At 39.6% G+C, this 57,671-nt stretch carries 54 protein-coding genes (1 of these 54 only partly in view); 36 read left to right on the top strand and 18 right to left on the bottom strand.

The features are described from left to right. Positions 1 to 12 precede the first annotated feature (12 nt). The 3 genes from INP95_RS04455 to pssA all read right to left on the bottom strand — a co-directional run bounded on the left by INP95_RS04455 (position 13) and on the right by pssA (position 3,027). Positions 13 to 645 carry an FKBP-type peptidyl-prolyl cis-trans isomerase gene (locus INP95_RS04455; RefSeq protein ID WP_197560988.1) on the bottom strand — a complete coding sequence of 211 codons (633 nt, stop codon included), beginning with the start codon at positions 643 to 645 and terminating at the stop codon, positions 13 to 15. Positions 646 to 666: 21 nt separating this feature from the next. Continuing rightward, entirely contained in the window at positions 667 to 1,536 is an 870-nt protein-coding gene (asd, locus tag INP95_RS04460; RefSeq protein ID WP_049373146.1) for an archaetidylserine decarboxylase, read from the bottom strand. A gap of 123 nt (positions 1,537 to 1,659) precedes the next feature. After that, positions 1,660 to 3,027, bottom strand: coding sequence for a CDP-diacylglycerol--serine O-phosphatidyltransferase (pssA, locus tag INP95_RS04465; RefSeq protein WP_197560989.1), 1,368 nt, complete (start codon positions 3,025 to 3,027; stop codon positions 1,660 to 1,662). A gap of 149 nt (positions 3,028 to 3,176) precedes the next feature. Here pssA and INP95_RS04470 point away from each other — a divergent pair, with 149 nt between their 5' ends. Both INP95_RS04470 and gss read left to right on the top strand, forming a co-directional pair. Beyond that, positions 3,177 to 4,250, top strand: coding sequence for a tRNA/rRNA methyltransferase (locus INP95_RS04470; protein ID WP_197560990.1), 1,074 nt, complete (start codon positions 3,177 to 3,179; stop codon positions 4,248 to 4,250). 170 nt (positions 4,251 to 4,420) lie between these two features. Further along, positions 4,421 to 6,310: a bifunctional glutathionylspermidine amidase/synthase gene (gss, locus tag INP95_RS04475; protein WP_197560991.1), complete on the top strand. Its 1,890-nt coding sequence runs from the start codon at positions 4,421 to 4,423 to the stop codon at positions 6,308 to 6,310. Positions 6,311 to 6,362: 52 nt separating this feature from the next. Here gss and INP95_RS04480 read toward each other — a convergent pair whose 3' ends face one another. The 9 genes from INP95_RS04480 to trmB all read right to left on the bottom strand — a co-directional run bounded on the left by INP95_RS04480 (position 6,363) and on the right by trmB (position 14,079). Continuing rightward, positions 6,363 to 7,001 carry a NapC/NirT family cytochrome c gene (locus INP95_RS04480; RefSeq protein ID WP_049373150.1) on the bottom strand — a complete coding sequence of 213 codons (639 nt, stop codon included), beginning with the start codon at positions 6,999 to 7,001 and terminating at the stop codon, positions 6,363 to 6,365. Between the two features lie 11 nt (positions 7,002 to 7,012). Continuing rightward, positions 7,013 to 7,441 carry a nitrate reductase cytochrome c-type subunit gene (locus tag INP95_RS04485; RefSeq protein ID WP_197560992.1) on the bottom strand — a complete coding sequence of 143 codons (429 nt, stop codon included), beginning with the start codon at positions 7,439 to 7,441 and terminating at the stop codon, positions 7,013 to 7,015. Positions 7,442 to 7,462: 21 nt separating this feature from the next. Continuing rightward, complete coding sequence (gene napH, locus INP95_RS04490) at positions 7,463 to 8,353, bottom strand: quinol dehydrogenase ferredoxin subunit NapH (protein ID WP_197560993.1); 891 nt, start codon at positions 8,351 to 8,353, stop codon at positions 7,463 to 7,465. Further along, a complete protein-coding gene (napG, locus tag INP95_RS04495; RefSeq protein ID WP_049365641.1) occupies positions 8,353 to 9,258 on the bottom strand; it encodes a ferredoxin-type protein NapG in 906 nt (301 codons plus the stop codon). Before napG ends, napH begins: the two co-directional genes overlap by 1 nt. A gap of 116 nt (positions 9,259 to 9,374) precedes the next feature. Continuing rightward, a complete protein-coding gene (gene napA / locus INP95_RS04500; protein ID WP_197560994.1) occupies positions 9,375 to 11,861 on the bottom strand; it encodes a nitrate reductase catalytic subunit NapA in 2,487 nt (828 codons plus the stop codon). Positions 11,862 to 11,924: 63 nt separating this feature from the next. After that, positions 11,925 to 12,188 (bottom strand): chaperone NapD, encoded by a 264-nt coding sequence (locus INP95_RS04505; protein WP_102703633.1) that lies wholly within the window; start codon positions 12,186 to 12,188, stop codon positions 11,925 to 11,927. Beyond that, positions 12,175 to 12,717 carry a ferredoxin-type protein NapF gene (gene napF, locus INP95_RS04510; protein ID WP_197560995.1) on the bottom strand — a complete coding sequence of 181 codons (543 nt, stop codon included), beginning with the start codon at positions 12,715 to 12,717 and terminating at the stop codon, positions 12,175 to 12,177. Before napF ends, INP95_RS04505 begins: the two co-directional genes overlap by 14 nt. 222 nt (positions 12,718 to 12,939) lie before the next feature. Next, positions 12,940 to 13,281 carry a YggL family protein gene (locus tag INP95_RS04515; protein ID WP_080351316.1) on the bottom strand — a complete coding sequence of 114 codons (342 nt, stop codon included), beginning with the start codon at positions 13,279 to 13,281 and terminating at the stop codon, positions 12,940 to 12,942. A gap of 51 nt (positions 13,282 to 13,332) precedes the next feature. Then, positions 13,333 to 14,079 (bottom strand): tRNA (guanosine(46)-N7)-methyltransferase TrmB, encoded by a 747-nt coding sequence (trmB, locus tag INP95_RS04520; RefSeq protein ID WP_014064823.1) that lies wholly within the window; start codon positions 14,077 to 14,079, stop codon positions 13,333 to 13,335. A 113-nt stretch (positions 14,080 to 14,192) separates the two neighbouring features. On the opposite strand from trmB, the gene priA reads away from it, so the two are divergent. From priA to acrB, 5 genes are all read left to right on the top strand, one after another. Then, positions 14,193 to 16,382 carry a primosomal protein N' gene (gene priA, locus INP95_RS04525; protein ID WP_197560996.1) on the top strand — a complete coding sequence of 730 codons (2,190 nt, stop codon included), beginning with the start codon at positions 14,193 to 14,195 and terminating at the stop codon, positions 16,380 to 16,382. Positions 16,383 to 16,475: 93 nt separating this feature from the next. Further along, positions 16,476 to 17,342 carry a cell division protein FtsN gene (gene ftsN / locus INP95_RS04530; RefSeq protein ID WP_197560997.1) on the top strand — a complete coding sequence of 289 codons (867 nt, stop codon included), beginning with the start codon at positions 16,476 to 16,478 and terminating at the stop codon, positions 17,340 to 17,342. 156 nt (positions 17,343 to 17,498) lie between these two features. After that, entirely contained in the window at positions 17,499 to 18,077 is a 579-nt protein-coding gene (locus INP95_RS04535) for a TetR/AcrR family transcriptional regulator (protein WP_197560998.1), read from the top strand. 30 nt (positions 18,078 to 18,107) lie between these two features. Continuing rightward, positions 18,108 to 19,304 (top strand): multidrug efflux RND transporter periplasmic adaptor subunit AcrA, encoded by a 1,197-nt coding sequence (gene acrA / locus INP95_RS04540; RefSeq protein ID WP_049363237.1) that lies wholly within the window; start codon positions 18,108 to 18,110, stop codon positions 19,302 to 19,304. Positions 19,305 to 19,317: 13 nt separating this feature from the next. Then, positions 19,318 to 22,422: a multidrug efflux RND transporter permease subunit AcrB gene (gene acrB / locus INP95_RS04545; RefSeq protein WP_197560999.1), complete on the top strand. Its 3,105-nt coding sequence runs from the start codon at positions 19,318 to 19,320 to the stop codon at positions 22,420 to 22,422. A gap of 129 nt (positions 22,423 to 22,551) precedes the next feature. On the opposite strand, the gene INP95_RS04550 is transcribed toward acrB, so the two are convergent. Further along, positions 22,552 to 23,334: a M48 family metallopeptidase gene (locus INP95_RS04550; protein ID WP_197561000.1), complete on the bottom strand. Its 783-nt coding sequence runs from the start codon at positions 23,332 to 23,334 to the stop codon at positions 22,552 to 22,554. 121 nt (positions 23,335 to 23,455) lie between these two features. On the opposite strand from INP95_RS04550, the gene mtr reads away from it, so the two are divergent. The 4 genes from mtr (at position 23,456) to tsf (ending at position 27,428) form a co-directional block, all read left to right on the top strand. Continuing rightward, a complete protein-coding gene (gene mtr / locus INP95_RS04555) occupies positions 23,456 to 24,712 on the top strand; it encodes a tryptophan permease (protein ID WP_197561001.1) in 1,257 nt (418 codons plus the stop codon). 65 nt (positions 24,713 to 24,777) lie between these two features. Next, positions 24,778 to 25,551, top strand: a complete 774-nt coding sequence (locus INP95_RS04560; RefSeq protein WP_197561002.1) for a class I SAM-dependent methyltransferase — start codon at positions 24,778 to 24,780, stop codon at positions 25,549 to 25,551. Between the two features lie 169 nt (positions 25,552 to 25,720). Beyond that, positions 25,721 to 26,443, top strand: a complete 723-nt coding sequence (rpsB, locus tag INP95_RS04565) for a 30S ribosomal protein S2 (protein WP_046949980.1) — start codon at positions 25,721 to 25,723, stop codon at positions 26,441 to 26,443. A 133-nt stretch (positions 26,444 to 26,576) separates the two neighbouring features. Continuing rightward, on the top strand, positions 26,577 to 27,428 hold the full coding sequence (gene tsf, locus INP95_RS04570; RefSeq protein WP_115911352.1) for a translation elongation factor Ts: 852 nt from the start codon (positions 26,577 to 26,579) through the stop codon (positions 27,426 to 27,428). Between the two features lie 74 nt (positions 27,429 to 27,502). Here the strand turns inward: tsf and INP95_RS04575 are convergent, their stop codons facing one another. Continuing rightward, positions 27,503 to 29,062 carry a phosphoethanolamine transferase gene (locus INP95_RS04575; protein WP_197561003.1) on the bottom strand — a complete coding sequence of 520 codons (1,560 nt, stop codon included), beginning with the start codon at positions 29,060 to 29,062 and terminating at the stop codon, positions 27,503 to 27,505. 125 nt (positions 29,063 to 29,187) lie between these two features. Between INP95_RS04575 and pyrH the strand changes: the two genes are divergently transcribed. The 14 genes from pyrH (at position 29,188) to INP95_RS04645 (ending at position 42,855) form a co-directional block, all read left to right on the top strand. Beyond that, positions 29,188 to 29,901 carry a UMP kinase gene (gene pyrH / locus INP95_RS04580; protein ID WP_005698626.1) on the top strand — a complete coding sequence of 238 codons (714 nt, stop codon included), beginning with the start codon at positions 29,188 to 29,190 and terminating at the stop codon, positions 29,899 to 29,901. A gap of 124 nt (positions 29,902 to 30,025) precedes the next feature. Beyond that, positions 30,026 to 30,583, top strand: coding sequence for a ribosome recycling factor (gene frr / locus INP95_RS04585; RefSeq protein WP_005696784.1), 558 nt, complete (start codon positions 30,026 to 30,028; stop codon positions 30,581 to 30,583). 89 nt (positions 30,584 to 30,672) lie between these two features. Next, on the top strand, positions 30,673 to 31,872 hold the full coding sequence (gene ispC / locus INP95_RS04590) for a 1-deoxy-D-xylulose-5-phosphate reductoisomerase (RefSeq protein WP_197561004.1): 1,200 nt from the start codon (positions 30,673 to 30,675) through the stop codon (positions 31,870 to 31,872). 39 nt (positions 31,873 to 31,911) lie between these two features. Next, positions 31,912 to 32,631 carry a polyprenyl diphosphate synthase gene (gene uppS, locus INP95_RS04595; RefSeq protein ID WP_197561005.1) on the top strand — a complete coding sequence of 240 codons (720 nt, stop codon included), beginning with the start codon at positions 31,912 to 31,914 and terminating at the stop codon, positions 32,629 to 32,631. Between the two features lie 11 nt (positions 32,632 to 32,642). After that, positions 32,643 to 33,509 (top strand): phosphatidate cytidylyltransferase, encoded by an 867-nt coding sequence (locus INP95_RS04600; RefSeq protein WP_054419254.1) that lies wholly within the window; start codon positions 32,643 to 32,645, stop codon positions 33,507 to 33,509. A gap of 8 nt (positions 33,510 to 33,517) precedes the next feature. Next, complete coding sequence (rseP, locus tag INP95_RS04605; RefSeq protein WP_197561006.1) at positions 33,518 to 34,849, top strand: sigma E protease regulator RseP; 1,332 nt, start codon at positions 33,518 to 33,520, stop codon at positions 34,847 to 34,849. A 26-nt stretch (positions 34,850 to 34,875) separates the two neighbouring features. Beyond that, positions 34,876 to 37,254 carry an outer membrane protein assembly factor BamA gene (gene bamA / locus INP95_RS04610; protein WP_070715169.1) on the top strand — a complete coding sequence of 793 codons (2,379 nt, stop codon included), beginning with the start codon at positions 34,876 to 34,878 and terminating at the stop codon, positions 37,252 to 37,254. A 103-nt stretch (positions 37,255 to 37,357) separates the two neighbouring features. Then, positions 37,358 to 37,966, top strand: coding sequence for an OmpH/Skp family outer membrane protein (locus INP95_RS04615; RefSeq protein WP_049368923.1), 609 nt, complete (start codon positions 37,358 to 37,360; stop codon positions 37,964 to 37,966). 12 nt (positions 37,967 to 37,978) lie between these two features. Continuing rightward, a complete protein-coding gene (gene lpxD, locus INP95_RS04620; RefSeq protein ID WP_070591616.1) occupies positions 37,979 to 39,004 on the top strand; it encodes a UDP-3-O-(3-hydroxymyristoyl)glucosamine N-acyltransferase in 1,026 nt (341 codons plus the stop codon). A gap of 95 nt (positions 39,005 to 39,099) precedes the next feature. After that, on the top strand, positions 39,100 to 39,549 hold the full coding sequence (fabZ, locus tag INP95_RS04625) for a 3-hydroxyacyl-ACP dehydratase FabZ (protein WP_014064844.1): 450 nt from the start codon (positions 39,100 to 39,102) through the stop codon (positions 39,547 to 39,549). A 23-nt stretch (positions 39,550 to 39,572) separates the two neighbouring features. Next, positions 39,573 to 40,361 carry an acyl-ACP--UDP-N-acetylglucosamine O-acyltransferase gene (gene lpxA / locus INP95_RS04630; protein WP_049368925.1) on the top strand — a complete coding sequence of 263 codons (789 nt, stop codon included), beginning with the start codon at positions 39,573 to 39,575 and terminating at the stop codon, positions 40,359 to 40,361. Between the two features lie 95 nt (positions 40,362 to 40,456). Then, complete coding sequence (gene lpxB, locus INP95_RS04635; RefSeq protein WP_197561007.1) at positions 40,457 to 41,626, top strand: lipid-A-disaccharide synthase; 1,170 nt, start codon at positions 40,457 to 40,459, stop codon at positions 41,624 to 41,626. After that, positions 41,619 to 42,221 (top strand): ribonuclease HII, encoded by a 603-nt coding sequence (gene rnhB / locus INP95_RS04640; protein ID WP_197561008.1) that lies wholly within the window; start codon positions 41,619 to 41,621, stop codon positions 42,219 to 42,221. Before lpxB ends, rnhB begins: the two co-directional genes overlap by 8 nt. Positions 42,222 to 42,255: 34 nt before the next feature. Beyond that, entirely contained in the window at positions 42,256 to 42,855 is a 600-nt protein-coding gene (locus INP95_RS04645; RefSeq protein WP_049368928.1) for a DJ-1/PfpI family protein, read from the top strand. A 61-nt stretch (positions 42,856 to 42,916) separates the two neighbouring features. On the opposite strand, the gene aspA is transcribed toward INP95_RS04645, so the two are convergent. Beyond that, a complete protein-coding gene (gene aspA, locus INP95_RS04650; RefSeq protein ID WP_049368929.1) occupies positions 42,917 to 44,335 on the bottom strand; it encodes an aspartate ammonia-lyase in 1,419 nt (472 codons plus the stop codon). Between the two features lie 221 nt (positions 44,336 to 44,556). Here aspA and INP95_RS04655 point away from each other — a divergent pair, with 221 nt between their 5' ends. The 8 genes from INP95_RS04655 to galU all read left to right on the top strand — a co-directional run bounded on the left by INP95_RS04655 (position 44,557) and on the right by galU (position 53,203). After that, positions 44,557 to 44,847: a co-chaperone GroES gene (locus tag INP95_RS04655; protein WP_005629492.1), complete on the top strand. Its 291-nt coding sequence runs from the start codon at positions 44,557 to 44,559 to the stop codon at positions 44,845 to 44,847. Positions 44,848 to 44,869: 22 nt separating this feature from the next. Further along, a complete protein-coding gene (gene groL, locus INP95_RS04660) occupies positions 44,870 to 46,516 on the top strand; it encodes a chaperonin GroEL (RefSeq protein ID WP_197561009.1) in 1,647 nt (548 codons plus the stop codon). 111 nt (positions 46,517 to 46,627) lie between these two features. Beyond that, on the top strand, positions 46,628 to 47,176 hold the full coding sequence (locus INP95_RS04665; RefSeq protein ID WP_049368931.1) for a YecA/YgfB family protein: 549 nt from the start codon (positions 46,628 to 46,630) through the stop codon (positions 47,174 to 47,176). A 12-nt stretch (positions 47,177 to 47,188) separates the two neighbouring features. After that, complete coding sequence (pepP, locus tag INP95_RS04670; protein WP_049368932.1) at positions 47,189 to 48,481, top strand: Xaa-Pro aminopeptidase; 1,293 nt, start codon at positions 47,189 to 47,191, stop codon at positions 48,479 to 48,481. Positions 48,482 to 48,584: 103 nt separating this feature from the next. Continuing rightward, positions 48,585 to 49,010, top strand: coding sequence for a universal stress protein UspA (gene uspA, locus INP95_RS04675; RefSeq protein WP_005698692.1), 426 nt, complete (start codon positions 48,585 to 48,587; stop codon positions 49,008 to 49,010). Positions 49,011 to 49,197: 187 nt separating this feature from the next. Further along, positions 49,198 to 51,822, top strand: a complete 2,625-nt coding sequence (gene alaS, locus INP95_RS04680) for an alanine--tRNA ligase (protein WP_197561010.1) — start codon at positions 49,198 to 49,200, stop codon at positions 51,820 to 51,822. 78 nt (positions 51,823 to 51,900) lie between these two features. Continuing rightward, positions 51,901 to 52,092, top strand: a complete 192-nt coding sequence (csrA, locus tag INP95_RS04685) for a carbon storage regulator CsrA (protein ID WP_070591591.1) — start codon at positions 51,901 to 51,903, stop codon at positions 52,090 to 52,092. Positions 52,093 to 52,315: 223 nt separating this feature from the next. Further along, a complete protein-coding gene (gene galU / locus INP95_RS04690) occupies positions 52,316 to 53,203 on the top strand; it encodes a UTP--glucose-1-phosphate uridylyltransferase GalU (protein ID WP_070591586.1) in 888 nt (295 codons plus the stop codon). Positions 53,204 to 53,317: 114 nt separating this feature from the next. On the opposite strand, the gene aqpZ is transcribed toward galU, so the two are convergent. Further along, positions 53,318 to 54,007, bottom strand: coding sequence for an aquaporin Z (gene aqpZ / locus INP95_RS04695; protein WP_070591584.1), 690 nt, complete (start codon positions 54,005 to 54,007; stop codon positions 53,318 to 53,320). A gap of 226 nt (positions 54,008 to 54,233) precedes the next feature. Between aqpZ and metJ the strand changes: the two genes are divergently transcribed. Further along, complete coding sequence (gene metJ, locus INP95_RS04700; RefSeq protein ID WP_005696757.1) at positions 54,234 to 54,551, top strand: met regulon transcriptional regulator MetJ; 318 nt, start codon at positions 54,234 to 54,236, stop codon at positions 54,549 to 54,551. A 2-nt stretch (positions 54,552 to 54,553) separates the two neighbouring features. On the opposite strand, the gene cueR is transcribed toward metJ, so the two are convergent. Beyond that, positions 54,554 to 54,940, bottom strand: a complete 387-nt coding sequence (gene cueR / locus INP95_RS04705; protein WP_070591582.1) for a Cu(I)-responsive transcriptional regulator — start codon at positions 54,938 to 54,940, stop codon at positions 54,554 to 54,556. A gap of 80 nt (positions 54,941 to 55,020) precedes the next feature. On the opposite strand from cueR, the gene INP95_RS04710 reads away from it, so the two are divergent. Further along, positions 55,021 to 55,230 (top strand): heavy-metal-associated domain-containing protein, encoded by a 210-nt coding sequence (locus INP95_RS04710; RefSeq protein WP_049356372.1) that lies wholly within the window; start codon positions 55,021 to 55,023, stop codon positions 55,228 to 55,230. Then, a complete protein-coding gene (locus tag INP95_RS04715) occupies positions 55,217 to 57,385 on the top strand; it encodes a heavy metal translocating P-type ATPase (RefSeq protein WP_070591580.1) in 2,169 nt (722 codons plus the stop codon). Before INP95_RS04710 ends, INP95_RS04715 begins: the two co-directional genes overlap by 14 nt. 39 nt (positions 57,386 to 57,424) lie before the next feature. Here the strand turns inward: INP95_RS04715 and cpxA are convergent, their stop codons facing one another. Next, positions 57,425 to 57,671, bottom strand: the 3' portion of a protein-coding gene (cpxA, locus tag INP95_RS04720; protein ID WP_070591579.1) for an envelope stress sensor histidine kinase CpxA. Its footprint extends 1,157 nt past the window's final position; the window shows 247 of its 1,404 coding nt (coding positions 1,158-1,404); its start codon lies off the right edge, out of view; its stop codon occupies positions 57,425 to 57,427.

Here is a 57,671-nt window from a genome sequence, read left to right on the forward strand (position 1 = left end):
CACTTTTTCTTTTTAAAGAATATCGAGTAATTCAACTTCAAACACTAGGGGTGAGAATGGTGGGATAGATGCGCCCGCACCACGTTCACCGTAAGCCAGTTCGTGTGGAATAGTGAGTTTCCATTTAGAACCAACAGGCATCATTTGTAATGCTTCAACCCAACCACGAATTACGCCATTTACTGGGAATTCAGCCGGTGTGCCACGAGCAACAGAGCTGTCGAATACGGTACCATCTGGTAATGTACCTGTGTAGTGAACACGTACTTTATCAGTTGCAGCTGGTTTGTTACCGTTACCTTCGGTTAAAATTTCGTATTGTAAACCGCTATCAGTCACGTTTACGCCTGCTTTTTTCGCGTTTTCTTCTAAGAATTTTTTACCTTCTTCTTCAATCGCTTTAAATTGCGCTTGTTGTGCTTCAGCTGCTTGTTGTTGAAGCGCTTGAACAGAATGCATTAAATCATTAATTTCTAATGCTGGTTGATTACGATTTAACGCATCAAAAATGCCTTTTGCTACTGCTTCAACAGAAATATTCATTTGGCTATCTGCTAATTGTTGACCGATTTGTAAACCGATACCGTAGCTGCCTTTTTCAGAAATACTTTCTAATTTTACTTGTTCAAAAATTTGAGCTGTCATGTTTTTTCCTTTGTTGTAAAACTATTTTTTCAATGCCAAGATTTCACCCATGCGAACAGGTTCATCAACACTTAAATGATCGGCAATTTGTACTTGACCAGCTTGGAATAAATTAATTACGGTAGAACCAAGTTGGAACCAACCCATTTCTTGACCTTTGCTTAATTTAACCGCACTTTCACCTTCATAAGTCCAGACTTTTACTTCGTTATGACGTGGTGGGTTAATGACACCAGCCCAAACGGTACCGATACTCGCAGTGATTGTTGCACCCACTAAGATTTGTACCATAGTACCGAATTCAGTATCAAAGACACAAATCACACGCTCATTACGTGCAAAGAGGTTCGGCACATGTTTCGCTAAAAACGGATTGACGGAGAATAAATCACCCGGCACGTAAATCATCTTGCGAAGAGTACCATCACATGGCATATGCACACGGTGATAATCACGTGGTGATAAATAAGTGGTGACGAATTCCCCATTTTTAAAGGTCTCGGTTAAATCTTTATCTTCCGCTAATAAATCGTTTAAGCTGAAGAAGTGACCTTTTGCTTGTAATAGGCGGTCATCTTCAATGTGCCCACATTCACTTACACGGCCATCCGCAGGGCAGCAAAGTGCGGTTGGATTTTGGTTAATTGGTCGTGCATTTTCTTTTAATGGACGGATAAAGAATTCATTAAAACTGGCGTAATCGCTGAATTTTTCTTTTTCAGCAATGCTCATATCAATGTTGTATTTTTTTGCAAACGCTTTAATCACAAAATGTGTCACCGCGCCCCATTTTTGTTTAGCTAGCCAACCCGCTGCTTGTGTCATGTAGATTTGAGGCATCACATATTGAAATGCAACTTTTAGGCGTTGCCAATAAGAAATTGGGTTCATTGATTTCTCCAATAAGATTTAAAAGTCAGGCGATTATAACAACTTGTTTCACTTGTGCAATGTTAGTTGATGTTTTTGCGCAAGATGAAAGCAAGAAGCCGACATTTGTCGGCTTTTTTGCGTTTATAAAATCATTTTGACTAATTTGTCTGCTTGAATCCGAGCAAATTTCTTCAACAGTTTTTGCACTGGTTCAGGATATTGCGTCAATTCTTCTAATTCAGAATAATCTTGCAATACTTTGGTATGTTGGCGGATGTGTGACAATTCTTGTTCCACTTGAGACAGAAGTTCTTGTTTGGGATCGTGGATTAATAATCCATTTTCCGCATCTAAACGCCATGCGCGCGGGTTTAAGTTGTTCCCCGTTAAAAGAATATACTGGTTGTCCACCCAAACACCTTTGAGGTGATAAGTGTTATCGCCATCTTTCCATAAACGCACAGTTAAATGGCCATTTTTAATGTAAGCATCAAATTTCTCGCAGAAACGACGAAGATTGCTTTCATATAAATAAGGCAGTGCACCTGCCATTTTAAACGGCTGCTCTGGTGGAATATAGAAATCGTTCGCGACTTTATCACCCACGATTATTTCGACACACTTTCCTTGCTCTAATAAGCGGGCAAGTTTACTTCTTAGTGTGCGAGGGAAGTTGAAATAAGGGGTGCAAATCACCAGTTTTTCCTGCACTTGTAAGAATAAATCTTCGATAACTTGGTTTAATTCATTGCCTGATGCACCTAAACCAAAAAGTGGTGAAATGGTTAAAACATCGGAAAAACCAACCGCACTTTCCAACTGATATTCAGCATGTGCAGATAAGTTTTTACGATAAGCTTTTATTGCACTACGAATTTCTTTGGTACGAGGGCGGTTAGCCACATCTAATGGATGTACAGCGCTGAAATCCAATAAATAATCATTGATGAAATTAACCATAGAGTCTGCAAGCGCAGCATTGTGGATTTTTTGATATCGGTCGTAACGGTATTTATCTTGTTGTTGTAAATACACGTTATTAATACTTGCACCGCTATAAAGGACGGTATCATCAAAGACAAAGCCTTTAATATGCAACACACCAAAGACTTCACGGGTATTAATAGGCACACCGAAGAACATATTCGGTTCATCGGAAAGTTGATAGGTTTGGCGTTGTTCACAATACCAATCAGCATTAGTGGCTGATTTTTCAGCACCGAGTAAATTGCGTTGTCCGCGATGCCAATCCACTAAAATTTTCACATCCAATTCTGGATGATCTTGTTTTACGCGATAAATTTCATTAAGAATTTCTTGTCCCGCTTCATCTTTTTGCCAATAAAGTGCGGTCACGTAAATGCGTTTTTTAGCTTGGCGAATTAATTCTATAATTTGTGCTTTGAATTCAAGCGGACTAAACAGAAACTCAACCTGTTCAGCCTGTAAAGGAAGAAAAGGCAAATTTTTTAAATTTTGTTCTGCTCGTTTAGCTTTATTTATTAACATAATCGATCTCTACACTAAAAATTAATGCTCTAGTTTACAATATTTCCTTTGTGGATTGATAGAAAAAAGGTTTTTTTTCGTTATAATGCTCACAAATTTTCGCATTTTTTGGCGAATTATTATCCAATTTTTCCTTCGAGAAGCAAATTATGAGCAATTCACGCAAACCATCATTCCAAACAAATTCCACCAAATCTTTTCAAGAGTGTAGCCCAAAACGTGCATTTAATGACAAAGAACGTCGCTTTGATGATCGTCGTAATAATGAAAAACGTGAGGGAAATCGACTGCACTTTGATAAAAAACGGGATGATCGTAAACCTTCTCGTGGTTTCCAACGGCAAGAAGTGAGAGAACCGAAAATTGCTGAACTTTCATTAAATAAAGCCAATGGTGAAAGCGGCGCGGTAAAAGTAACGGTGAAAAGTACTGGCGTGAGCTATAAACCGAAAGAAAAGAAAACGGGCGCATTATCACCTCGAGCACCGGAGAAAATTAAAAAGAACCGTGCTGAAGAAATGAAAGTGTATGGTGAAAATGCTTGCTTAGAATTGTTTGCAGAGCGTCCGGAGAGCATTGTTCGCGTATGGGCAACGGTGCAAATGGCACATAGAATTGGCGAGATTTTCAGTTATTTAGCCGCGAATAAAAAAGTGTATCACGTAGTGGACAGTGATGAGCTAAGCTTAGTGAGTGGTACCGAGCATCATGGCGGCATTTGTATGTTAGTGAAAAAACAACGTACTTTTTCTTTGCAAGGTTATTTAGATGTCCCGCGTCAAGAAGACTGTTTAGTGGTGCTTGATCAAGTCAATAATGCGCAAAACCTAGGTGGCGTTGTGCGTACTTGCGCCTTCTATGGCATTAAAAATGTGGTAACCAATCAAGTTGAACAGCTTTATGCACCGGCTGCGATGCGTGTAGCTGAAGGTGGAATGGAGCATATTCGTATTTTAGAAACAGAAAGTACGGAAATTGCGTTAGAGGCTTTACGTAAGGCGGGTTATCAGATTATTCATGTATCAACCAATAAACAGGGTATTGCGTTGGAACAACTCAAATTTGCAGCCAAAGTTGCATTAGTATTGAGTGAAGGCAGCACAGATGATATTCGTGAGAAAGAAGATGTGAATGTGCGTCTTTCTTTAAGTAATCCATTAAAAACCGGATTAAATATTGCGGTAAATACAGGAATTTTATTAGCGCATTGGTATGTAAAATAACCTCAAGTGCGGTTATTTTTACACTTATTTTCAAGGCTGGCAGATGTCAGCCTTTTTTCTTTTTTAAAATGTGTGTCACTCAATTTTTCATCTTTCTTTCATAAAGTTTTTGGGGGAAGTTAGACAAAAGATCTATACTATTTCTAGTTGTTATTTAACAGGGAGTTTTTATGCCTGAACGTTCAGCCAATATTAGTACACATGATCCTTTCGGAAGTTTATTAGGTTATGCCCCGGGTGGGATTGCGATTTATTCATCAGATTATCATACAGCCGATGAGAAAGAGTATCCGGATGATGCTGCCTTTCGCAGTTATTTAGGAAGAGAGTACATGGGATACAAATGGCAGTGTGTAGAATTTGCACGCCGTTATTTATACCTCAATCATGGCATGGTGTTTACTGATGTAGGAATGGCTTACGAGATCTTTTCTTTACGATTTTTACGTCAAGTGGTGAATGATGCCTTATTGCCCCTACAAGCCTTTGCAAATGGTTGCAAACGTAAGCCTGAAGCAGGTGCCCTTTTAATTTGGCAAGAGGGGGGGGAATTTAAACATACGGGGCATGTGGCGATTATTACCGAAGTCTTAGAGGATAAAATCCGCATTGCTGAGCAAAACGTGATTCACTCCCGCTTACCTAGCGGGCAGCAATGGACGCGTGAATTACCAATGACAGTTTCAGAAACGGGGTATTTTCTGCATGATACCTTTGATGATACTGAAATTTTAGGTTGGATGATTCAAACAGAAGATACTGAATACAGTCTGCCGCAGCCAACGCCAGAAAAAGAGAAACTTGAAATTCATGCAGAACATATTGAAAACAACGGTCAGTTTGAACATAAATGGCTGAATGAAAACAATGAATTTGAAGCTGCCTATGTGAAAGCCATGGGAGGGCATAAAGTTAGTCATTCTGATCAATATCGTTACTTTACGATGTCTGAAACAGCACAGCATGAGTTGATTCGTGCAACCAATGAATTACATTTAATGTATTTGCATGCCACAGATAAAGTTTTAAAAGACGATAAGTTATTAGAATATTTTAATATTCCAAAATTATTATGGCCTCGCTTACGTTTATCTTGGCAAAATCGCCGTTATCAAACCATTACAGGGCGTTTAGATTTCTGTATGGATAGTCGTGGATTGAAAGTGTATGAATACAACGCAGATTCAGCCTCTTGTCATGCGGAAGCCGGTGAGTTTATGAATCGATGGGCAATCCAAGGCGGATTGAATATTGGTGAAAATCCTGCTGATGGTTTAAGTAATGCATTAGCGGATTGTTGGAAACACAGTGAAGCTACGCCGCTTGTTCATATTATGCAAGATCATGATGATGAAGAAGATTACCACTCATTGTTTATGCGTAATGCACTGGTTCAAGCAGGATTTCAAGCCAAAATTATTCATGGTACAGAGGGGCTACATTGGGATAGTCGTGGTCGTTTAATTGATGATGAAGATAACCAGATAAAAACGGTGTGGAAAACATGGGCTTGGGAAACCATGTTAGAGCAACTTCGTGAAGATGCGACAGGTATGGAAGTGGCACCACCAATTCGTACAGGCTACCCAGAAGATAAAGTTCGGTTAATTGACGTGTTACTTCGTCCAGAAGTCTTAGTCTATGAGCCACTTTGGACAGCGATTCCAAGTAATAAAGCGATCTTACCAGTATTATGGTCATTATTCCCGAATCATCGGTATTTACTTGAAGCAGGATTTGAACTGACACCAGAGTTGGTTAAAAATGGTTATGCACAAAAACCAATTGCAGGCCGTCGAGGTGATAATGTGAGACTCATTGGTGAGTGCAAATCTGTACTTGATAGCACAGACGGTCGTTTTGATAAGCAGGAAAGTATTTATCAACAGCTTTGGTGTTTACCAAAAGTGGAAGACCAATATGTTCAGGTCTGTACTTTCACTGTAGGGGGGCATTATGGTGGTAGCTGTTTACGCTCAGACCCGAGCTTGGTCATTATGGGAAACAGTGATATGCAACCGTTAAGAGTATTATCAGATAAAGATTTCCTTAAGAAATAAAAATAAAATCGGCACTCAATGGGTGCCGATTTGTTATTGTTAATTTATAAAATTATTTTGCTTCTTTGTTATCAGTTGGTTTTTCATCTGTTTTTAACATATCAGCAGGAATAAACGTTTGTTGTACTTTTGACATATCTGGAAGATGGTGTGCAATCCCTTTGTGACAGTCGATACAGGTTTTGTTTTGTTCCTGTGCAAGTGCGTGCATTTGTTGTGCCACAGTTTTTTGTTGTGAGTAATCCATATCATTAAAGTTATGGCAGTTACGACACTCTTGTGAGTTATTCGCTTTCATACGCGCCCATTCGCGTTCAGCCATTTCTAAACGATGTTTTTCAAATTTCTCTTTAGTATCAACTTTACCCGTATAGTATGCTAATACTTCAGTAGAAGCCTGCATTTTACGAATCATTTTTGGCACAAATTCATGAGGAACGTGACAGTCAGAACAAATCGCTTTCACACCTGAACGGTTGCTAAAGTGAATTGATGCTTGGTATTCAGGTACAACATCGTTAGTATGACAATCTGAACAGAATTGTTCAGTATTAGTTGCTGACATACCGACATTAAATAGGTTAGTTCCAACAATAGTACCAATGATAGTTAATAAAATCACCCCACCAATTGCCATTTTGCTCGGCGAGCGTAACCAACGACAAACTTTTTGAATGCTTGATTTAATCATGGTTTAGCTCCTTATTTACCTTGCATTTGACGAATGGTTTCGAATTTATTTTGAATAATTGGATTTACGTTAGTTTGCTGAACGTGGCATTGTAAACAGAAATAACGACGTGGTGAGGTACCTTCTGTTTTTTGACCATCACGTGTTAAGAAATGACTCTCAGGAACACGTGGCGCACCCGTTGTTGGGGCAACATCTGGCGCGTGGCAACCTAAACATTGATTCGCATTTTTAGTTACTTGTAAGCCACGAATGCTGTGTGGAACAAGTGGGGGTTGGTGAGGGAAGGTTACAGGAATATTGCCTACATCTTTATAAGGATTATTAAATGCAGGTGCAAGACTTTCTGCTGTTTTATCGATGCTGTTTGCAACTTGTGGTGCATCAGCAAATGCCAATCCACTACATAAAGCCAGCATGAAAATAAATGATTTTTTCATGAAATCCACTCCATTAAATAATTAAATATTTTTAATTTTTATTTGTTTCTCAAATCGAGATCCAAATGTAAATACATTTTCTGCGCACACGTCAATACAGCGTCCACAAGTAATACAATCTTTTGCCAATACAATTTGGCTATCTTTTGGTCCACCGTGTAAAGGAAGTCTTAATACTTGCGGCTCTGGGCAAACATTATAACAATCCATACAACGGTCACAGCGATCACGATCAATTACATTAACTTTTATTAAACTTTTACTGCCAATGACACCATAAATCGCACCAATCGGACAAAGGTGACCGCACCAACCATGTTCGGCAACAAGTAAGTCAAATAAAAAGATGACTGTGACCAACCAAAGGGTTGCGCCTGTTCCAAAGACAAAGATGCGTCCAAGTGCGGCAACAGGGTTTATCCACTCCCATAAGAGTGTCCCCGTTATTGCACTACCAACTAAAATCACGGCTAAAATCACATAGCGAAGTTGGCGTGAAATTTTTAATGATTGTCGAATACCTAATTTTCTACGTAACCAAGCTGCAGCATCTGTTACCATATTCATTGGGCAAACCCAACTACAAAAGGCTTTGCTTGCAACGATAGCGTAGAATATGACAATCACTAAGGCACCAATAATCGTTGTGATTTCTGGTAGGTAACCTGTCACTAAACTTTCAGCGGTAATCAATGGATCTGTCAATGGCACAGTATCCAAAAGCATGCTTGAGCTGTAATTGCCTTTTAGAATCCAAACTTGCCAAATTGGGCCACTTAAGAACATTAAAATAATACTTAATTGACTGATTCGACGTAGAATTAAAAAGCGATAAGCATGCCACCAACCGAGTTTTTGGCGAGCTTCTAAGCCTGCATCTTTAGGCTTATTCGGGGTATATTTTTCAGCCATTATTTAACCCCCTTAATGTTTAAGTCCAGATTTGGGAATTGCTCTGCTTCCGGAACTGTTGTTGGATTTGGTACATAATCCATTGTTGCACGGTTTGGTGTTGCCACTTTTTGGTTCGGTTGAACTTGCATTGGCTGATAAACCGGCTCATGTGAGCCTTCCGGCATACGAGCATCCATTGCTGGACGTAAGCCATCCGGATGTTGCTCCTCAATTAAGGATTTTCCGGCATTTTGTTTTTCTTTCCAGCCTAAGCGATAGTGGCGACCGAGTAGTCCTTTGGCGATATCCATCGGTAAGACTTTAATTGCCGCTTCTTCTAATACACAAGCTTGTTCGCATTTACCGCATCCGGTGCAAGCATCAGAGTGAACAGTTGGAATAAGCTTTGCATGAATCCCTGTACGATCATTGTGGATACGTTCAAGTGTAATTGCTTTATCCACTAATGGACAAACGCGGTAACACACATCACAACGCAACCCTTGCCAGTTAAGACAAGTTTCATGGTCTAGCAATACGGCTAACCCCATTCTCGCATCATTGATGTCTTTAAGTTCCTCACTTAATGCGCCACTTGGGCAAGCATTCATACAAGGAATATCCGGACACATTTCGCAAGGTTTATCCCGAGCGATAAAATAAGGTGTGCCAGCTTCCATTGGTGAAATCAGCGAAGCTAAATGCAACATATCATATGGACACGCTTGGACGCATTGTCCGCAACGGGTACAAGCTGCCAAGAAATCCTTTTCCGGTAAAGCACCAGGTGGACGTAAGGCGATTCCTTCTTTAGCTTTAGCTTGTTGTTGCTGTAAGCCAAGAATAATACCAACCCCACACACTCCGGCAGCCGTTCTTGTCACATTTTTTAAAAACTGACGACGGTTAGGATCAAGTCTCATCTGCGTTTCCTTTTATAAGCGGCCTGATTTTGTAAAAATGTTGCAAAATTTGACCGCTCTTATTTTAAATTCCCCTCTCTTGAAAGAGAGGAGCGACTAGAAACGAAAGGAAAATCCTACGCTTTTTCCACTTTAACCGCACATTTTTTGAAGTCGGTTTCGCCTGAAATTGGATCGGTTGCATCCAATGTTAATTTGTTCGCAAGCTGACCCGCATCAAAGAAGGTGGTATAAATTAAGCCCTGAGGACATTTGTTACGACCACGGGTATCTAAGTAAGAAACCATTTCACCACGACGTGTAATTAATTTCACTTTATCCCCATGACGTAAGCCATATTTTTTCGCATCCGCTGGGTGCATCCAAACTAAGTTATTCGGGAACGCACGGTGTAATTCAGGTACACGACGAGTCATGGTACCGGTATGCCAGTGTTCAAGTACACGACCAGTACATAACCATAATGGATATTCTTCATCTGGTGATTCTGCAGGGTCTTCATAAGGCACACCTAAGATAATTGCTTTTTTATCCGGATAACCGTAGAACGCAACATCTTCGCCTGCTTTAACGTACGGGTCAAAGCCTTCACGGTAACGCCATAAGGTTTCTTTACCGTCAACAACCGGCCAACGTAAACCACGTACTTGGTGGTAAGTATCAAATGGTGCTAAGTCATGGCCATGACCACGACCAAAGCTTGCGTATTCTTCGAATAAGCCTTTTTGTAGGTAGTAACCAAAGTGATCTGCTTCATCATTGATGTATCCTGGAACATCCGTTGGTATTTTATATTTGTTTACTTCACCATTCTCGTAAAGTACTTCATATAAAGTCTTACCACGATATTCTGGCATTTGAGCTAATAATTCTTCGCCCCATACTTCATCTGTTTTGAAGTATTTAGAGAATTCCACAATTTGCCATAAGTCAGAACGAGACTCACCAGGACCTTTCACTTGTTGACGCCATAATTGGGTACGACGTTCTGCGTTACCATAGCCCCCTTCTTTTTCTACCCACATACAAGTAGGGAGAATTAGGTCTGCTGCAACTGCAGAAACGGATGGGTAAGGGTCTGAAACAACGATGAAGTTTTCAGGGTTACGCCAACCAGGGAAAATTTCGTCGTTAATGTTTGGACCACCTTGCATGTTGTTGGTACAAAGTTGCCATAAGAAGTTTAATTTACCATCTTTTAATGCACGGCTTTGTTGTACAGCTGCGTATCCAGGTACAGTTGGAATGGTACCTTTTGGTAATTTCCATTTTTTCTCAGCGATTTCAACGTGTTTAGGATTGGTTACTACCATGTCCGCTGGTAAACGGTGAACGAAAGTACCCACTTCACGAGCTGTACCACAAGCTGAAGGTTGACCAGTTAATGAGAATGGACCGCAACCAGGTTTAGAAATTTTACCGGTTAATAAGTGTACGTTATAGATCATGTGGTTAACCCATACACCACGAGTGTGTTGGTTAAAGCCCATTGTCCAGTAAGATACTAAGTTTTGTTCTGGATCTGCGTACATCTTCGCAAGAGTTTCAAGCTGATCTTTTGGTACACCAGAAATACGGTGTGCTTCGTCTAATGTATAAGGTGCAACGATTTTCTTGAATTCTTCGAAGTCAGAGTCATACATTTTACCTGCAGTTTTACGGTTTTTCGCTGCAACTTCAAGTGGGTGTTCTGGACGTAGACCATAACCGATATCAGTTTCACCACGTTTGAATTTAGTATGTTTATTAACGAAATCCCAGTTTACTTTATCGTTTTGGATAATGTAGTTTGCAATGTAGTTAAGGATTGCAAGGTCTGCATGTGGATTAAATACGATAGGCACATCAGCTAATTCAAACGAACGGTGTTCGAATGTTGACATAACCACCACTTTCACGTTATCAGAAGAAAGACGACGGTCAGAAATACGAGACCATAAAATTGGGTGCATTTCCGCCATGTTTGAACCCCAAAGCACAAATGCATCGGTTTTCTCGATATCGTTATAGCAACCCATTGGTTCATCCATACCAAATGTACGCATAAACGCAACCGCTGCAGACGCCATACAGTGACGAGCATTAGGGTCGATAGTATTAGAACGGAAACCAGCTTTCCAAAGTTTTACTTTTGCGTAACCTTCGTAGATGGTTGTTTGACCGGAAGAGAACATCCCTACAGCATTTGGTTCTTTTTTCTTCAAGATGTCTTTGATTTTTTCCGCCATGATAGTGAAAGCTTGATCCCAAGAAACAGGTGTAAAGTCACCTTCTTTATGGAATTTACCATCTTTCATACGTAATAACGGAGTTTGTACACGGTCTGCACCGTACATGATTTTAGAAAGGAAGTAACCTTTGATACAGTTTAAACCACGGTTTACCTCTGCATCTGGGTCACCTTGAGTTGCGACAACTCGACCATCTTTGGTTCCTACCAATACGCTACATCCTGTACCACAGAAACGACATGGCGCTTTATCCCATTTGATGCCCATATCTTCTGCCGCATCAACCTGTTTAACAGGGATGGTCATACCGGCAGCCGCTGCTGCTGCAAGCGCAGCATTGGCTTTCATAAAATCTCTACGATTAAGTTCCATAGTTTTCCCCACTCGTTGTTGAATTTTTTAGAATATACAAAATGGCATGTATACCTAAATTATTTATTTTTCATCTAAGTAATTCGAAATTAAAGAAACGACAATTACTCCTGGGATATCTTTAATTTCATCCATAAGATCCGCTAATGCTAATTGACGGTCACTTTCAAGGGTGACCACCAATTTGCCTTCATCAGATTTTTCGCCATGAATCTCAGCGGTTGGAATCGCTAAAATGGCTTCTTTGACTTGGTTAAGTTTTTCTGGTCTGGCTTGCACAACAATGCTGCATACATACCAGTTCTCATTTTCGCTAAATTGACTCATCGATATTTGTTTCAATATTAAAAATTTTTATTGCTTTTGTTGGGCAAACACTTAGGCAAGCGCCACAACCATTACAGCTTTCTAAATCCAATATGGGTTTTGCTACACCACCAAGTTGTAATCTAAAACGGATGGCATTCATCGGGCAGCTATCTTGGCAACTTCGACATTCCACTCGATTTTCCGTTAGACATTGCGTTGTAATCTCAACTTTATGTGTCCAAGGCTCTTCTTCTAATGAACGAAAAATTGGTTGTTCACAGACTAAAACACATTTTTGGCAGAACGTGCATTCACCCTTGTCAAATTGTATTTCAGGGAAACCGCCATCGCCTTTTACGATAATCTGGGTTTCACATACCAGTATGCAATCACCACACCGTGTACATTTCTCCGTAAAATCACTTTCGTTTATTGACCAAGGTGGACGTATAGCATTAATACCTTGAATTTTCGCGTTTTCAGAATGTAACGATTGTAAAAATTGCCCACGTAATAATTGTCTGCGAGAAGGATTTTCAATCGCCATATTTTTCTTTAAAGTTCGGTATTTTCAAGGGATGCATTATCTAGTGCTAATAAAAAAATAGTAACTACCTAAAAGGAGTAGTTTTTAAGAAATATACACTTTTGTTGAGATAGATCAATGATATTTTGAAGAAATGTTATTAGTGTAAATAAATTGTTAAAATATAAGTGAAAATGATTATTAAATAGGGCGGAAGAACCGCCCTGAAGTGAGTTTAAAATATTATGCGTTTTGGGTTGGGTAATCCCACCAAATATCGAATAATTCACTGATTTCGATTTGTTGTAATTTATTTTCTTCTAACCATTTTTTCACTAATTGACGATGGCTTTCATCACATTTACCGATTTTCTCTAAGCAAACTAAGCCTTCCCAATGTAAATAGCCGCTACCTTCATAAGCTAAGCCGTTTGGTTGAATCACTTCAGCAATAAAACGGTCAACGGTTTCATCGATAGTTTCGATGCTGGTCCCTTCAGCAAATTGCCAATTCACTAAAAAGCCTAATTCTTGGAATTCAGCTAAGTGAAGTTTTTTACGTTGACGTTGATTACGAGTTTTCATTTTCAATGTTCTCCTATGTTAAGGTAATGGGTATCGTCATCATCTCGATGATTATTTTTTCTTAAAGTATAAATCCCATACGCCGTGACCTAAGCGATGACCGCGCGCCTCAAATTTTGTAAGAGGGCGGAAATCAGGACGTGGAATATAATCTTGTTCGGCAGCATTGACTAAATTTTCATTGGCTGAAAGCACTTCGAGCATTTGTTCTGCATAGTTCTCCCAGTCCGTAGCCATATGAATAAAGCCATTGGGTTGTAATTTTTGTACAACTTGCTCTACAAAGTGCGGTTGAACAATGCGGCGTTTATGATGTTTTGCTTTATGCCAAGGGTCTGGGAAGAAAAGCTGTAAACCGCCTAATTCGCCGTCTTTCACACAATCACGTAAAATTTCAGTGGCATCATGGCAAATCACGCGAAGATTTTTCACACCTTTTTCTACCGCATAAGCAATACAGGCTCCCACACCAGGCGTATGCACTTCAATACCGAGATAATTTTTATCAGGATTCGCTTCAGCCATATCCACTAAAGATTTACCCATCCCGAAGCCAATTTCTAATATAACGGGATTCGTATTGCCATAAATCACGGCAAAATCAAAAGGGGCGTTTTGATAATCTAATCCAAGATCAGCCCAGTGATCGTTCATCATATTTTTTTGAAAATCACTTAAGCGACCTGTCCGCAACACAAAGCTACGAACTTTACGTTTATAACGACCATCTTCTGTAAATTCAGCCGTTTCAACGGTTTTACGTTTTTGATCAGCAAAGGTTTTTTGCTCTTCTGTCATGGTTTTTATTCGCTCAATTAAAATTGGCGGCGATTATACACTAAAAGGCAAGGTTGTGGGATTTTTCCACCTAATTCCCGTATAATAGCGAAAATTTTTAATTGTTTTTTGTTATGAATATTGTCCGAGTTGCATTAGCCGTACCGCTTCCCCGATTCTTTGATTATCTCTATTCGCCCCACTTGACACCAATTGTTGGTGGACGAGTGTTGGTGCCTTTCGGTTCGCAAAAACGAGTCGGGATCGTGGTGGATTTGCCCGCTTCTTCGGATGTCGCAAAAGAGAAGTTAAAACCGATTATTGATGTACTTGATGCTGACTCACTTTTTAATTCCACAACGTGGGATTGGTTAGCTTGGTCGGCTAATTATTATCGTGCAGCCTTAGGCGATGTGTTGTTTCAAGCATTACCGGTCAAACTCCGTAATGGAGAAAGTGCGGTTAAAAATGACCGCACTTTTTGGCGTATTACGGAACTTGGAAAACAAGCATTAGAATCAGGCGAGCTAAAACGCGCTAAAAAACAAATTGAAGCCTTAAATTTATTGCTCACGCAAGATCTAGAAAAAGGTAACAATGAGATCAGCTCCGCAATTTGGTCAGCCCTTAAAGGCAAAGATTATGTGGAAGAGATTATTGTACCTTCTGAACAAAAAAGTTGGCAGCAAGCGCTAGGGGATAATCCTTTAGTTAATCTTGATAACCGATTGACCTTAAACAAGCAACAAGCCCTTGCATTTAGCCAGTTGCTTTTCCAAGAAGGCTTTAATGTGTGGTTGTTAGAGGGCGTAACTGGTTCGGGCAAAACCGAAATCTATCTGCAATACATTGAAGAGGTGTTAAAGAAAGGCAAGCAGGTTTTAGTGCTTGTTCCTGAAATTGGGCTTACCCCTCAGACAGTGAGACGGTTCCAAGCACGTTTTAATGTGGAAATTGATGTATTGCATTCCAACTTGAACGATACGCAACGCTTAAATGTCTGGGAGCGTGCAAGAACGGGGCAAAGTGCAATCGTGATCGGTACGAGATCGGCACTTTTTACCCAATTTTCAGATCTCGGCTTAATTATTTTAGATGAAGAACATGACGGCTCGTTTAAACAGCAAGATGGTTGGCGTTATCATGCAAGAGATTTAGGCGTTGTTTTAGCGCAAAAGCTCAATATCCCTATCTTATTAGGTTCTGCCACACCAAGTTTGGAAAGTGTGAATAACGTACAAAATGGTAAATATCATCATTTGGTCTTATCAAAAAGAGCCGGAAATGCGACCGCACTTCGCCAGTTTGTGATTGATTTAAAACATCAACGAATTCAAAACGGCTTATCCGAACCGCTATTGCAACGTATGCAAGAACACTTAGAAAAAGGCAATCAAGTATTGTTATTCCTTAATCGACGTGGATTTGCACCTGTGTTGTTATGTCATGAATGTGGCTGGATTGATGAATGTCATCATTGTGAAAAACCTTATACTTATCACCAACACCAGCGCGTTTTACGCTGCCATCATTGTGGTGCGCAAAAAACAGTGCCGATGCAATGTGGTCATTGCGGTTCAACGCATTTAGTCACAACGGGTTTAGGCACGGAACAACTGGAGGAAACCTTAAAAGCACGTTTTCCACAATACAATATTGCACGTATTGATCGCGATAGTACGGCGCGAAAAGGCAAGCTTGAAGGTTATTTAGAGGATATTCAGCAAGGTAAAAGTCAGATTTTAATTGGCACCCAAATGTTAGCCAAAGGACACCATTTTTCGAATGTCACTTTGGTTGCTTTAGTGAATGTGGATAATGCGTTGTTTTCTCTTGATTTCAGAGCCGAAGAACGTTTGGCGCAGCTTTATGTACAAGTGGCGGGGCGCTCAGGCAGAGCGGAGAAACAGGGGGAAGTGGTTTTGCAGACGCACTATCCGGATCATCCGTTATTAACCACCTTGCTTGAAAAGGGCTATCAAGCCTTTGCAGAAGAAACCTTGAAGTTGCGGCATAATATGGGCTTGCCTCCATTTAGTTTCCAAGCCTTGTTTAAAGCCCAATGTCGTCATTCTGAAGAGGCGGAAAATGCATTGTCGCAATTGGCGTCTTTCTTCTATGAGCAAAAAATTGAAGGCTTGCAAGTGTTGGGACCAATTCCTGCACCGTTCAGCAAAAAAGCGGGACAGTATCGTTGGCAGTTACTATTACAACACGCCTCTCGAAAACAATTACAGGCTGCATTGAGTCGATATTCACCAGAGTTGATAAAGTCTTCTCAAGTGCGGTTAATTTTAGACGTGGATCCATTGGATTTGAGTTAGCAAAAATTCCCTAGAAAAATGCACAGTTTTTCAGTAGAATTAAGCGTTTTTTATACTCTAAGTTTAATTTATCGAATATTTTAGGATTTTATCGTGGCTCATCGAGATTTTGCCGGTCGAAGCGGCTCAAAAAATAATAAAAAGAAAGCAAAGAAAAGTTTTAATCGCAATACCTTAATTGCTCTTGCGTTGGTGGCGGTATTAGGTTTTGGGTTAGGGCTTTACTTCTTAAAAAGTAAAACACCTGAACCTGTCGTGACAACAACGGTTCAACCAGAAAAACCGCAACCGAAAAGTGTGTTACCAAATCGTCCAGAAGAAGTATGGCACTACATTAAAGAATTAGAAACCCGTACGGTGCCAGTGGATAATAATCCTTCTTCCGTTGAAAAAAATATGCGTTTGACGGAAGAACAACGTCAAGTGCTCATCCAAATGGAAAAAGAGCAAAAGGCTGCAGAAGAAGCGAAAAAATTAGAAGCTCAGCGTAAAGAGCAAGAAGCAGCGAATGCAGAAAAAGCCGCGGCTCAAGCACAGCAAGCTCAACCAGCGCAGACAGTTCAAACTCAGCCAGCTCAGCAACCAGCAAAATCAGAAGCGAAAAAGCCTGAGCCAGTTAAAAAGCCTGAACCGCCGAAAAAAGCGGAAGTGGTGAAAGCTGAACCAGTAAAAACAGAACCGGCTAAAACGGAGCAACCGAAAAAAGCAGAACCAAAACCTGCTGAACAGCAAGTACAGGCTAGCGGTAAAAAATTTGGTTTACAATGTGGTGCATTTAAAAATCGTGCGCAAGCAGAAAGCTTACAAGGTCGTCTAGCGATGGCTGGCGTAAATGCACAAATTGCGACAAGTGAAGAATGGAACCGCGTACGTGTAGGACCATTTGGTAGTCGAGATGCAGCAACAGCAGCACAAGATAAAGCAAAATCAGTGGCGAGTTGCGTTGTGATTGGAATGTAATTCAGAATTTAAAAGTGCGGTTAAAAATAACCGCACTTTTTTTATATTTTCACTTGCCAAAAAACGAAAAATCAATAAAATGAACGTTTATTCATTTTTGATATTCATCTTAAATGACCTTTCTCATATATAACCCTAAGAATTTAATTTTTTATTATGCGACAAGTAAAAGCCTCTAAAACGAAGCTTGATGTCAGCGAGCAGATCTTTGATGCAACAGATCGTCTTATGGCAAAAGAAGGATTACATTATCTTTCTATGCATAAGTTAGCCAAGGAAGCTGGCATCGCAGCGGGTACGATTTATCTTTATTTTAAGAGTAAAGACGAGTTATTAGCACAATTTGCTCGTCGAGTGTTCAATAAGTTTGCTGTGGCGATTGAAGAAGGTTTTGATGAAAGCCAATCTTTTTTCGAGCAATACAGAAAAATGTGGTGGAATATTTGGCATTTTCTTCAAGAAAATCCAACGATTCTGTTAAACATGAGCCAATATCGATCTTTACCAGAGTTTATTGAAACCTGCAAAGAAATGGAGCATTCGTGTTGGGAACACTTTTGTCTCAAGGGACAAGCCGCAAATGTGTTAGCTGATTTAGATCCTCACATGTTATTTTTGCTGAGTCTTAAAACAGCAATCGTTTTAGCCTCAGATATCAAGTTTCTCGGTACGGCAGTAACCGATGCGATGTTAGAATCTGTCATTGAACGCTCTTGGCGTGCAATTCAGAAATAGTCATTTTATTGTCTTAATGGAGTTTTCCAAATGAGTATAACTCAAACTGATAAACCAAAGCGTTCACACGTTTTCTTTTTGAAATTAGCGTTAGGCGTATTTGTGTTAATTTTTGCAGCAATGATTTTCCTTAATCAAATGAAGGCAAAAGGCATTGCTGATTTCTTGGCAAATAAACCAGAAACAGCATCCCCTGTAACAGCGATGACAGTAAAGGCTTCAGAATGGACGCCAATTATTGAAACGACAGGTCTTGTTCGTCCGAATCAAGGGGCGATGTTAAGTGCACAAAGCGCTGGAACCGTGTCTAAAGTGCTCGTGCAAAATGGCCAAAGCGTGAAAAAGGGTGATTTGTTAGTTGAGTTAGATAGTTCCGTTGAGCGTGCAAGCTTACAAGCGGCTCAAGCTCAAGTGGTGTCATTACGTCAAACTTATCAACGTTATGCAAACCTTGCAGGCAGCGGTGCCGTTTCTCGTCAAGAATTAGATAACGCAAAATCAGCTTATGAAGCACAAGCGGCAAATATTGAGTCATTAAAAGCAACCATTGAGCGTCGCCAAATCGTCGCACCATTTGATGGTAAAGCCGGTATCGTGAAAGTGAATGTTGGTCAGTACGTTTCAAACGGTACTGAAATTGTGCGTGTGGAAGATCGTTCTTCTATGAAAGTGGATTTTGCGATTGCTCAAAACCTATTAGATAAATTGCATATTGGTCAAAAAGTAACGGCTACGGCAGATGCGCGTAAAGGTGAAACTTTTGCCGCGAAGGTTACTGCAATTGAGCCAGCAATTAATTCTTCAACGGGTTTAGTCGATGTTCAAGCAACATTTGAACCAGAAGATGGCGCAAAATTATTATCCGGTATGTTTACTCGCTTAAATGTCGCTTTACCAACTGAGCATAATCAAATCGTTGTGCCACAAGTGGCAGTGAGCTACAACATGTATGGCGAATCGCTTTATATTTTGACCGCACTTTCCGATGAAGATATTGAGAAATTAGGCGGCGCAGAAAAAGCGGCGAATATGTACCGTGCAAAATCAATCACTGTATTTACGAAAGATCGTCAAGGTATTTATGCACAATTAAAAGGCGATGAAGTTAAAGTCGGCGATAAAATTGTGACCGGCGGTCAGCAAAACTTAAGTAACGGTGCATTAGTCTCTGTTGCAGATAAAGCGGGCGTAGGTACTGAACAACCTGCGAATAAAACGAATCTTTAATTAGGAAAAGCGAATGAAATTTACCGATATATTTATTCGTCGTCCTGTTTTGGCGGTTTCGATTAGCTTGTTAATCATTATTTTAGGATTACAAGCGATCTCGAAATTGGCTGTGCGCGAATATCCGAAAATGACCACGACGGTGATTACGGTGACCACTGCATATCCAGGGGCGGATGCGAACTTAATTCAAGCGTTTGTTACTTCCAAAATTGAAGAGGCGGTAGCGCAAGCAGATAATGTGGACTATATGTCTTCAAGCTCTAGCCCAAGTACGTCAACTGTCACCGTAAAAATGAAATTAAATACGGATCCGAATGCGGCCTTGGCAGATGTTTTAGCTAAAGTTAACTCAGTTCGTTCTGAATTACCAAGTGGTATTGAAGATCCAACGATTTCTTCATCAACCGGTGGTTCGGGGATTATGTATATTAGTTTCCGTTCTGACAAGCTTGATGCAAGCCAAGTGACTGACTATATTCAACGCGTAGTCAAACCTCAGTTCTTTACTGTAGAAGGGGTGGCGAGTGTGCAGATCTTTGGTGCATCTGAGTACGCACTTCGTATTTGGTTAGATCCAGAAAAAATGGCGGCTCAAAACCTTTCTGCCACACAAGTGATGTCCGCATTATCAGCGAATAACATTCAAACAGCAGCAGGTAATGATAATGGCTATTTTGTAACCTATAAAAACAAAGTAGAAACCACGACAAAATCGGTTGAAGAATTAGGTAACTTAATTGTGACGTCTAACGGTGATAAGTTAGTACGTTTACGCGATATCGCTGATATTGAATTAAATAAATCAAGTGATAGCTCACGTGCGGTAGCGAATGGCGCAGATTCCGTTGTATTAGCGATTAATCCAACTTCGTCAGCAAACCCATTAACGGTAGTTGCGAAAGTGCGTCCGCTATATGACAGTATTAAAAATAATCTGCCGGATGCTATTGAATCTGACATCTTATATGACAGTACAATTGCGATTAATAACTCCATTAATGAAGTAATCAAAACGATTGTTGAGGCAACGCTGATCGTGTTGGTGGTGATTACCATGTTTATTGGTTCATTCCGTGCGATGTTAATCCCGGTTATCACCATTCCGATTTCATTAATTGGGGTAATCATGTTGCTTCAATCATTTGATTTCTCTATTAACTTGATGACTTTGCTGGCATTGGTTCTAGCCATTGGTTTGGTGGTGGATGATGCGATTGTGGTATTGGAAAACGTAGACCGCCACATTAAGTTAGGTGAAACACCATTCCGTGCGGCGATTATTGGTACGCGTGAAATTGCCGTTCCGGTTATTTCCATGACTATAGCCTTGATTGCGGTATATTCTCCAATGGCGTTAATGGGCGGTATTACGGGTACGTTGTTTAAAGAGTTTGCTTTAACCCTTGCTGGAGCAGTATTTATTTCCGGTATCGTAGCATTAACGCTTTCACCAATGATGACCAGTAAATTGCTAAAATCCAATGAGGCTCCAAGTAAATTGGAACAACGAGTAGAGCATACCCTTAGTAAAGTGAATGCAGCTTATGCGTATGTACTTGATTTGGTGATGGTAAACCGTAAATGTATGTTGATGTTTGCGGCGATTATCTTTGCAACCTTACCCGTGTTGTTTAAATCGCTTTCGAGTGAATTAACACCAGCAGAAGATAAAGGGGCATTTTTAGCGATTGGTTCAGCACCGTCTAACGTAAACGTGGATTATGTGCAAAATGCGATGGCACCTTATCAAGAGATTTTAAAAAATACGCCAGAAGTGCAGTTTGCTATGACAATTTCAGGCGCACCAACTTCTAACCAATCTTTAAACGTCATTACGTTAAAAGACTGGAAAGAACGTTCAAAAAGCCAAACTGAGATCTTAAATGAATTAAATGCGAAAGCGAAATCAATTCCTGAGGTATCTGTACAAGGCTTCTCGTTCCCAGAAATTGATACAGGGGAGCAAGGACCTCCGATTGGTTTTGTGATCAGCACATCACAAGATTACGGCGATTTAGCAAATGTAGCCGGTAAATTCTTAGAGGATATGCAAAAATCCAGTAAGTTCGTTTATACCAATCTCGATCTTAAATTTGATACCGCTCAAATGCGCATTAAGATTGATCGTGAAAAAGCAGGGACTTACGGCATTACGATGCAACAAATCAGCCGTACTTTAGGTAGCTTCTTATCTGCCGCAACCATTGAGCGTGTGGATATTGACGGCCGTGCTTATAAAATTATTTCCCAAGTAAAACGTGACAATCGTTTATCTCCGGAAAGTTTTAATAAGTATTACATCACCGCAGCAAATGGTACCTCTGTTCCATTAAGCAGCTTGGTGACGGCTACATTGGAACCACAACCAAGTACATTGCCTCGTTTCAGCCAGTTAAACTCTGCGGTGATTAGTGCTGTACCGATGCCAGGTACTTCAATTGGTGATGCGATCCAATGGTTACAGGACAATGCGAAAAATACTTTACCACAGGGTTATAACTATGACTTTAAAAGTGAAGCGCGTCAGTTAGTACAAGAAGGTAATGCGCTTGCTGTAACGTTCTTACTTGCGGTAGTGATTATTTTCTTAGTCTTGGCAATTCAGTTTGAATCAATTCGCGATCCAATCGTGATTATGATTTCTGTACCGTTAGCGGTGAGTGGTGCGTTATTAGCCTTAAATGCCTTTGGATTTGTAGGGATTGCTGGAACGACACTCAATATCTACTCACAAGTGGGTTTGATTACCCTGGTTGGTCTTATTACGAAACACGGTATTTTGATGTGTGAAGTAGCGAAAGAAGAGCAGTTAAACCACGGTAAAACGCGTATTGAAGCGATCACCGAAGCGGCTAAAGTACGTTTACGTCCAATTTTGATGACAACCGCAGCGATGATTGCAGGTCTTGTACCGTTGCTTTATGCAACAGGTGCGGGTGCGGTATCTCGTTTCAGTATTGGTATCGTTATCGTGGCAGGTTTGGCAATCGGTACATTGTTTACCTTGTTCGTGTTGCCAGTGATTTATTCTTACATTGCAAGCGAACACAAACCGTTACCAGTGTTTGATGAAAATGTAAAACCAATTGAAGGTCACATTAACGAACAACATTAATTGAAAATACTATAAAAACAAACCGCACTTTGATTTTTCAAGTGCGGTTTTCTTTTAGAGATTAAAAAAGCGAACATAATGTTCGCTTTTTATTTATGAAAGTGCGGTCAAATTTTTAACCATTTTTATTTAGCCATTTTTATTTTTAGTGGCTTTGTAAAGTTCCATCGCTTCTGGTAATAAGCGTTGTAAGTTTTCTTGGCGGGATTCATCACTCGGGTGAGTAGAAGCTAACACATCAAGTGCACCTTTAGAACCACCAGAGGCTTTTGCCATTTTTTGCCATAAACCTGGGGCAACTTCAGGATTGTAACCTGAGCGAGCCATTAGCATTAATCCAACTTCATCCGCTTCAGTTTCTGCGCTACGAGAGTAAGGTTTATCTAAAGCAAAGTCTTTGGTTAAACCTACTGCTAATTCACTTGCACTTGAACCGATAACAGTAGAAAGGGCGGCATGACCTAAACTTGCTGCAATATTAGTAGCCATACCAAAATTCACTTTCGCTTTACCGTGTTCTTTTAAAGCGTGTGCCATTTCGTGACCCATTACAACAGCAATTTCATTATCGTTTAACTGTAAGGTATCCACTAAACCTGTGTAGAATGCCATTTTACCGCCTGGCATTGCCCAAGCATTCAGTTCTTTTGATTTAATGACATTGATTTGCCAGTTAAATTGTTGTCCAGTTTCATTCGCTTGGTCTGCATAAGGCACCATTTTATTAAACACTGCATGAACACGTTTTGCAGTTTTTGATGAAGTATCAATTACACCATGTGCACGCATATTACCCATTTCTTGGGTATAGCTACTTGCAGCTTGTTGATTGATAGAGGCAGAGTCAGCACACGAAGTTAATACAACACCCGCTAACGCAGCAAAAGCAAAGCTTTTAAGTTGTTTTTTCATAAATTATCCTTTTGTTGAGATGGCTGATTATATGAATTTATTGCGTTTTGTCGATATAAAAAGATTGTCTTTTTATTTTGTACTACTATAATAGTGCAAATTTTTATTTTAGGACTTAACGATGACAATAAAAAAATCTCCTTCTTTATTAGGCGGCGCCATGATTATTGCGGGTACCGCGATTGGTGCTGGTATGCTCGCTAATCCAACTTCGACGGCGGGTGTATGGTTTATCGGCTCTATTCTGGCTTTGGTTTACACTTGGTTCTGTATGACCACATCAGGTTTGATGATCTTAGAAGCCAACTTACATTATCCTACCGGCTCAAGCTTTGACACCATCGTGAAAGATTTGTTAGGAAAAGGTTGGAATATTATCAATGGTCTTTCCGTTGCTTTCGTGTTGTATATTTTAACTTATGCCTATATCACCTCTGGCGGCGGTATTACACAAAACTTGCTCAATCAAGCCTTTGGTTCCGCTGAAAGTGCGGTCGATATTGGACGGACTTCGGGATCTTTAATTTTCTGTTTTATTCTTGCAGCTTTCGTCTGGCTTTCTACTAAAGCAGTGGATCGTTTCACAACCATTTTGATCGTTGGAATGGTGGTGGCTTTCTTCCTTTCTACCGCAGGCTTATTGAGCTCTGTAAAAACAGAGGTGTTATTCAATACCATTGCGGAAGGTGAACAAAGCTATTTGCCTTATTTATTGACCGCACTTCCAGTTTGCTTAGTGTCTTTTGGTTTCCACGGAAATGTACCGAGCCTCGTCAAATATTACGATCGTGATGGTCGTCGCGTGATGAAATCGATCTTTATTGGTACAGGTTTAGCCTTAGTGATTTATATTTTATGGCAGCTTGCAGTGCAAGGTAATTTACCACGTACAGAATTTGCACCAGTGATTGAAAAAGGCGGCGATGTATCGGCATTATTAGAAGCATTACACAAATATATTGAAGTGGAATACATTGCAGTTGTATTGAATTTCTTTGCTTATATGGCTATTGCAACCTCATTCTTAGGGGTAACGTTAGGTTTATTTGATTATATTGCCGACTTATTTAAATTTGATGACAGCGTATTAGGCAGAACAAAAACCACATTGGTGACATTCTTACCGCCACTATTGTTAAGTTTACAATTCCCTTATGGCTTCGTGATTGCCATTGGTTATGCCGGATTAGCTGCAACAATTTGGGCTGCAATCGTGCCAGCACTGCTTGCTAAAGCAAGTCGCCAAAAATTCCCAAATGCGACTTATAAAGTGTATGGCGGTAATTTTATGATTGGCTTTGTGATCTTATTCGGTGTGTTAAATATTGTGGCACAAGTAGGCGCAAACTTAGGATGGTTTGCAAGTTTCGCAGGATAAGTTTTCGCGTTAATATTGTAGGGGCGTATCGAATACGCCCTTTTTAATTTTACATAGGAAACGAGATGAGTAACCAAACGAGCGTTTACGATAAAGAAAACTTCTTTGCGCTTTATCAAAAACTGCGATCTAACCCAATCAGCCTCAATGAAATAGTGGAAAAGCCGACGATGCTTTCCCTGTTACCTGATTTACAAGGGAAAAAATTGCTCGATCTAGGTTGTGGAACGGGTGGACACTTACAACTCTATTTGGAACGCAATGCGGAGAGCGTAGTGGGAACAGATCTTTCAGCTAAAATGCTAGAGCAAGCTGAAAAAGAGCTAAAAAAGTGCAGTCAATTTTCTGGACGTTTTTCGTTATATCAGTTACCGATGGAAAAATTAACGGAATTGCCAGAAAGTGATTTTGATGTCATTACCAGCTCTTTTGCTTTTCATTATATTGAAGATTTTCCCGCTTTATTAGCTTCTATTGCCAACAAACTTAAGCCTAACGGCACATTAGTTTTTTCCCAAGAGCATCCGATTACAACTTGCCATAAAGAAGGGGAGCGCTGGGAAAAAAATGAGAAAAAACAGCAAGTAGCCTACCGTTTAAATCATTACCGTGATGAAGGGCTAAGAGAGCGAAATTGGTTTCAACAACCTTTTAAAACGTATCACCGTACGACGGCAACGATCATTAATGATTTAATCGCTGCGGGTTTTCAAATTGAACAAATGGCTGAACCAATGTTAGCCGAGCAGCCACAATGGCATGATGAATTTAAAGATTTGCGGCATCGTCCCCCTTTATTGTTTATTAAAGCAAGAAAAGTGATGAATTTAACAAAATAAACTGGTTTTTGACCGCACTTTATGGTATAAATCGCACCGCTGTTTTTGGGTTTCAAAAGCAGCGTTTTTAATTATTAACAACACACACATATCATTAAGGCTTAATCGGGGTGCCAAACGGTCGATTAGCTGATATGTGGAGGCTCAACCCCAACAAAAGGAAAATATTATGGCACAAGTTTCAATGCGCGACATGATCAACGCAGGCGTACACTTCGGACACCAAACTCGTTACTGGAACCCACAAATGAAACCTTTCATTTTTGGTGCTCGTAACGGTGTTCACATCATCAACTTAGAAAAAACTTTACCTTTATTCAACGAAGCTTTAGCGGAATTAACTCGCATTGCTAGCAACAACGGTAAAGTATTATTCGTTGGTACAAAACGTGCAGCGTCTGAAGCAGTTCAAGCAGCAGCATTAGATTGTCAGCAATATTACGTAAACCACCGTTGGTTAGGTGGTATGTTGACTAACTGGAAAACCGTTCGTCAATCAATTAAACGTTTAAAAGATTTAGAAACTCAATCTCAAGATGGTACTTTTGACAAATTAACCAAAAAAGAAGCGTTAATGCGTACCCGTGAGATGGAAAAACTTGAATTAAGCCTTGGCGGTATCAAAGATATGGGCGGCTTACCAGATGCGTTATTCGTTATCGGTGCAGACCACGAACATATCGCTGTTAAAGAAGCAAACAACCTAGGTATTCCTGTGTTTGCTATCGTTGATACTAACTCAACTCCAGCTGGCGTAGATTTCGTTATCCCTGGTAACGATGATGCGACTCGTGCTATCCAACTTTACGTTTCTGCAGCTGCAGCAGCGGTTAAAGAAGGTCGTGGTAACGAAGCTCAAGTTGCTGAAGAATTAGCAGCTGACGCAGAATAATTTAAGTTTTGCAATAAGGCGAAGCCCTTAATAATCAAACGATTAATTGGCATAGGGGCTAAAATTTAGCCCCTATATTTTTATCTAAAAGTGCGGTCAAAATAAATCGCATTTTCGACAGAGGATTTTTAAAATGGCTGAAATCACAGCATCATTAGTAAAAGAACTTCGTGAACGTACCGGTGCCGGTATGATGGAATGTAAAAAAGCATTAGTTGAAGCAAACGGTGATATCGAGTTAGCAATCGACAACATGCGTAAATCTGGTCAAGCTAAAGCAGCTAAAAAAGCAGGCCGTGTTGCAGCTGAAGGTGTTATCCTTGCTCGTGTAGAAAATGGTTTCGGTGTATTAGTTGAAATGAACTGTGAAACTGACTTCGTAGCAAAAGATGCTGGTTTCTTAGGTTTAGCAAACGAAGTAGCTGATTTCGCAGCAGCACACAAAGGTACGACTATCGAAGCGTTACAAGCACAATTTGAAGAAAAACGTGCTGCATTAGTGGCTAAAATCGGTGAGAACATGAACATCCGTCGTGTTGCTTACTTAGATGGTCAAGTTATTGCTCAATACTTACACGGTGCGAAAATCGGTGTGTTAGTTGCGGGTGAAGGTTCAGCTGATGAACTTAAAAAAGTGGCAATGCATGTAGCGGCATCTAAACCAGAATTCGTGAACCCAGAAGATGTACCTGCAGAAGTAGTTGAACACGAGCGTCAAATCCAAATTGATATCGCAGTTAACTCTGGCAAACCAAAAGAAATTGCAGAGAAAATGGTTGAAGGCCGTATGAAGAAATTCACTGGTGAAGTTTCATTAACAGGTCAAGCATTCGTAATGGATCCTTCTGTATCTGTAGGCGACTTCTTAAAATCAGTAAATACTTCAGTGTCTAACTTCATCCGTTTAGAAGTAGGTGAAGGTATCGAGAAAAAAGAAGAAGATTTCGCAGCTGAAGTTGCAAAAATCACTGGCGGTAACGCTTAATTTTCTCCATTGAGATATTATAAAAAAGCCGATATTCAATATCGGCTTTTTTGTTATCTTAAATTTGAGATGCTTTATTTCTTTGGACGAATATCGATGGCGGGGTCTGCATCTTTACGATATTTTTCTTCAATCAGTTTTTTCAGCCCATAATCGTCTTTGTCAGCTTGTTCAGAGAATAAATCTTCTTCTAATGTGAGCTTCGGATTTTTAATCCCTATCCAATTAGCAATACCTTCTAAGAAATTCAAACCAGATTTAAAGGCTTTGTATTCTTTACGTGCCGTATCATCAGATGAAATCTTAAAGAGCGGAATATTATGATGTAATTGACTGTGACAGTTTTGGTTAAATAAGGTTACACCATGTTTATCATCTTCTTGGTGACATAAACCATGATCAGAAAAATAAATCATTGAGAAAGTGCGGTGTGTTTTTTGCTCGTTTTCTTTGAGGGTTTCATACACTTTCTTAATAAAATCATCGGTTTTCTTAATGGATGAAACATAGCAATTTAAGTACTCGTTCTTTTTCTCAATGTCATTATCATTGAAAATTTTCGGATAATCTTCAACACGATCGCAAGCAAGAGGATGTGAACCATAAATGTGTAACACAATAAAGCGTTTACCTTGTGTTGGATCTTCTAAAACTTGGGCAAATTTAGGAATTAAATCAAAATCGCTGTAGTTTGTAGAATTAAAGCTACCGCCTTTTTTCAGGAAAATGGTTTCATCAGATTTTGATGCAAGCGAAGCAACTGGCGTGTCATATTCACCTAAGAAACCTTGATTAGAAAGCCAGTAGGTTTTTACGCCTGCGGACTTAATCAGATCCACTAAGCTTAAATCATAGTTAGGTTCCCATTTTTCTTTGTCAGGTAAAGTTAACATTAAGCGCAATGAGGCGACAGTGTTGGTTCCGGCAGATGTCATCCCATCAATAAGTGTGCCATTTGTTGATGACATGAATGGCGTGTCATTAACAGGATAGCCATAAGCATGTAAGTAGTCTTTTCGCGCACTTTCACCCAAAATAATCACATAATCTTGGTATTTCGAATTTTCTAATGTGGATTGTCCCCAGTTGCTTTCTTGTGACATTTTTTTCAATTTTTGCCATTCATTAACAATTTCTACACTCGAATCTATTGTTTCTTTTAATGGCGCAGCAATCGGTAAGTTGTAGCCAATCAACAGGGTAGCGAGGGCAATGAATGTTTTATTGCGATAAAATTTTACCCCAAATTTGACCGCACTTTTGTAATGTAAAAAGACTAAAACTGGAATAGCTAATGCAGCTAAATAGCTGCTTACAGGGATTTGCATGAGAAACTCTTTGGTCTCTAACATATCTGTCGCGAGAACCGATGCAATATATTGGTAGCTTGGTGCACCAAAATTTAAGCCTGTTGGCGTATAAATTGCGTGTAAGCAAACTAAGGGTAATAAAATAAAATAGAAAGATTTTCGGCTACTACTTAATAAAATAATGAAAATAGCCGCGAGTAAAATCAGACTAATAGATGGCTCAGGAAACATCCCTGAACCTCGTAAAATCAAATAACCCGCAGCAATGGCGCAAGCCAAAGAAAAAAGTGCGGTTAAAATTTGTGAGGTTTTTGAAATCTTCATAAAGTTTACCTATAAAATCAAAACAGCGATATTTTATCGCACTTTTCTGACTAATTTCCATTTTTAACTTTTTCGCTCTTTTGCTAGAATAAGCCAAATTTTGTAACCGACAAAGGAAAAGACAAATGAGCCAACCAATTTACAAACGTATTTTATTGAAATTAAGTGGTGAAGCATTGCAAGGTGATGAGGGCTTCGGTATCGATCCTTCGATCCTTGATCGTATGGCGTTAGAGATTAAAGAATTAATTGAAATGGGCGTGGAAGTTGGTGTTGTGCTCGGTGGTGGTAACTTATTCCGTGGTGCAAAATTAGCTAAAGCCGGCATGAATCGCGTAGTGGGCGACCATATGGGGATGCTTGCAACCGTAATGAATGGCTTGGCAATGCGCGATGCGCTTCATCGTGCGGATGTGAATGCAAAATTAATGTCTGCTTTCCAATTAAATGGGATTTGCGATACCTATAACTGGTCTGAAGCCATCAAAATGTTACGTGAAAAACGTGTGGTGATTTTCTCAGCGGGAACGGGGAGCCCGTTCTTTACTACAGATTCTGCTGCATGCTTGCGTGGTATTGAAATTGAAGCGGATATCGTGTTAAAAGCGACCAAAGTTGATGGCGTGTATGATTGCGACCCTGCAAAAAATCCTAATGCGAAGCTATACCATAAATTATCTTATGCAGAAGTGATTGATAAAGAATTACAAGTAATGGATTTAGCTGCGTTCACACTTGCGCGTGACCACGGTATGCCAATTCGTGTATTTAATATGTGCAAACCAGGTGCGTTACGCAAAGTCGTACTCGGTACAGAAGAAGGCACAACGATTAGTTAATTTTTTAAAGAATAAAATGGCGAGAGACTATCTCGCCTTTTTTATGAATAAATTTATTCAAAACTCCCTAAAAATCCAGTAAAATCACTGTGTTTTATCTTTATTTATTGAAAAGGACAGATGAATGATTAATGAAATCAAACAAGATGCTGAAGCTCGCATGGAAAAAAGCCTTGAAGCCTTACGTGGGCATATTGCAAAAATCCGTACAGGTCGTGCTCAACCTAGCTTATTAGACGCAATCCAAGTGGAATACTATGGTGCAGCGACCCCACTTCGTCAATTAGCTAACGTGGTTGCGGAAGATGCGCGTACTTTAGCGGTAACAGTATTTGACCGTTCTTTAATCAGTGCAGTAGAAAAAGCAATTTTAACGTCTGATTTAGGTTTAAACCCATCTTCAGCAGGTACAACAATTCGTGTGCCTCTTCCTCCATTAACTGAAGAACGTCGTCGTGATTTAATCAAAATCGTAAAAAGCGAAGGTGAACAAGGTAAAGTTGCAATTCGTAATGTGCGTCGTGATGCAAATGATAAAATCAAAGCATTATTAAAAGACAAAGAAATCAGCGAAAACGATCAACATAAAGCAGAAGAAATCATTCAAAAAGTGACTGATAGCTATATCAAAAAAGTGGATGAGATCTTAGCGGATAAAGAAAAAGAATTAATGGATTTCTAATTGTCGAACCATGTTTTGGGGCAGACCAAGTGTCTGCCCTTGTTCTATTCTGATAAAAAAATAAAAGCACAAAGTGCGGTCGAAATTTTATGCAAAAACAAAATCTTGTTATTTTAGGATCAACCGGTTCTATTGGTCATAGCACCCTTTCTGTTATCGAACATAATCCTGACAAATACCATGCCTTTGCGTTAGTAGGGGGCAAAAATGTTGAGACAATGTTTGAACAATGCGTGAAATTTCAACCGCACTTTGCTGCATTAGATGATGAAAATGCAGCAAAGGTATTGCGAGAAAAATTAGCTTCACACCACATTAAAACAGAAGTCTTAGCTGGACAGAAAGCCATTTGTGAGTTGGCAGCACATCCAGATGCAGATCAAGTTATGGCAGCCATTGTTGGGGCGGCGGGATTACTACCGACCCTTTCAGCAGTGAAAGCGAGTAAGAAAGTCTTACTTGCTAACAAAGAATCTTTAGTGACTTGTGGTCAAATTTTTATTGATGCAGTAAAACAATTCAAAGCAAAATTATTACCTGTTGATAGTGAGCATAATGCGATTTTTCAATCTTTACCGCCTGAAGCCCAAGAAAAGGTTGGATTCTGTCCTTTGAAAGAATTAGGGGTCAGTAAAATTGTCTTAACGGGTTCTGGTGGGCCTTTCCGTTATACGCCATTAAACGAGTTTGAACATATTACGCCAGAACAAGCCGTCGCTCATCCAAACTGGTCAATGGGTAAAAAAATCTCTGTGGATTCTGCCACGATGATGAATAAAGGTTTAGAGTACATTGAAGCTCGCTGGCTCTTTAATGCATCGGCTGATGAAATGGAAGTGATTATTCATCCTCAATCTATTATTCATTCAATGGTGCGTTATGTAGATGGTTCGGTCATTGCTCAAATAGGCAATCCGGATATGCGCACGCCCATTGCGGAAACTATGGCTTATCCAAATCGTACTGTTAGTGGTGTGAAACCATTAGATTTCTTTAAAATCAAAGAATTGACGTTTATCGAACCTGATTTTAATCGTTATCCAAATTTAAAATTAGCGATCGATGCTTTTGCAGAAGGGCAGTATGCGACAACTGCTATGAATGCAGCAAATGAAATTGCAGTACAAGCCTTTTTAGATGGTTATATTAAATTTACGGATATTGCGAAAATTAACCAAGTATCAGTTGAGCAAATGCCATCTTCTATCATTTCAAGCATTGATGATGTATTAGCCGTAGATAAGCAAGCACGTGAATTAGCAGCTTCGCTGATTAAAAAGTTAATGTAGAATACACCAAAGTGCGGTTATAAATCCGAATATTTTAGAATGAAAGAACTTGATAACAATAATATTCCCGAACACGTTGCCATCATAATGGATGGTAATGGGCGCTGGGCGAAGCAACAAAATAAGCTGCGTATTTTTGGCCATACAAATGGTGTGGCAGCCGTGCGCCGTGCGGTGAGTTATGCACGACAAACTGGTGTTAAATTTTTGACGTTATATGCATTTAGCAGCGAAAACTGGAATCGTCCCGAGCAAGAAGTGAGCGCTTTAATGACGCTCTTTATGCAAGCACTTGATCGAGAAGTCAAAAAATTACATAAAAATAATATTCGTTTAAAGATTATCGGTGATGTTTCTCGTTTTAGTGAAAAATTGCAAGAGAAGATCGCAAAAGCAGAAAATTTAACGGAAAATAATACCGCACTGACTTTAAATATTGCGGCTAATTACGGTGGTTGTTGGGATATTGTTCAAGCGACTCAACAATTAGCTGAAAAAGTAAAAAATAATGAGATTTCGGTGAGTGATATTAATGAACCACTTTTCCAGCAACATTTAGTCACACAAGATGAGCCGCCGGTCGATTTACTAATTCGCACAAGCGGTGAACAACGCATTAGTAATTTCTTGCTTTGGCAAATTGCATATGCGGAATTGTGTTTTTTAGATGTGCTTTGGCCAGATTTTAGTGAAAAAGATTTTAATCAGGCAATTGCCTGCTATCAACAACGTCATCGCCGTTTTGGCGGGACAGAATAAGCGGAGAACTTATGCTTAAAGAACGTGTATTATCAGCCATTGTGTTGATTGCTTTGGTATTATGTGCCTTGTTCTTATTTACCCCATTTTATTTTGCCCTAGCCTTGGGCTTTGTGGCTACACTTGGTATTTGGGAGTGGGCTCAATTTGCTCGTTTTAAAAATCCTTTGGCACGCCTTTGTATCGCAGCATTTCTAGGCGCATTTATCTTCCTCTGGCTTTATAACGAAGGTAATTATTTAGATGCAGGTCGAGTATTTGAAAACTACTTGCCGCTTTTATTGCTAAATTCAGTCGGTTGGTGGGCGCTTGCATTAGTATTAGTGGTGACTTATCCAAGTTCAGCGAAGTTTTGGGGTAAAAATATCCCTTTACAAGTGTTGTTTGCTTTCTCTACGCTGATCCCTTTTGTTGCCGCAGTCTTACGTTTGCGTTTAGATAATTATACTGCTGATCCTCATCATGGTTTATTCTTATTGCTTTATGTGTTTGTATTGGTATGGGCGGCTGACTCTGGTGCCTATTTTGCGGGACGAGCCTTTGGTAAGCACAAGCTTGCGCCGAAAGTCTCACCGGGAAAAACATGGCAAGGGGTATTTGGAGGCATGATCACCGCGGCGGTATTGGCATTTGTATTTATCCATTTCTCAGGTGAAACCTTATTAGGTAGCCGTTCAATGAGTGGTTTTGTTGTGCTTTCTGTGGCAACTGTGGCTATTTCTGTATTAGGTGACTTAGCAGAAAGTATGTTTAAACGTGAATCAGGCATTAAAGACAGTAGTCAATTAATTCCGGGCCATGGCGGTATTTTAGATCGTATTGATAGCTTAACAGCCGCAGTACCATTCTTCACATATTTCTATTTCTTTGTGTTATAGGATAGAACATGTCATTTTTGTGGTCGCTTGGCTCATTTATTATTGCAATTGCTGTGCTAGTTGCCGTGCACGAATACGGCCACTTTTGGGCAGCAAGAAAGTGTGGTATTAAAGTTCATCGTTTTTCGATTGGCTTTGGTAAAGTGATTTGGCGACGCACAGATAAATTGGGCACCGAATTTGCTATTTCAGCTATTCCGCTTGGCGGTTATGTCAAAATGCTTGACGGGCGAAATGAAGAAGTTCCAGCAGAATTAAAATCGCAGGCATTTGAAAGTAAATCTGTCGCTCAACGTGCTTTTGTCATTGCTGCAGGCCCGCTTGCTAATTTTATTTTTGCGATTTTGGCATATTGGGTGATTTATTCTGTTGGGATTCCGAGTGTTAAACCAGTCATTGAAAATGTCACGCCAAATTCTCCCGCTGCGATGGCTCAAATTGAACCAAATAGCCAGATTTTAGCAATTGATGGAAAGAATACACCCGATTGGGAAACCATTAATTTATTGCTCACTGATAAGTTAGGTTCTGATTCTGTTGAACTCACATTAACGCCTTTTGGTGAAGACCAACCTTATCAACGAACCATTAATCTGCAAAATTGGACATTTGAGCCAGATAAAGAAACAGCATTTGAAACATTAGGGATCAATCCCGTTTCAAGTAAAGTGGAGATGACTTTATCAAAAGTGGTGGAGAACTCACCGGCTGAAAAAGCAGGCTTGTTGGTTGGCGATAAAATTTTAGCAGAAAATTCGACGGCACTTGATTGGAAAGCTTTTGTCGCACTGGTACAACAAGGTCAGCCTTTTACAATCAAGATCGAACGTAATCAAGAAATTTTTGACAAAACCTTGCAACCTGAGAAGAATCGAGAGGGTAAATGGTTTGTTGGGTTAAGTCCGACGTTCTTAAAAGTTGGCGAACAGTATCGAACTGAATTAAAATATGGTATTCTTGATGCCTTACAAAAAGGTGTGGAAAAGACAGGCCAAATTTCTTGGTTTATTGTGAAGGCAATCGGGAAATTGTTTAGTGGAGAGCTTTCATTTTCCAGTTTAGCCGGGCCAATTTCAATTGCCCAAGGTGCAGGTGCATCTTCTAACGCGGGTGTGATTTATTTCTTAAGTTTTCTCGCGTTGATTAGTGTTAATTTAGGCATAATGAATTTATTTCCGTTGCCAGTTTTAGATGGTGGACATCTCGTATTTTTGGCGGCGGAAGCTATCAAAGGAAAACCTGTTTCAGAACGGGTACAAAATTTAAGTTATCGTATAGGGCTCACAATTTTGTTAATTCAAACAATTTTTGTGCTTTTTAATGATTTCTTACGTTTATAACTATTGTTTTTTATAGGATAAAGTCGATGAAAAAACTTCTAATCGCAAGTTTATTATTCGGTACTACAACGAGTGTATTTGCGGCACCATTTGTAGCAAAAGACATTCGTGTTGACGGTGCTCAAGGAGACTTAGAACAGCAAATTCTAGCAAGTCTTCCTGTTCGTAGTGGTCAGCGTGTAACGGATAAAGATGTAGCCAATATTGTACGTTCATTATTCGTAAGTGGACAGTTTGATGATGTTAAAGCTTTCCAAGATGGCGACGCATTAGTTGTGAGCGTTATTGCGAAACCAATTATTTCTGAAGTGAATATTAAAGGTAACTCAGTTATTCCAACAGAAGCATTAAAACAAAACCTTGATGCAAATGGTTTCAAAAGTGGTGATGTCTTAAATCGTGCGAAATTAGAAGAGTTTGCGAAAACCTTAAGAGAACATTATAAGAGTATAGGTCGTTATAATGCGAAAGTTGATCCGATAGTGACAACTTTACCGAATAACCGTGCAGAAATTACACTTCAAATTGATGAAGATGATACGGCAAAACTTCGTTCTGTTACTTTTAATGGAAATGAAGCGATTTCTAGCAGTAAGTTACAAGAACAAATGGAACTTCAACCTGATTCTTGGTGGAAACTTTGGGGTAATAAGTTTGATGGTTCTCAATTTGATAAAGATATTCAAGCTATCCAAGACTATTACCAAAATAATGGTTATGCAAAAGCAAGAGTGACAAAAACAGATGTTCAGTTGAATGAAGAACATACAAAAGCAGATGTCACTATTGATGTAAGTGAAGGTGAAAAATACAATTTAAGTTCTGCTCGTATCGTCGGTAACTTAGGTGGTATGGCTGATGAATTACAACCATTATTAGGTGAACTTCACTTAAATGATACATTCAGTCGTGCGGATGTGCAAAATGTTGAAAGCTTAATTAAAGATAAATTAGGTGAACGTGGTTACGGTAGTGCAACAGTGAATACTGTACCAACTTTCGATGATGCGAATAAAACATTAGCATTAACCTTTGTGGTTGATGCGGGACGTCGTTTATCTGTTCGTCAAGTTCGCTTTGAAGGTAATACGGTTTCTGCAGATAGCACATTGCGTCAAGAAATGCGCCAGCAAGAAGGTACTTGGTATAACTCTCAATTAGTTGAGTTAGGTAAAGTACGTTTAGATAGAACGGGTTTCTTTGAGAGTGTAGAAAATCGTGTTGAACCAATTCAAGGTTCTAATGATGAAGTCGATGTCGTATATAAAGTAAGAGAACGTAATACCGGTAGTATTAACTTTGGTATCGGTTATGGTACAGAAAGTGGTATCAGCTATCAAGCAAGTGTGAAACAAGACAATTTCTTGGGAACAGGTGCAGCGGTAAGTTTAGCAGGTACACGTAATGACTACGGTACAAGTGTAAACTTGGGTTATACAGAACCATACTTTACTAAAGATGGAGTAAGTTTAGGTGGAAACGTATTCTATGAAACTTACGATAACTCGAAAAGTGATACTTTATCAACCTATAAACGTACAACTTACGGTGGTAATGTCACATTAGGATTCCCAGTTAATGAGAATAACTCATATTACGTGGGATTAGGTTATACTTATAATAAAATCAGTAACTTCGCGTATGAATACAACCGTGATTTATACATGAAGTCAATGAATTTGACTGGAAACTCAATCAAAACTAATGATTTTGATTTCTCATTTGGTTGGAATTACAACAGCCTAAACCGTGGCTATTTCCCAACTAAAGGTGTGAAAGCAAGTTTAGGTGGCCGTGTCACCATTCCAGGATCTGATAATAAATATTATAAATTAAGTGCTGATCTTCAAGGTTTCTACCCATTAGATCGTGATCATCGCTGGGTATTATCTGGAAAAGCAACTGCTTCTTATGCAAATGGCTTAGGTGGTAAACGTGTACCGTTCTATCAACTTTATACGGCGGGTGGTATCGGTTCATTACGTGGTTTTGCTTATGGTGCAGTAGGTCCTAATGCGATTTATCAAGACAAATATGGCCAATGGTATCAAAGTACTGATGTCGTTGGTGGTAACGCGATGGCTACAGCAAGCGTGGAACTTATTGTTCCAACCCCATTTGTTGGAGATAAAAGCCAAAATAGCGTAAGAACCTCACTTTTCGTTGATGCTGCGAGTGTTTGGAATACAAAATGGAAATCAGATAAAGAAGGCTTAAAATCATCTCCTGTTTATGCAACATTACCTGATTACAGCAAAGCAGGTCGAATCCGTGCATCGACTGGTGTAGCTTTCCAATGGCAATCACCAATCGGACCATTGGTATTCTCTTACGCGAAACCAATCAAAAAATATGAAAATGATGATGTAGAACAATTCCAATTTAGTATTGGTGGTTCTTTCTAATAAATTGAACTTTTACGTTCTATTTAAGTCAAAATCTTCGTTCTGTGTCAGTGAGTTAGCTGACACAGAAATATTTACTCAACTAATTTAAGGAAATTCAAATATGAAAAACGTAGTAAAAGTTACCGCACTTTCTTTAGGTCTTGCACTTGCATCAGGTTTTGCTGCTGCAGATGAAAATATCGCATTCATCAATGCGGGTTACTTATTCCAAAACCACCCGGATCGTCAAGCTGTAGCAGATAAGTTAGATGCAGAATTCAAACCAATGGCGGATAAACTTGCTGCAAGTAAGAAAGAAATTGATGACAAAATCGTAGCATCTCGTAAAAAAGTAGAAGCAAAAGTGGCTGCTTTACAAAAAGATGCACCTCGTTTACGTCAAGCTGAAATTCAAAAGCGCCAAGAAGAAATTACTAAATTTGGTTCAGATGAAGAAGCTGCATTAAATAAATTAATGGAAGAGCAAGATAAAAAAGTGGCAGAGTTTCAAGAGTTAAACGAAAAACGTCAAACTGAAGAGCGTGGTAAATTATTAGAAAGCATTCAAGTTGCAACTAATAACTTAGCAAAAGCAAAAGGTTATACTTATGTTTTAGATGCTAACTCTGTAGTATTTGCGGTAGATGGTAAAGACATTACTGAAGATGTATTAAAATCTATTCCTGCAACTGAAAAAGCAGCTCCAGCAAAAACTGAAGAGAAAAAATAATAGGTTCTCATAATGCAAAAATCCTATTCTTTACAGGAATTAGCAACAAAAGTCGGCGGTACCTTTCGCGGTAACGCCGATGTTGTCGTTAATAGTATTGCTGCTCTTTCAAAAGCAGATACAAATCAGCTTACGTTCATTTCTAATGCAAAATTTCGCCCTTTATTAGCTGAATCTAAAGCAGGTATTCTTGTGGTGTCAGAAGCGGATGTAGAATTTTGCTCACCTGAAAGTAATTTACTTATCGTTAAAGATCCTTATGTTGCTTATGCAGTATTAGCGCAATATATGGATACTACCCCGAAAGCAGCTCAAAATATCCACCCAAGTGCGGTTATTTCTGAAAAAGCTTCAATGGGTGAAAATGTATCAATTGGTGCAAATGCTGTTATTGAAGAAGGTGTTGTATTAGGCGATAACGTAATTATTGGCGCCGGTTGTTTTGTAGGTAAATTCACCAAAATTGGTGCAGGTACACAGCTTTGGGCAAATGTAAGCGTTTATCATGAAGTAGAAATTGGACAAAATTGCTTAATTCAATCAGGTGCTGTGATTGGTAGTGATGGCTTTGGCTATGCGAATGATCGTGGTCGCTGGGTGAAAATTCCACAAGTAGGACAAGTGATTATTGGTAATAATGTCGAAATCGGTGCTTGTACCTGTATTGACCGTGGAGCCTTAGATGCGACAGTCATTGAAGATAACGTCATTATTGATAACCTTTGTCAAATTGCGCATAACGTTCATATTGGCACAGGCACAGCAGTGGCTGGTGGTGTGATTATGGCGGGTAGCTTAAAAGTAGGTCGTTATTGCTTAATTGGCGGAGCAAGTGTGATTAATGGTCACATGGAGATCTGCGATAAAGTAACCGTGACAGGCATGGGTATGGTGATGCGCCCAATTACTGAGCCTGGCGTATACTCATCGGGCATTCCACTACAAACCAATAAAGAGTGGCGAAAAACAGCCGCACTTACCTTGGGAATTGATGGTATGAATAAACGATTGAAAGCCCTTGAGAAAAAACTTGGCTAAGATTTTAAAACGTACCTTAGGGTGCGTTTTATTTTTATACAGAAATATCGTATAATCTCAATGTTTTATTATTATTTATTTTAAAGGTATTAGTCGTGTCAGAGAATCAAGTAAGTAAAGTGATTGAAGCAAAAGAAATTATGACCTTATTGCCACATCGTTATCCATTTTTATTAGTGGATCGCGTGTTGGATTACAAAGAAGGTGAGTGGTTAAAAGCAATTAAAAATATCAGTGTAAACGAACCTTGTTTTACCGGTCATTTCCCTGGAGAGCCAATTTTACCAGGTGTGTTAATTCTTGAAGCTTTGGCGCAATCAATGGGGATCCTTGCATTTAAAACCCATGAATTAAAAGGTGGCGAATTATTCTATTTCGCAGGTATTGATGAAGCGCGTTTCAAACGCCCAGTATTACCTGGAGATCAAATGGAATTGAACGTTCAAGTGATTAAAGAACGTCGTGGTATTACAGCATTCACAGGTATTGCAACCGTAAACGGTGAAGTTGCTTGTGAAGCCAAATTAATGTGTGCTCGTCGATAATTAAAGAAAATTAAGGGGTAAGTATGATCCACCCAAGTGCAAAAATTCACCCAACCGCGATTGTTGCTGATGGCGCAGTTATTGGCGAAGATGTTGTTATCGGTCCTTTCTGTATTATTGAAGGGAGCGTTGAGATTAAAGCACGTACAGTTTTAAATTCTCACATTGTCGTGAAAGGCGATACCGTGATTGGTGAAGATAACCAGATTTATCAATTTGCCAGCATTGGTGAAGTGAACCAAGATTTAAAATATAAGGGCGAAGCAACAAAAACCATTATTGGTAATGGAAACCGTATTCGCGAGCATGTGACGATTCATCGCGGCACTATCCAAGGTGGTGGTGTAACACGTATTGGTAATAACAATTTACTCATGGTAAACGTACATGTTGCTCATGACTGCCAAATCAAGAATAACTGTATCTTAGCAAATAACGCAACACTTGCAGGTCATGTTGAATTGGATGATTTTGTGATTGTTGGTGGTATGTCTGCGATTCACCAATTTGTGATCGTCGGAGCACACGTTATGCTAGGTGGTGGTTCAATGGTTAGCCAAGATGTGCCGCCTTATGTGATGGCTCAGGGTAACCATGCTCAACCTTTCGGCGTTAACCTGGAAGGATTAAAACGTCGTGGTTTTGATAAACCAACCATGCACGCGATTCGTAACGTTTATAAAATGATTTACCGCAGTGGTAAAACCCTTGAAGAAGTCTTGCCAGAAATTGAACAAATTGCACAAACTGAATCGGCAATTAGTTTCTTTGTGGAGTTCTTCAAACGTTCTACTCGTGGCATTATTCGTTAATTAACGTTTCTTTTCTCATTAAGAGAAAATGATGAATAATAAAGAGACCGCACTATGATTTGTTCAAAGTGCGGTCGTTTTTTAGGATAAATTTAATGATTAAAGAAAATCCGACTATTGCGATTATTGCTGGCGAGGTCTCTGGCGATATTCTTGGTGCCGGTCTCATTCAAGCGCTAAAACGTCACTATCCGCAAGCTAAATTTGTCGGAATTGGTGGTGAGCGAATGATTGCTCAAGGCTTTGAAAGTTTTTTTGATATGGAAGAGCTCTCTGTCATGGGGCTAGTAGAAGTTCTCAAACATTTGCCGCGATTGCTAAAAATTCGTCGCAGTATCATCGACCAACTCTCTGATATTAAACCTGATGTATTTATCGGTATTGATGCACCGGATTTTAATCTCACCGTTGAACTGAAATTAAAAGAAAAAGGGATTAAGACCATTCATTACGTGAGTCCATCTGTATGGGCTTGGCGTCAAAATCGTATTTATAAAATTGCCAAAGCGACCCATCAAGTATTAGCCTTTCTTCCTTTTGAAAAAGCCTTTTATGATCGTTTTAATGTGCCTTGCCGTTTTATTGGTCATACCATGGCAGATGCGATTCCATTAAAACCAAATAGAACGGAAGCTTGCCAGATCTTAGGTATTGATGAAAAAGGACGTTATCTTGCCATTTTAGTGGGGAGTCGGGGGAGCGAAGTTGGGTTTCTGACAGAGCCATTTCTAAAAACCGCTTTGTTATTAAAAGAAAAATATCCAGACCTGCAGTTTTTAGTCCCTTTAGTGAATGAAAAACGTCGCCAGCAATTTGAGGAAATAAAGGCTCAGATTGCACCTGATCTTGATATGCATCTCATTGATGGTAAAGCACGCCAAGTGATGATCGCTGCCGAAGCCACTTTACTCGCTTCAGGTACGGCTGCACTTGAAGCGATGTTGTGTAAATCGCCGATGGTGGTGGGCTATCGAATGAAACCTTTCACCTATTTCTTGGCAAAACGATTAGTTAAAACAAAATATATTTCATTGCCTAATTTATTAGCGGATGAAATGCTTGTGCCAGAAATGATTCAAGAAGATTGCGAACCGCAAAAATTAGCAGAACAACTTTCTCAATATTTGGGCGATGATGAAAGTGCGGTCAAATCTCGCAGTGTTTTAATTCAACGCTTTACTGAATTACACAAATTAATTCAATGTGATGCAGACAGTCAAGCCGCACAAGCAGTGATTGATTTATTGGAGCAAAAACATGACTGATTTTGTTTATCCTGAAGGTTATCAATTATTTGCAGGAGTGGATGAAGTAGGACGAGGTCCCTTAGTGGGGGCAGTTGTCACGGCTGCAGTGATCTTAGATCCGAATAACCCGATTGCTGGTTTAGCAGATTCTAAAAAGCTCAGCGAGAAAAAACGTCTTGCACTTGCAGCAGAAATTAAAGAGAAGGCCTTAGCTTGGGCAATGGGACGAGCAGAGCCAGCTGAGATCGATGAACTAAATATTCTTCATGCCTCTATGTTAGCCATGGAGCGAGCCGTAAAAGCCTTAAAAATTCAACCGCACTTTGTGTTGGTAGATGGCAATCGTATTCCGCCTAACCTTGGTTTGCCAGCTCAAGTGGTAGTGAAAGGAGATTCACTTGTGGCTGAAATTAGTGCAGCCTCTATTTTGGCAAAAGTCGCACGGGATCAGGAAATGGAAGTATTAGATAAAAAGCATCCTGAATATGCTTTTGCTCAACATAAAGGGTATCCGACCAAATTACACTTAGAAAAATTAGCGGAACTGGGCCCTTTACCAGAGTATCGTCGAAGTTTTTCACCTGTGAAGAAAGCGCTAGGCATAGAAGACTAGCGAGCTTGAAGGTTTTAAGATTGAAGGATATAAAATGGACATTTATTGCCTTGTCTTTGATGACTATGAAACGTTAGATCTAATGGGGCCTGTTGAGTTTTTAACAAGAGTCCCTAATGTTAAGCTTCACTATGTATCCCAAGTCGGTGGATTAATTCGTAGTAAGCAAGGATTTTATATTGAAACAGAAAAGCTAGAACATTTATTACCTCATAGTGCGTTATGGGTTATTGGGGGGCAGGGAACGCGTCAGTTAGTAAACGATGAACAATTTATTAATCAGCTTGGTAAATGGATTGATGAGTCAGAGATTTGTCTCAGTGTTTGTACAGGTTCAGCATTATTGGCTTGTACGGGGCGATTAGATAGTTTAAAAGCGACTTCTAATAAAAAATCTTTTGAATGGGTAAAACAATGTCGTCCAGCTGTAAAATGGCAACCCATTGCAAGGTGGGTGAAAGAAGGGAAGTTTTACACTTCATCAGGTGTTTCTGCTGGTATGGATATGGCACTTGGGTTTATTGCTGATTACTATGGCAATGACTTGGCTCAAGACATTGCTAACCACACCGAATATCATTGGCAAAAAGATCCTTGTGTAGATAATTTTGCTCGACTCTATGGATATGAATAATAGTTTTAGATTAAACAAAAGAGCGGTCAAAATTGACCGCTCTTTTTATACCTCAGCGAGATTATTTATTTAATTTCGCTTTATAAGTTGGGTTCATTAAGTTTTCTACAGAAAGGATATCATCCAATTGTTCTGCTGTTAATAAACCTTTTTCTAATACAACTTCACGTACGCCTTTACCGGTTTGAGCACAGATTTTACCCACTAAGTCGCCATTATGGTGACCGATAAATGGATTCAAGTAAGTCACGATACCGATTGAGTTGAATACGTAGTTTTCACAAATTTCTTTGTTTACAGTAATACCGTCTACACATTTATCGCGTAAGTTCACGCAAGCATTGGTTAAGATGTCGATAGATTCAAACATTGCTTGACCAATCACTGGTTCCATTACGTTTAATTGTAATTGACCTGCTTCAGATGCGAAAGTAACGGTAGTATCGTTACCAATTACTTTAAAGCATACTTGGTTCACCACTTCTGGAATAACTGGGTTTACTTTTGCAGGCATGATAGAAGAACCTGCTTGTAATTCAGGTAAGTTAATTTCTTTAATACCTGCACGTGGACCAGAAGAGAGTAAACGTAAGTCGTTACATACTTTAGATAGTTTTACTGCGGTACGTTTTAATGCACCATGAACCATGACATAAGCACCACAGTCAGATGTTGCTTCGATTAAGTTTTCAGCGGGTACGCAAGGTAATCCAGTTACCTTGGCAAGGTGTTTTACTACTAATTCTGTATAACCTTGTGGTGTATTTAAACCAGTACCGATTGCGGTTGCACCAAGGTTGACTTCAAGGAGCAACTCAGCGGTACGTTTTAAGTTACGTACTTCTTCTTCAAGTAATACGGCAAAGGCTTTAAACTCTTGACCAACGGTCATAGGTACCGCATCTTGTAATTGGGTACGACCCATTTTTAAAATTTTAGCAAATTCTTTTGCTTTATTATCGAAACCATCATGTAAGTATTGGATTTTGTCGATAAGTTTCAAAATGCTGTTATATACTGCAATACGGAAACCGGTAGGATACGCATCGTTGGTAGATTGGCTAGCGTTCACGTGGTCCATTGGGTTAATAACATCATATTCACCTTTTTTATGACCAATTTTTTCAAGTGCGAGGTTAGCAACTACTTCGTTGGTATTCATATTAACAGAAGTACCCGCACCACCTTGATATACATCAGATGGGAATTGATCTAAGCATTTCCCCGTGGTAAGAATTTCATCACAAGCCGCTACAATCGCTTTTGCAATATCACTTGGAATAGCACCTAATTCACCATTCGCTAGGGCAGTTGCTTTTTTTACCATTACCATGCCGCGAACAAATTCTGGTACATCAGAAATGGTTACATTAGAAATATTGAAGTTTTCAACCGCTCTTAAGGTATGGATACCCCAGTATGCATCAGCTGGCACATCGCGTTCACCTAATAAATCCACTTCTTTTCTGTATTGAGTCATTTTAATCACCTTTCCTGGTTGTTAATTAATTTGAGTTAATTATAGGAATTTAAATAGAAAATAAATTTGACGTGGATCACATTTCAAATAAGACGTATAAGAGATATTTTTATTTCTGGCATAAATTTTTTTAGGGTGAAATTTTTTTATTTATCCCCTTGAAACCGAAAAAGTTATCCCCACATTTAAAACACTTTATTTTAATAAGAAGGAAATTAATCATGAATATTCGTCCTTTACACGATCGTGTAATCATTAAACGTGAAGAAGTAGAAACTCGTTCAGCTGGCGGTATCGTATTAACCGGTTCAGCGGCGACTAAATCAACCCGTGCGAAAGTATTGGCAGTGGGTAAAGGTCGTATTTTAGAAAATGGTACCGTTCAACCTTTAGATGTAAAAGTTGGCGATACAGTCATTTTCAATGATGGTTATGGCGTGAAAAGTGAAAAAATCGATGGTGAAGAAGTGTTAATCATTTCTGAAAACGATATTTTGGCGATTGTGGAATAATTTAAATTAAGGAAAAAAGAAAATGGCAGCAAAAGACGTAAAATTTGGTAACGATGCACGCATAAAAATGCTTAAAGGCGTGAATGTATTAGCAGATGCAGTAAAAGTGACCCTTGGCCCTAAAGGTCGTAATGTCATTTTAGATAAATCATTTGGCGCACCAACTATCACTAAAGATGGTGTGTCTGTCGCACGTGAAATTGAATTAGAAGATAAATTTGAAAACATGGGTGCACAAATGGTGAAAGAGGTTGCCTCTAAAGCCAATGATGCAGCAGGTGATGGTACAACGACCGCAACAGTTCTAGCTCAAGCTATCGTAAATGAAGGCTTAAAAGCGGTAGCTGCAGGCATGAACCCAATGGATTTAAAACGTGGTATCGATAAAGCGGTAAGTGCGGTTGTTTCTGAGCTTAAAAATTTATCTAAACCTTGCGAAACCTCTAAAGAAATTGAGCAAGTAGGGACAATTTCGGCTAACTCTGACAGCATTGTGGGTCAATTAATTGCTCAAGCAATGGAAAAAGTAGGTAAAGAAGGCGTGATTACCGTAGAAGATGGTACAGGTCTTGATGATGAATTAGCTGTTGTGGAAGGGATGCAATTCGATCGTGGTTACTTATCACCTTATTTCATCAACAAACCAGAAACAGCAACCGTTGAATTAGATAACCCATACATTCTTTTAGTGGATAAAAAAGTATCAAATATCCGTGAATTACTTCCAGTATTAGAAGGTGTCGCAAAAGCGGGCAAACCATTATTAATTATTGCTGAAGACATTGAAGGTGAAGCGCTTGCAACCTTAGTTGTGAATACCATGCGCGGTATCGTGAAAGTGGCAGCAGTGAAAGCACCTGGTTTTGGTGATCGTCGTAAAGCAATGTTACAAGATATTGCGATCTTAACTGCTGGTACCGTGATTTCTGAAGAAATCGGTATGGAACTTGAAAAAGCGACATTAGAAGATTTAGGTCAAGCAAAACGTGTTGTCATCAACAAAGATAATACCACGATTATCGATGGTGTGGGTGATGAAGCGCAAATAAAAGGTCGCGTAGCGCAAATTCGTCAACAAATCGAAGAATCAACTTCTGATTATGACAAAGAAAAACTTCAAGAGCGCGTGGCTAAACTTGCCGGCGGTGTCGCTGTAATCAAAGTTGGTGCAGCAACTGAAGTTGAAATGAAAGAGAAAAAAGATCGTGTGGATGATGCATTACACGCAACTCGTGCAGCAGTTGAAGAAGGTATCGTTGCTGGTGGTGGTGTTGCATTAGTTCGTGCTGCAACCAAAGTAGCGGCAACCTTAAAAGGTGATAACGAAGAACAAGATGTAGGTATCAAACTTGCATTACGTGCAATGGAAGCGCCACTTCGTCAAATCGTCACTAACGCAGGTGAAGAAGCATCTGTTGTGGCAAGTGCGGTTAAAAATGGCGAAGGTAACTTTGGTTATAACGCAGGTACTGAACAGTATGGCGACATGATCGAAATGGGTATTCTAGATCCAACTAAAGTCACTCGTTCTGCATTACAATTCGCGGCTTCTGTAGCAGGCTTAATGATTACCACAGAATGTATGGTGACCGACCTTCCAAAAGATGATAAAGCCGATTTAGGTGCTGCCGGCATGGGCGGTATGGGAGGCATGGGCGGAATGATGTAATTCCCCTTTGCAAAAGAAAGTGCGATCGTTTTTCTTTATAGAAATGCGATCGCATTTTTATTTGTGTGGTGCTACACTTTAGTGGTTTTCGATGATTTTATAGGTATAACAATGACAATTTCCCAAACTGAACTTAATCAACAACTCAAATCTGCCGGTATTGGTATTAATGCAACTGAATTACATGGCTTTTTGAGCGGCTTAATTTGTGGTGGACTGAAAGATCAAAGCTGGTTACCGCTTTTATATCAATTCAGTAACGATAACCACGCCTATCCAACCGCATTAATTCAGCCGATTACCGAAATCTATGAACAGATTGGTAAAACCTTAGGGGATGTAGAAGGATTTGATTTTGAATTAGGCTTAACCGAAGATGAGAGCGTGTTTGCACGTGCAGACAGTCTATCAGACTGGGCAAACCAATTTTTACTGGGTTTAGGGCTTGTTCAGACTGAATTGGGTAAAGAAAAAGGCGAAATTGGCGAAGCGGTAGATGATTTACAAGATATTTGTCAGCTTGGTTATGAAGAAGATGATGATGAAGAAGAGCTTGCCGAAGCCTTAGAAGAAATTATTGAATATGTTCGCACCATTGCCATGCTGTTTTACACCCATTTCAACGATGATGCACAAGAAATAAAACCGATATTACATTAAAAGGAACGAAACATGGATCTCGCATACATGGCGGCATTACCGCAAGAAGAATTTACAGAACGTCGTCAAAAAGTATTCGCACAAATGCAGCCAAATTCTGCTTTATTGCTATTTTCCGAAATTGAGAAACGTCGTAATAACGACTGCGATTTTCCTTTCCGTCAAGACAGTTACTTTTGGTATTTAACGGGATTTAATGAGCCAAATGCAGCGTTGTTATTGATTAAAACGGAAGATGCAGAAAAGGCAATGATATTTCTTCGTCCGCGAGATCCTTTGCTTGAAACCTGGAATGGTCGCCGATTAGGCGTTGAGCGCGCACCGCAAAAACTCAATGTCGATGAAGCCTATTCTATCGATGATTTTAAAACAGAATTTCCAAAATTAACGGAAAAATTGACCGCACTTTATCATGTGGCCGATCGTCATCCTTGGGGTGATAAATTATTAGCCGAAAGTGCGGTGAAATTTTATGCTGTTTTTGATTGGCAGCCGATGTTAAGTGAAATGCGCTTAATTAAATCTCCAAACGAAATTCGCTTAATGCAACAAGCGGGACAGATTACGGCATTTGGGCATATTAAGGCGATGCAAGTGACTCGCCCAAATCGTTTTGAATATGAAATAGAAAGCGAAATTCTGCATGAATTTAATCGTCATGGAGCAAGATTCCCGTCTTACAATTCCATTATTGCCGGGGGCGATAATGCCTGTATCTTGCACTACACTGAAAATGATCAACCTTTGAAAGATGGCGATCTTGTGTTAATTGATGCTGGTTGTGAATTTGCTATGTATGCAGGTGATATCACACGTACATTCCCGGTGAACGGTAAATTTACTCAGCCACAACGTGAGATTTATGAATTAGTTTTAAAAGCACAAAAACGTGCGATTGAGCTATTAGTGCCTGGTAATTCAATTAAACTGGCAAATGATGAAGTGATCCGTATTAAAACTCAAGGCTTGGTGGATTTAGGCATTCTGAAAGGGGATGTCGATAAGCTGATTGAAGAAAAAGCTTATCGTCAATTTTATATGCATGGTTTAGGCCATTGGCTTGGCTTGGATGTGCACGATGTTGGCCGTTATGATGATGAACGTAGCCGTACACTTGAAGTAGGGATGATCATCACAGTTGAGCCAGGTATTTATATTTCAGAAGAGGCGGATGTGCCTGCTCAATATAAAGGCATTGGCGTGCGTATCGAGGATAACTTGCTCATGACAGAATATGGCAATAAAAATCTGACCGCGGCGGCACCAAAAGAAATCGATGACATTGAAAATTTAATGAAAAATTGAGAAGAATTCTCAAAAATGTGATCTAGTGCAAGTTTTTTGTCCAGTTAAGCTGCTAATATACTGTCAGATAAAAAAGACCAATCAAATCAGTAAGGAGTCGATTATGTACAAACACGTTTTAGTTGCGGTAGATCTTTCTGATGAAAGTGAATTTCTACTCAAAAAAGCTGTGGGAATTGCAAAACGTAATGATGCGCAACTTTCCATCATCCATGTAGATGTAAACTTCTCGGATCTCTATACTGGTTTAATTGATGTCAATATGTCATCTATGCAAGATAGAATCTCGAGCGAAACCCAAAAAGCGCTAATTAATTTAGCGGAACATGCGGGTTATCCAATAAAAGAAAAATTGAGCGGTAGCGGTGATTTAGGTCAAGTTTTGACAGACGCTATTGATCAGTATGATGTAGATCTATTAGTGACAGGTCATCACCAAGATTTCTGGAGTAAATTAATGTCTTCAACACGTCAAGTGATGAATACGATTAAAATTGATATGTTGGTTGTGCCACTTCGCGACGAATAGTGATCAAAAATTATTTTTAGCCCTATTAAAATAACGTAAATTTTAACCGCACTTCTCAATTAATGCAGTAGAGTGCGGTTTTCTTTTTTAAGATCAGTGAAAAAGCCTTTTTCTCTAGGTCAAAATATGCAAGAATAGTGAGCTTTTTTATAAATCGTGATCGAGATAGAGACACAAGGTTTTATCAATGAAAACAACAGCAGAAATTAGACAGTCATTCCTTGATTTTTTCCATAGCAAGGGGCATCAGGTCGTCGCAAGTAGTTCGCTTGTGCCTGAAAATGATCCGACATTGCTTTTCACTAATGCCGGTATGAACCAATTTAAAGACGTGTTCCTTGGTATGGACAAACGTCCTTACACACGTGCGACAACAGCACAACGTTGTGTACGCGCAGGTGGTAAGCATAATGACTTAGAAAACGTCGGTTATACGGCGCGTCACCATACTTTCTTTGAAATGCTAGGCAACTTCAGCTTTGGCGACTATTTCAAACATGATGCGATTAATTTTGCGTGGGAGTTCTTAACCTCTCCACAATGGCTCGGGTTACCAAAAGAAAAATTATGGGTAACCGTGTATGAAACTGATAATGAAGCTTATGATATTTGGCATAAAGAAGTTGGTGTGCCAGCAGAGCGTATTATTCGTATCGGTGATAACAAAGGTGCGCCTTATGCATCAGATAACTTCTGGGCAATGGGTGATACCGGTCCTTGTGGCCCATGTACCGAAATTTTCTACGATCACGGTGAGCACATTTGGGGGGGACCTCCAGGTTCACCTGAAGAAGATGGTGACCGTTATATCGAAATTTGGAACGTGGTATTCATGCAATTTAACCGTCAAGCAGACGGCACAATGGAAAAATTACCACGTCCATCTGTTGATACTGGGATGGGGTTAGAGCGTATTTCTGCTGTATTACAGCACGTAAACTCTAACTATGAGATCGATATTTTCCAAAAATTAATTGCGAAAACAGCTGAAATCGTCGGAACAACAGATTTAACCAATAAATCATTACGCGTAATTGCAGACCACATTCGTTCTTGTGCCTATTTAATTGCAGATGGCGTAATTCCATCAAACGAAGGTCGCGGTTATGTATTACGTCGTATTATCCGTCGAGCGGTACGTCATGGTCACTTGTTAGGTGCTAAAGAAGCATTCTTCTACAAACTTGTGCCAACCTTAATTGAAGTCATGGCGGAAGCCGGCAAAGAAGTTAAGGAAAAACAAGCGAATGTCGAAAAATTACTTCGTTTAGAAGAAGAACAATTTGCTCGTACATTAGAGCGCGGATTAAGCTTATTAGATGATGCGCTAGCTCAAGTGAAAGATGGTGTGTTATCAGGTGAAGTAGCCTTTAAACTTTATGATACTTATGGCTTCCCACTTGATTTAACAGCGGATGTATGTCGCGAGCGTGATATTGCAATTGATGAAGCAGGTTTTGAGCGTGAAATGGAAGCACAACGCTTACGCGCACAATCTGCAAGCCAATTCGGCATGGATTACAACAATGTTATTCGTGTAGAAGGCGAAACAAAATTTGAAGGTTATACTGAATCAGAATCTTTAGCCAAAGTGACCGCACTTTTCCATGATGGCAAATCAGTAGAGAGTATTACTGCCGGCCAAAGTGCCGTGGTGATTTTAGAAAATACTCCATTCTATGCGGAATCAGGTGGTCAAATTGGTGACAGTGGTTATTTAACCTCTCAAGGTATTCAGTTTAATGTAAAAGATACTCAAAAATATGGTCAAGTATTTGGTCATATTGGTGAGTTAGAGCAAGGTACTTTAAAAGTCGGACAAACAGTCAATGCGGTTGTAGATGCAGCAAGACGTCATCAAACGTCACTTAACCATTCAGCTACACACTTATTACATGCCGCATTGCGTCAAGTTTTAGGTCACCATGTAGTGCAAAAAGGATCGTTAGTATCTGATACCGCATTACGTTTTGACTTTGCTCATCCGGAAGCGATTACCAAAGCACAGCTTAATGAAATTGAAACGTTGGTGAACCAAAAAGTGCGTGAGAATTTTGTAGTTCAAACGGACATAATGGATATCGAAGCGGCAAAAGCGAAAGGTGCAATGGCGTTATTCGGTGAAAAATATGCTGATGTGGTACGCGTTTTAACAATGGGAGATTTCTCCGTTGAACTTTGTGGTGGCATTCATGCTAAACGTACCGGTGATATCGGTTTATTTAAAATTGTGGCGGAAACTGCAGTTGCAGCAGGTGTTCGTCGTATTGAAGCGGTAACGGGTGAAAATGCAATTAATTGGTTACATAACCAACAACGTATTCTCACTCAAAGTGCAGATTTGTTTAAATCTGACGTTAATACCCTTGTTGAGAAAATTCAGCAACTTCAAGATAAAGCGAAGAAAGCAGAAAAAGAATTACAAGGATTAAAAGAAAAAGCCGCAATGCAAGCGGGTTCCGATTTAGTGAAAAGTGCGGTTAAAATTAATGATGTTTCTGTAATCGTACATCAACTAGACGGAATTGAAACTAAATCGTTACGTGTGATGGTTGATGATTTAAAAAATCAACTTGGTTCAGGCGTAATTGTATTTGCATCTATTTTAGATGATAAAGTCAACCTCGTCGTTGGCGTAACAAGCGATTTAACTACTAAAGTGAAGGCTGGTGAGCTAGTGAATTTAATGGCTCAGCAAGTTGGTGGGAAAGGCGGTGGTCGCCCTGATATGGCAATGGCAGGAGGCTCCCAACCAGAAAATGTGAATCTAGCATTAACTGTCGCACAAAACTGGTTAAGCAATAATCTGTAGTACAAGCAGGTCGGTGGGATGCCGATCTTTACTTGATTGATAGGGATATCTAATAAATGCAAACTAAGGAGATAAAAGATGTTAATCTTAACTCGAAAAGTTGGCGAAAGTGTTCTCATTGGAGACGATATTTCTATCTCGGTTTTGAGTGTACGTGGAAACCAAGTCAAACTCGGTGTGCAAGCGCCTAAAGAAGTATCCGTTCACCGAGAGGAAATTTACCAACGAATTCTGCAGTCAAAAGATGAACATATAGATGGGGCATCTTAGACCAACGAGTTTTATGAATGTTTTACATTCTATTTATAATTTAATTAACGTTTTTCAAAAAATTAAACCCATTGGTTTGCAAGATTTTAAAATAACGGAAATTTGAGTTATAAAGGTAGAGAAGGAACTTTTCCAACTTAAATCTATCAAAATTTAATAAATAATGACCGCACTTTTAGTATAGAAGTGTGGTCATTCCATATTAAAACAAAAAGGAAAATCAATGAAAGCAATTATTCCCGTAGCCGGTCTAGGCACCCGTATGTTGCCAGCAACAAAAGCGATTCCAAAAGAAATGTTGACACTTGTGGATAAACCACTGATTCAATATGTTGTGAATGAATGTGTCGCAGCTGGTATCAAAGAAATCGTGTTAGTCACACATTCTTCTAAAAATGCGATTGAAAACCACTTTGATACGTCTTTTGAGTTGGAAACCATGCTTGAGAAACGTGTTAAACGTCAACTTTTAGAAGAGGTTCGTTCTATTTGTCCTAAAGATGTAACCATCATGCACGTTCGTCAAGGCAATGCGAAAGGTTTAGGTCATGCTGTGCTATGTGGTCGTTCTGTCGTTGGAAACGAGCCGTTTGCAGTGGTGTTACCTGATGTGCTTTTAGCAGATTTTACGGCAAATCAAAAGAAAGAAAATCTTTCAGCAATGATTAAACGTTTTAAAGAAACACAAGCAAGCCAAATTATGGTAGCGCCTGTTGCCGCGGATGAAGTGAGTAGCTATGGTATCGCGGATTGTGGTGGCGTAGAGTTAAAAGGCGGTGATAGTGTTAAAATTAACAGCATTGTTGAAAAACCATCTGTGGAAGAGGCACCATCAAATCTTGCTGTTGTTGGCCGTTATGTGTTCTCTGCTGAAATTTGGGATTTATTAGAAAGAACACCTGTTGGCGTGGGCGATGAAATCCAATTAACGGATGCAATCGATATGCTTATTGAGAAAGAGACTGTTGAAGCATTCCATATGACAGGCAGAAGCTTTGACTGTGGTGACAAGATTGGCTATATGGAAGCTTTTGTAGAATATGGTCTTCGTCATGATAAATTAGGTAAAGAGTTTAAAGCTTTCCTAAAAGATCTTGCAAAAACCTTATAATTGAGTGAAACCACCGAAAGGTGGTTTTTATTTATATATTTGGATTACACAATATAAAAGATAAAAAAGAAGGCATCGTGGTGATGCCTTCTTCTTTTTCTATGAAACGAAATCTTAGTTATTTTTCGCTAATAAAGTGCGGTAGATAATACCACCTAAAATACCACCGATAATCGGCGCAACCCAGAATAACCATAATTGGTCGATTGCCCAAGAACCTTGGAATACCGCAACTGCAGTACTACGAGCCGGGTTTACAGAGGTATTTGATACAGGAATGCTGATTAAGTGGATTAACGTTAAGCCTAAACCAATTGCAATTGGCGCAAAACCTGCAGCTGCATTTTTATGCGTTGAACCCATGATGATTAATAAGAAGAATGCAGTCAATAATACTTCTGCTACGAATACCGCTTCTAAAGAATAACCTTCAGGAGAGTGTTCGCCGTAGCCATTAGATGCGAAACCGGAAGTCACGTCAAAGCCCGCTTTACCTGATGCGATAAGATAAAGTGCAGCACCCGCTACTAAGCCACCAACCACTTGAGAAACGATGTATGGAAGAGCATCTTTCGCAGAGAAACGACCGCCTGCCACTAAACCAAGTGTTACAGCTGGGTTAAAGTGACCACCAGAAATGTGACCTACAGCATAAGCCATGGTTAATACGGTTAAACCAAACGCAAATGCAACGCCCACATAACCAATACCTAGGTTGACAGAAGCGGCAAAGATTGCACTACCACAACCACCAAACACTAACCAAAATGTGCCGAAGAATTCAGCAAAAAGTTTTTTTGACATAATAGACCTCATATTAAACATGTCATTATCTTCAAATAACAATAATGTATTGCGAATGCAACAGGCATTTAGTCAAAAGTAATGGTTTTTAGTTCTGCAAATTATTGTAAATGTTTGTAAGTGAATGTAAGGGAAATAGCATGCTATACTTTTAGCCGTCTAGATTGTCATTTTGCTTATTTTTCATTAAAATACGGATAAATTATCAGGTTATTTAAGGTGCATTATGGCAAACTGGGATGGCAAATATATTAGCCCTTATGCAGAGCATGGCAAAAAGAGCGAGCAAGTCAAAAAAATTACAGTGTCTATTCCAATTAAAGTATTGGAAATTTTGACGAACGAGCGTACGCGTCGTCAGCTGAAAAGTTTGCGCCATGCAACAAATAGTGAATTGCTTTGTGAGGCGTTCTTACATGCTTTTACTGGTCAGCCATTACCGACTGATGCGGATTTAATGAAAGAACGCCATGATGAGATTCCTGAAAATGCCAAAGAAATCATGCGTGATTTAGGCATCGATCCTGAAAGCTGGGAATATTAATTTTATCCTTTTAATCCTTCCAAAATACTGCATTCAGGGCAATCATTGCCCTGACAAGCGTTATGCCATTGTTCCAATTCCTCTACCATTTTTTGCAAGTGATGAATTTGCTCATTCAATGTTTTTATATGTTGTGTCGTGAGTGCTTTCACTTCCCGACTACTACGATTGGGATTATCCTGTAATTGCAAAAGTTGGTGGATTTGTTGGAGTGAAAACCCAACATCTCGAGAGTGACGAATAAAACGTAGTCGTTCTAAATCCTTTTCTTCATAATGGCGATAACCAGAAAGGCTTCGCTGTGCAGGCTTTAATAGGCCTGACTTCTCATAATCCCGAATTTGTTTACTTGATAAACCCACTAATTTTGCTACTTCACTAATGTTCATAAAAAATCCTTGACCTTAACCTTATGTTAAGGTTTATAGTAAACTCAATTTCAATCTATATCAATAATTAAGGAGTAAATATGAAATCAATTACATTACATGTAACAGGGATGACTTGTGGTGGTTGTGTGAAAAGCGTTACAAGAGTGTTGGAAGAGCTTAATGGCGTAGAAAAAGCTGTTGTAACACTTGATGACGGTAAAGCGGTGATTACCTTTGATGAAAGTGCGGTTAGTATTGCACAATTAATTGAAACAATTGAAGAGGCAGGTTTTGATGCAACAGAATAAAAAAATAGCCATTCAAATCGAGGGGATGACCTGCCAATCCTGTGCTAATCGGATTGAGAAAGTATTGAATCGAAATGATTTTGTCTCTGACGCGGGTGTGAATTTTGCGGCAGAGGAAGCGCACGTAGTATTTGATTCATCTCAGGCTTCAGAACAAGATATTTTGACAATTATTCAAAAAGCGGGATTTAATGGCATTCTAAAGCAAAATGTGCTGCCTAGCGCACCTAATGAAACGAAGATTAGTCCGCGTTTATGGTTGCTTTTGTTCATTAACATTCCTTTTTTAATCGGAATGATCGGGATGATGTTTAATCATCATTCTTGGATGATGCCACCAATGTGGCAATTTGTTCTTGCGAGCATTGTGCAACTTTGGTTAGCCATTCCTTTTTATAAAGGTGCGATTGGTAGTATTAGAGGTGGTTTGGCCAATATGGATGTACTGGTGAGTACTGGTACGTTGGCGATTTATCTCTATTCGGTCTTTATGCTTTTTTATCATCAGTCAATGGGACATGATGGCGCATCTCATGTCTATTTTGAAGCATCGGTGATGGTAATTGGTTTTGTCAGCCTAGGGAAATTTCTTGAGGAAAGAACGAAGAAACAAAGCTTAAATAGTTTAGGACTATTGTTACAACTCACCCCAAAACAAGTGAGTGTTCAACGTGAAAATCGTTGGGAAACGATTCCTCTCGATCAAGTAAAAATAGGCGATATTTTAAGGGCTAATCAAGGTGAACGTATTGCAGCTGATGGCGTAGTTGAACAGGGGAGTGGTTGGTGCGATGAGAGTCATTTAACCGGTGAATCTCAACCATTAGAAAAAATGTCTCAAAGTCCTGTGCTTGCGGGGGCTATGGTGACACAAGGTAGCCTTATTTATCGAGCCAATCAACTCGGTCAGCAAACTCTATTGGGCGATATGATGAAAGCGCTCTCTGAGGCGCAGGGTACAAAAGCACCGATTGCTCGTTTTGCTGATAAAGTCGCTGCAGTATTTGTACCTGCCGTGTTATTAATTTCTGCGATAACATTTGGATTAACCTGGTGGATAAAAGGTGATTGGGTTACTGCCTTAATTCATTCGGTTGCTGTGTTAGTTATTGCTTGTCCTTGTGCGTTAGGGCTTGCCACACCTGCTGCCATAATGGTGGGAATGGGCAAAGCAGTCAATGCAGGGATTTGGTTTAAAGATGCGGCATCCATGGAAGAGGCGGCGCATGTGGATACGGTGGTATTAGACAAAACAGGAACGTTAACTCAAGGAGAGCTCAAAATAGCAGAGGTTTGGCAGCCACAAAGTGCGGTCTATTCTGAGGAAGATTTATATCGTATTGCAGCTTCCGTTGAGCAAAATGCCAATCATCCTTTAGCTAAAGCAATAGTCCTGACGGCTCAGGAAAAATCACTTGAAATTCCGACCGCACTTTCAGTTCATTCCGAAGTGGGGCAGGGTATTTCTGCTCATATTGATGGAATAGGTTTGGTTAAAGTCGGTAAGCCGGCTTATTGTGAATTAACCTTACCAGATAATATGCCTCAAATTTGGCAAATTGCGAGTATTGTTGCGGTATCTGTAGATGGCAACCCAATCGGTGCATTTGCATTAGCAGACAGTCTGAAAGAGGATAGTTTGCAAGCGGTTCAGCGTTTACATCAACATAATATTGATGTGGTGATAATGAGTGGCGATCAGCAATCTGTCGTTGATTATGTTGCCCAACAAGTCGGTGTGAAAACTGCGAAAGGTAATTGTAGTCCACGTGACAAAGCTGCCTACATTGAGACATTACGTCAGCAAGGTAAAGTGGTAGCAATGGTTGGTGATGGTGTAAATGATGCACCAGCGTTAGCGATGGCTAATGTAAGCTTTGCGATGAAATCCGGGTCTGATGTTGCAGAGCAAACCGCATCGGCGACACTTATGCAGCATTCAGTCGATCAGTTAGTTGATGGATTAATGATTTCCCGAGCAACATTAAAGAATATCAAACAAAATTTATTCTTTGCCTTGATTTATAATGTGCTAGGTATTCCACTTGCGGCATTAGGCTACTTAAGTCCTGTTTTGGCAGGGGCAGCCATGGCAATGAGTTCGCTTTCTGTGTTATCCAATGCATTGCGATTAAAACGAGTGAAAATTAAATAAGAAAAAGGCGATATGAAAATATCGCCTTTTATTTTTGAATTAATGTTGTTTCCATAATGGAAGTTGAATCGTGACGGCAAGTCCGCCTAAATTGCTGGATTCAGCCCATACTTTTCCATTGTGCTCATTTACAACATTATAGACAATCGTTAAACCTAATCCTGTTCCGCCAGTGGCTCGAGTTCTAGTTTCATCGACTCGATAGAATGGCTTAAAGATTTTATCAAACTCTTCTGGTGGTAGGCCTAAGCCATTATCATCTACTCGAATTTGTAGGCAATTATCA

This window comes from Haemophilus parainfluenzae (assembly GCF_014931375.1).
In the GTDB taxonomy this organism is placed as follows: Bacteria; Pseudomonadota; Gammaproteobacteria; order Enterobacterales; family Pasteurellaceae; genus Haemophilus_D.

Excerpts from the sequence above, each read along its gene's own strand:
- lpxD (WP_070591616.1), top strand. The coding sequence starts at position 37,979 with ATGCAAAAATCCTATTCTTTACAGGAATTAGCAACAAAAGTCGGCGGT.
- INP95_RS04515 (WP_080351316.1), bottom strand. The coding sequence starts at position 13,281 with ATGAAAACTCGTAATCAACGTCAACGTAAAAAACTTCACTTAGCTGAA.
- priA (WP_197560996.1), top strand. The coding sequence starts at position 14,193 with ATGAATATTGTCCGAGTTGCATTAGCCGTACCGCTTCCCCGATTCTTT.
- INP95_RS04485 (WP_197560992.1), bottom strand. The coding sequence starts at position 7,441 with ATGAAAAAATCATTTATTTTCATGCTGGCTTTATGTAGTGGATTGGCA.
- INP95_RS04715 (WP_070591580.1), top strand. The coding sequence starts at position 55,217 with ATGCAACAGAATAAAAAAATAGCCATTCAAATCGAGGGGATGACCTGC.
- galU (WP_070591586.1), top strand. The coding sequence starts at position 52,316 with ATGAAAGCAATTATTCCCGTAGCCGGTCTAGGCACCCGTATGTTGCCA.
- INP95_RS04470 (WP_197560990.1), top strand. The coding sequence starts at position 3,177 with ATGAGCAATTCACGCAAACCATCATTCCAAACAAATTCCACCAAATCT.
- tsf (WP_115911352.1), top strand. The coding sequence starts at position 26,577 with ATGGCTGAAATCACAGCATCATTAGTAAAAGAACTTCGTGAACGTACC.
- napH (WP_197560993.1), bottom strand. The coding sequence starts at position 8,353 with ATGGCTGAAAAATATACCCCGAATAAGCCTAAAGATGCAGGCTTAGAA.
- lpxA (WP_049368925.1), top strand. The coding sequence starts at position 39,573 with ATGATCCACCCAAGTGCAAAAATTCACCCAACCGCGATTGTTGCTGAT.
- mtr (WP_197561001.1), top strand. The coding sequence starts at position 23,456 with ATGACAATAAAAAAATCTCCTTCTTTATTAGGCGGCGCCATGATTATT.
- INP95_RS04560 (WP_197561002.1), top strand. The coding sequence starts at position 24,778 with ATGAGTAACCAAACGAGCGTTTACGATAAAGAAAACTTCTTTGCGCTT.
- INP95_RS04600 (WP_054419254.1), top strand. The coding sequence starts at position 32,643 with ATGCTTAAAGAACGTGTATTATCAGCCATTGTGTTGATTGCTTTGGTA.
- INP95_RS04655 (WP_005629492.1), top strand. The coding sequence starts at position 44,557 with ATGAATATTCGTCCTTTACACGATCGTGTAATCATTAAACGTGAAGAA.
- alaS (WP_197561010.1), top strand. The coding sequence starts at position 49,198 with ATGAAAACAACAGCAGAAATTAGACAGTCATTCCTTGATTTTTTCCAT.
- frr (WP_005696784.1), top strand. The coding sequence starts at position 30,026 with ATGATTAATGAAATCAAACAAGATGCTGAAGCTCGCATGGAAAAAAGC.
- aspA (WP_049368929.1), bottom strand. The coding sequence starts at position 44,335 with ATGACTCAATACAGAAAAGAAGTGGATTTATTAGGTGAACGCGATGTG.
- napG (WP_049365641.1), bottom strand. The coding sequence starts at position 9,258 with ATGAGACTTGATCCTAACCGTCGTCAGTTTTTAAAAAATGTGACAAGA.
- rseP (WP_197561006.1), top strand. The coding sequence starts at position 33,518 with ATGTCATTTTTGTGGTCGCTTGGCTCATTTATTATTGCAATTGCTGTG.
- trmB (WP_014064823.1), bottom strand. The coding sequence starts at position 14,079 with ATGACAGAAGAGCAAAAAACCTTTGCTGATCAAAAACGTAAAACCGTT.
- acrB (WP_197560999.1), top strand. The coding sequence starts at position 19,318 with ATGAAATTTACCGATATATTTATTCGTCGTCCTGTTTTGGCGGTTTCG.
- INP95_RS04575 (WP_197561003.1), bottom strand. The coding sequence starts at position 29,062 with ATGAAGATTTCAAAAACCTCACAAATTTTAACCGCACTTTTTTCTTTG.
- rnhB (WP_197561008.1), top strand. The coding sequence starts at position 41,619 with ATGACTGATTTTGTTTATCCTGAAGGTTATCAATTATTTGCAGGAGTG.
- lpxB (WP_197561007.1), top strand. The coding sequence starts at position 40,457 with ATGATTAAAGAAAATCCGACTATTGCGATTATTGCTGGCGAGGTCTCT.
- napF (WP_197560995.1), bottom strand. The coding sequence starts at position 12,717 with ATGGCGATTGAAAATCCTTCTCGCAGACAATTATTACGTGGGCAATTT.
- csrA (WP_070591591.1), top strand. The coding sequence starts at position 51,901 with ATGTTAATCTTAACTCGAAAAGTTGGCGAAAGTGTTCTCATTGGAGAC.
- bamA (WP_070715169.1), top strand. The coding sequence starts at position 34,876 with ATGAAAAAACTTCTAATCGCAAGTTTATTATTCGGTACTACAACGAGT.
- pssA (WP_197560989.1), bottom strand. The coding sequence starts at position 3,027 with ATGTTAATAAATAAAGCTAAACGAGCAGAACAAAATTTAAAAAATTTG.
- rpsB (WP_046949980.1), top strand. The coding sequence starts at position 25,721 with ATGGCACAAGTTTCAATGCGCGACATGATCAACGCAGGCGTACACTTC.
- INP95_RS04615 (WP_049368923.1), top strand. The coding sequence starts at position 37,358 with ATGAAAAACGTAGTAAAAGTTACCGCACTTTCTTTAGGTCTTGCACTT.
- uppS (WP_197561005.1), top strand. The coding sequence starts at position 31,912 with ATGAAAGAACTTGATAACAATAATATTCCCGAACACGTTGCCATCATA.
- pepP (WP_049368932.1), top strand. The coding sequence starts at position 47,189 with ATGGATCTCGCATACATGGCGGCATTACCGCAAGAAGAATTTACAGAA.
- cueR (WP_070591582.1), bottom strand. The coding sequence starts at position 54,940 with ATGAACATTAGTGAAGTAGCAAAATTAGTGGGTTTATCAAGTAAACAA.
- ispC (WP_197561004.1), top strand. The coding sequence starts at position 30,673 with ATGCAAAAACAAAATCTTGTTATTTTAGGATCAACCGGTTCTATTGGT.
- INP95_RS04665 (WP_049368931.1), top strand. The coding sequence starts at position 46,628 with ATGACAATTTCCCAAACTGAACTTAATCAACAACTCAAATCTGCCGGT.
- aqpZ (WP_070591584.1), bottom strand. The coding sequence starts at position 54,007 with ATGTCAAAAAAACTTTTTGCTGAATTCTTCGGCACATTTTGGTTAGTG.
- uspA (WP_005698692.1), top strand. The coding sequence starts at position 48,585 with ATGTACAAACACGTTTTAGTTGCGGTAGATCTTTCTGATGAAAGTGAA.
- metJ (WP_005696757.1), top strand. The coding sequence starts at position 54,234 with ATGGCAAACTGGGATGGCAAATATATTAGCCCTTATGCAGAGCATGGC.
- INP95_RS04455 (WP_197560988.1), bottom strand. The coding sequence starts at position 645 with ATGACAGCTCAAATTTTTGAACAAGTAAAATTAGAAAGTATTTCTGAA.
- INP95_RS04480 (WP_049373150.1), bottom strand. The coding sequence starts at position 7,001 with ATGATTAAATCAAGCATTCAAAAAGTTTGTCGTTGGTTACGCTCGCCG.
- INP95_RS04710 (WP_049356372.1), top strand. The coding sequence starts at position 55,021 with ATGAAATCAATTACATTACATGTAACAGGGATGACTTGTGGTGGTTGT.
- INP95_RS04645 (WP_049368928.1), top strand. The coding sequence starts at position 42,256 with ATGGACATTTATTGCCTTGTCTTTGATGACTATGAAACGTTAGATCTA.
- gss (WP_197560991.1), top strand. The coding sequence starts at position 4,421 with ATGCCTGAACGTTCAGCCAATATTAGTACACATGATCCTTTCGGAAGT.
- INP95_RS04550 (WP_197561000.1), bottom strand. The coding sequence starts at position 23,334 with ATGAAAAAACAACTTAAAAGCTTTGCTTTTGCTGCGTTAGCGGGTGTT.
- pyrH (WP_005698626.1), top strand. The coding sequence starts at position 29,188 with ATGAGCCAACCAATTTACAAACGTATTTTATTGAAATTAAGTGGTGAA.
- INP95_RS04505 (WP_102703633.1), bottom strand. The coding sequence starts at position 12,188 with ATGAGTCAATTTAGCGAAAATGAGAACTGGTATGTATGCAGCATTGTT.
- INP95_RS04535 (WP_197560998.1), top strand. The coding sequence starts at position 17,499 with ATGCGACAAGTAAAAGCCTCTAAAACGAAGCTTGATGTCAGCGAGCAG.
- groL (WP_197561009.1), top strand. The coding sequence starts at position 44,870 with ATGGCAGCAAAAGACGTAAAATTTGGTAACGATGCACGCATAAAAATG.
- acrA (WP_049363237.1), top strand. The coding sequence starts at position 18,108 with ATGAGTATAACTCAAACTGATAAACCAAAGCGTTCACACGTTTTCTTT.
- napA (WP_197560994.1), bottom strand. The coding sequence starts at position 11,861 with ATGGAACTTAATCGTAGAGATTTTATGAAAGCCAATGCTGCGCTTGCA.
- asd (WP_049373146.1), bottom strand. The coding sequence starts at position 1,536 with ATGAACCCAATTTCTTATTGGCAACGCCTAAAAGTTGCATTTCAATAT.